The sequence below is a fragment of the Achromobacter pulmonis genome (assembly GCF_902859765.1).
GTDB classification, from domain to species: Bacteria; Pseudomonadota; Gammaproteobacteria; order Burkholderiales; family Burkholderiaceae_B; genus Achromobacter; species Achromobacter pulmonis.
In genome coordinates, this window is the sequence record NZ_CADIJV010000008.1 from 113,508 (window position 1) to 169,334 (window position 55,827).

Annotated in this window: 52 protein-coding genes and 1 pseudogene (2 of these 53 running past the window's edge); 29 read left to right on the top strand and 24 right to left on the bottom strand. The window is 66.0% G+C overall.

The features are described 5' to 3' along the window. The 3 genes in view from HV701_RS09535 to rsmB are tightly spaced (at most 39 nt apart) and all read right to left on the bottom strand, a layout consistent with a single transcriptional unit that may run on beyond the window. Window positions 1-872, bottom strand: the 5' portion of a protein-coding gene (locus tag HV701_RS09535) for a sensor histidine kinase (protein WP_175132829.1). The gene continues 1,450 nt to the left of window position 1, outside the view; only the first 872 of its 2,322 coding nucleotides appear in the window; the start codon lies at window positions 870-872; the stop codon falls past the left edge of the window. Further along, on the bottom strand, window positions 869-1,459 hold the full coding sequence (locus HV701_RS09540) for a DUF4390 domain-containing protein (protein ID WP_175132830.1): 591 nt from the start codon (window positions 1,457-1,459) through the stop codon (window positions 869-871). The genes HV701_RS09535 and HV701_RS09540 overlap by 4 nt, the downstream gene beginning before the upstream one ends. Window positions 1,460-1,498: 39 nt before the next feature. Further along, window positions 1,499-2,836, bottom strand: a complete 1,338-nt coding sequence (gene rsmB, locus HV701_RS09545) for a 16S rRNA (cytosine(967)-C(5))-methyltransferase RsmB (protein WP_175132831.1) — start codon at window positions 2,834-2,836, stop codon at window positions 1,499-1,501. Between the two features lie 129 nt (window positions 2,837-2,965). Here rsmB and HV701_RS09550 point away from each other — a divergent pair, with 129 nt between their 5' ends. From HV701_RS09550 to rimO, 7 genes are all read left to right on the top strand, one after another. Next, on the top strand, window positions 2,966-3,598 hold the full coding sequence (locus HV701_RS09550; RefSeq protein ID WP_175132832.1) for a LysE family translocator: 633 nt from the start codon (window positions 2,966-2,968) through the stop codon (window positions 3,596-3,598). Between the two features lie 906 nt (window positions 3,599-4,504). Beyond that, complete coding sequence (locus tag HV701_RS09555; protein ID WP_175132833.1) at window positions 4,505-5,737, top strand: hypothetical protein; 1,233 nt, start codon at window positions 4,505-4,507, stop codon at window positions 5,735-5,737. Between the two features lie 187 nt (window positions 5,738-5,924). Next, window positions 5,925-7,874, top strand: a complete 1,950-nt coding sequence (locus HV701_RS09560; protein ID WP_175132834.1) for an ATP-dependent nuclease — start codon at window positions 5,925-5,927, stop codon at window positions 7,872-7,874. A 173-nt stretch (window positions 7,875-8,047) separates the two neighbouring features. After that, window positions 8,048-9,130 carry a DNA methyltransferase gene (locus tag HV701_RS09565; protein WP_217467955.1) on the top strand — a complete coding sequence of 361 codons (1,083 nt, stop codon included), beginning with the start codon at window positions 8,048-8,050 and terminating at the stop codon, window positions 9,128-9,130. 185 nt (window positions 9,131-9,315) lie between these two features. Beyond that, on the top strand, window positions 9,316-10,047 hold the full coding sequence (locus HV701_RS09570) for a hypothetical protein (protein ID WP_175132836.1): 732 nt from the start codon (window positions 9,316-9,318) through the stop codon (window positions 10,045-10,047). A 144-nt stretch (window positions 10,048-10,191) separates the two neighbouring features. After that, a complete protein-coding gene (locus HV701_RS09575) occupies window positions 10,192-10,431 on the top strand; it encodes a hypothetical protein (protein ID WP_175132837.1) in 240 nt (79 codons plus the stop codon). Window positions 10,432-10,557: 126 nt separating this feature from the next. Further along, entirely contained in the window at window positions 10,558-11,886 is a 1,329-nt protein-coding gene (gene rimO, locus HV701_RS09580; protein ID WP_175132838.1) for a 30S ribosomal protein S12 methylthiotransferase RimO, read from the top strand. Window positions 11,887-11,924: 38 nt separating this feature from the next. Here the strand turns inward: rimO and HV701_RS09585 are convergent, their stop codons facing one another. Beyond that, a complete protein-coding gene (locus HV701_RS09585; RefSeq protein WP_175132839.1) occupies window positions 11,925-12,242 on the bottom strand; it encodes a DMT family transporter in 318 nt (105 codons plus the stop codon). Window positions 12,243-12,337: 95 nt separating this feature from the next. On the opposite strand from HV701_RS09585, the gene HV701_RS09590 reads away from it, so the two are divergent. Then, window positions 12,338-12,724, top strand: coding sequence for a winged helix-turn-helix transcriptional regulator (locus HV701_RS09590; protein WP_175132840.1), 387 nt, complete (start codon window positions 12,338-12,340; stop codon window positions 12,722-12,724). A 27-nt stretch (window positions 12,725-12,751) separates the two neighbouring features. On the opposite strand, the gene HV701_RS09595 is transcribed toward HV701_RS09590, so the two are convergent. After that, window positions 12,752-13,339, bottom strand: coding sequence for a ferritin-like domain-containing protein (locus HV701_RS09595; RefSeq protein WP_419761642.1), 588 nt, complete (start codon window positions 13,337-13,339; stop codon window positions 12,752-12,754). 200 nt (window positions 13,340-13,539) lie between these two features. Here HV701_RS09595 and HV701_RS09600 point away from each other — a divergent pair, with 200 nt between their 5' ends. From HV701_RS09600 to HV701_RS09615, 4 genes are read left to right on the top strand one after another with little or no spacing between them, the layout of a single operon-like run. Further along, window positions 13,540-14,142, top strand: coding sequence for an LOG family protein (locus tag HV701_RS09600; RefSeq protein WP_175132842.1), 603 nt, complete (start codon window positions 13,540-13,542; stop codon window positions 14,140-14,142). Window positions 14,143-14,166: 24 nt separating this feature from the next. Further along, entirely contained in the window at window positions 14,167-14,727 is a 561-nt protein-coding gene (locus HV701_RS26740; protein ID WP_175141291.1) for a hypothetical protein, read from the top strand. Window positions 14,728-14,747: 20 nt separating this feature from the next. Beyond that, window positions 14,748-15,374, top strand: coding sequence for an HAD hydrolase-like protein (locus tag HV701_RS09610; protein ID WP_175132843.1), 627 nt, complete (start codon window positions 14,748-14,750; stop codon window positions 15,372-15,374). Between the two features lie 24 nt (window positions 15,375-15,398). Further along, window positions 15,399-15,914, top strand: a complete 516-nt coding sequence (locus HV701_RS09615) for a class IV adenylate cyclase (protein ID WP_175132844.1) — start codon at window positions 15,399-15,401, stop codon at window positions 15,912-15,914. Window positions 15,915-15,951: 37 nt separating this feature from the next. Here the strand turns inward: HV701_RS09615 and fmt are convergent, their stop codons facing one another. Then, window positions 15,952-16,893 (bottom strand): methionyl-tRNA formyltransferase, encoded by a 942-nt coding sequence (gene fmt, locus HV701_RS09620; protein WP_175132845.1) that lies wholly within the window; start codon window positions 16,891-16,893, stop codon window positions 15,952-15,954. Window positions 16,894-16,924: 31 nt separating this feature from the next. Further along, complete coding sequence (def, locus tag HV701_RS09625) at window positions 16,925-17,437, bottom strand: peptide deformylase (RefSeq protein ID WP_175132846.1); 513 nt, start codon at window positions 17,435-17,437, stop codon at window positions 16,925-16,927. A 255-nt stretch (window positions 17,438-17,692) separates the two neighbouring features. Here def and dprA point away from each other — a divergent pair, with 255 nt between their 5' ends. From dprA to HV701_RS09640, 3 genes are all read left to right on the top strand, one after another. Further along, entirely contained in the window at window positions 17,693-18,808 is a 1,116-nt protein-coding gene (gene dprA / locus HV701_RS09630) for a DNA-processing protein DprA (RefSeq protein WP_175132847.1), read from the top strand. Between the two features lie 151 nt (window positions 18,809-18,959). Further along, window positions 18,960-19,868, top strand: a complete 909-nt coding sequence (locus tag HV701_RS09635) for a hydroxymethylglutaryl-CoA lyase (RefSeq protein WP_175132848.1) — start codon at window positions 18,960-18,962, stop codon at window positions 19,866-19,868. 97 nt (window positions 19,869-19,965) lie between these two features. Then, on the top strand, window positions 19,966-20,439 hold the full coding sequence (locus HV701_RS09640; protein ID WP_175132849.1) for a hypothetical protein: 474 nt from the start codon (window positions 19,966-19,968) through the stop codon (window positions 20,437-20,439). 87 nt (window positions 20,440-20,526) lie between these two features. Here the strand turns inward: HV701_RS09640 and HV701_RS09645 are convergent, their stop codons facing one another. Both HV701_RS09645 and HV701_RS09650 read right to left on the bottom strand, forming a co-directional pair. After that, window positions 20,527-21,543 (bottom strand): amino acid ABC transporter substrate-binding protein, encoded by a 1,017-nt coding sequence (locus tag HV701_RS09645; protein WP_175132850.1) that lies wholly within the window; start codon window positions 21,541-21,543, stop codon window positions 20,527-20,529. A gap of 101 nt (window positions 21,544-21,644) precedes the next feature. Continuing rightward, window positions 21,645-22,886 (bottom strand): aminotransferase-like domain-containing protein, encoded by a 1,242-nt coding sequence (locus tag HV701_RS09650; protein ID WP_175132879.1) that lies wholly within the window; start codon window positions 22,884-22,886, stop codon window positions 21,645-21,647. A gap of 215 nt (window positions 22,887-23,101) precedes the next feature. On the opposite strand from HV701_RS09650, the gene HV701_RS09655 reads away from it, so the two are divergent. Together HV701_RS09655 and HV701_RS09660 are read left to right on the top strand one after the other, a co-directional pair. Further along, complete coding sequence (locus HV701_RS09655; protein WP_175132851.1) at window positions 23,102-23,821, top strand: YggS family pyridoxal phosphate-dependent enzyme; 720 nt, start codon at window positions 23,102-23,104, stop codon at window positions 23,819-23,821. Between the two features lie 85 nt (window positions 23,822-23,906). Then, window positions 23,907-24,875: a Bug family tripartite tricarboxylate transporter substrate binding protein gene (locus HV701_RS09660; RefSeq protein WP_175132852.1), complete on the top strand. Its 969-nt coding sequence runs from the start codon at window positions 23,907-23,909 to the stop codon at window positions 24,873-24,875. Between the two features lie 82 nt (window positions 24,876-24,957). On the opposite strand, the gene HV701_RS09665 is transcribed toward HV701_RS09660, so the two are convergent. The 3 genes from HV701_RS09665 to HV701_RS09675 form a co-directional block, all read right to left on the bottom strand. Beyond that, window positions 24,958-26,829 carry a DUF3857 domain-containing transglutaminase family protein gene (locus HV701_RS09665; RefSeq protein WP_175132853.1) on the bottom strand — a complete coding sequence of 624 codons (1,872 nt, stop codon included), beginning with the start codon at window positions 26,827-26,829 and terminating at the stop codon, window positions 24,958-24,960. Window positions 26,830-26,988: 159 nt separating this feature from the next. Further along, entirely contained in the window at window positions 26,989-30,951 is a 3,963-nt protein-coding gene (locus tag HV701_RS09670; RefSeq protein WP_175132854.1) for a DUF3683 domain-containing protein, read from the bottom strand. A gap of 132 nt (window positions 30,952-31,083) precedes the next feature. Next, window positions 31,084-31,608: a YqaA family protein gene (locus HV701_RS09675; protein WP_175132855.1), complete on the bottom strand. Its 525-nt coding sequence runs from the start codon at window positions 31,606-31,608 to the stop codon at window positions 31,084-31,086. A gap of 116 nt (window positions 31,609-31,724) precedes the next feature. Between HV701_RS09675 and ilvA the strand changes: the two genes are divergently transcribed. Further along, the gene (gene ilvA / locus HV701_RS09680) at window positions 31,725-33,290 is read left to right on the top strand and encodes a threonine ammonia-lyase, biosynthetic (protein WP_175132856.1); all 1,566 of its coding nucleotides are present in this window, start codon (window positions 31,725-31,727) and stop codon (window positions 33,288-33,290) included. Between the two features lie 159 nt (window positions 33,291-33,449). Here the strand turns inward: ilvA and HV701_RS09685 are convergent, their stop codons facing one another. Both HV701_RS09685 and HV701_RS09690 read right to left on the bottom strand, forming a co-directional pair. Then, window positions 33,450-34,562, bottom strand: coding sequence for a porin (locus HV701_RS09685; protein ID WP_175132857.1), 1,113 nt, complete (start codon window positions 34,560-34,562; stop codon window positions 33,450-33,452). A 427-nt stretch (window positions 34,563-34,989) separates the two neighbouring features. Then, window positions 34,990-35,373 (bottom strand): DUF4148 domain-containing protein, encoded by a 384-nt coding sequence (locus HV701_RS09690; protein ID WP_175132858.1) that lies wholly within the window; start codon window positions 35,371-35,373, stop codon window positions 34,990-34,992. A gap of 296 nt (window positions 35,374-35,669) precedes the next feature. Here HV701_RS09690 and HV701_RS09695 point away from each other — a divergent pair, with 296 nt between their 5' ends. Next, window positions 35,670-36,560, top strand: coding sequence for a LysR family transcriptional regulator (locus HV701_RS09695; RefSeq protein ID WP_049076849.1), 891 nt, complete (start codon window positions 35,670-35,672; stop codon window positions 36,558-36,560). Window positions 36,561-36,579: 19 nt separating this feature from the next. Here HV701_RS09695 and HV701_RS09700 read toward each other — a convergent pair whose 3' ends face one another. The 8 genes from HV701_RS09700 to purT all read right to left on the bottom strand — a co-directional run bounded on the left by HV701_RS09700 (window position 36,580) and on the right by purT (window position 45,662). Further along, window positions 36,580-37,131, bottom strand: coding sequence for an adenine phosphoribosyltransferase (locus tag HV701_RS09700; RefSeq protein ID WP_006391794.1), 552 nt, complete (start codon window positions 37,129-37,131; stop codon window positions 36,580-36,582). Window positions 37,132-37,185: 54 nt separating this feature from the next. Further along, complete coding sequence (gene cydC / locus HV701_RS09705) at window positions 37,186-38,883, bottom strand: thiol reductant ABC exporter subunit CydC (protein ID WP_175132859.1); 1,698 nt, start codon at window positions 38,881-38,883, stop codon at window positions 37,186-37,188. Beyond that, on the bottom strand, window positions 38,880-40,625 hold the full coding sequence (gene cydD, locus HV701_RS09710) for a thiol reductant ABC exporter subunit CydD (protein ID WP_175132860.1): 1,746 nt from the start codon (window positions 40,623-40,625) through the stop codon (window positions 38,880-38,882). Before cydD ends, cydC begins: the two co-directional genes overlap by 4 nt. Then, window positions 40,622-40,747 carry a cytochrome bd-I oxidase subunit CydX gene (cydX, locus tag HV701_RS09715; protein ID WP_006224717.1) on the bottom strand — a complete coding sequence of 42 codons (126 nt, stop codon included), beginning with the start codon at window positions 40,745-40,747 and terminating at the stop codon, window positions 40,622-40,624. Before cydX ends, cydD begins: the two co-directional genes overlap by 4 nt. Window positions 40,748-40,763: 16 nt before the next feature. Next, window positions 40,764-41,915 carry a cytochrome d ubiquinol oxidase subunit II gene (cydB, locus tag HV701_RS09720; RefSeq protein WP_175132861.1) on the bottom strand — a complete coding sequence of 384 codons (1,152 nt, stop codon included), beginning with the start codon at window positions 41,913-41,915 and terminating at the stop codon, window positions 40,764-40,766. A gap of 13 nt (window positions 41,916-41,928) precedes the next feature. After that, window positions 41,929-43,503: a cytochrome ubiquinol oxidase subunit I gene (locus tag HV701_RS09725; RefSeq protein WP_175132862.1), complete on the bottom strand. Its 1,575-nt coding sequence runs from the start codon at window positions 43,501-43,503 to the stop codon at window positions 41,929-41,931. Window positions 43,504-43,632: 129 nt separating this feature from the next. Beyond that, window positions 43,633-44,178, bottom strand: coding sequence for a GbsR/MarR family transcriptional regulator (locus HV701_RS09730; protein WP_175132863.1), 546 nt, complete (start codon window positions 44,176-44,178; stop codon window positions 43,633-43,635). 266 nt (window positions 44,179-44,444) lie between these two features. Beyond that, the gene (gene purT, locus HV701_RS09735; protein WP_175132864.1) at window positions 44,445-45,662 is read right to left on the bottom strand and encodes a formate-dependent phosphoribosylglycinamide formyltransferase; all 1,218 of its coding nucleotides are present in this window, start codon (window positions 45,660-45,662) and stop codon (window positions 44,445-44,447) included. Window positions 45,663-45,767: 105 nt separating this feature from the next. Between purT and HV701_RS09740 the strand changes: the two genes are divergently transcribed. The 9 genes and pseudogenes from HV701_RS09740 to HV701_RS09780 all read left to right on the top strand — a co-directional run bounded on the left by HV701_RS09740 (window position 45,768) and on the right by HV701_RS09780 (window position 53,271). Then, a complete protein-coding gene (locus tag HV701_RS09740) occupies window positions 45,768-46,757 on the top strand; it encodes a KpsF/GutQ family sugar-phosphate isomerase (RefSeq protein WP_175132865.1) in 990 nt (329 codons plus the stop codon). A gap of 2 nt (window positions 46,758-46,759) precedes the next feature. Next, window positions 46,760-47,362: a KdsC family phosphatase gene (locus HV701_RS09745; protein WP_419761598.1), complete on the top strand. Its 603-nt coding sequence runs from the start codon at window positions 46,760-46,762 to the stop codon at window positions 47,360-47,362. A 24-nt stretch (window positions 47,363-47,386) separates the two neighbouring features. Beyond that, complete coding sequence (gene lptC, locus HV701_RS09750) at window positions 47,387-48,019, top strand: LPS export ABC transporter periplasmic protein LptC (protein WP_175132867.1); 633 nt, start codon at window positions 47,387-47,389, stop codon at window positions 48,017-48,019. After that, window positions 48,016-48,657: a lipopolysaccharide transport periplasmic protein LptA gene (gene lptA / locus HV701_RS09755; RefSeq protein WP_175132868.1), complete on the top strand. Its 642-nt coding sequence runs from the start codon at window positions 48,016-48,018 to the stop codon at window positions 48,655-48,657. The genes lptC and lptA overlap by 4 nt, the downstream gene beginning before the upstream one ends. A gap of 32 nt (window positions 48,658-48,689) precedes the next feature. Next, window positions 48,690-49,481 (top strand): annotated as a pseudogene (gene lptB / locus HV701_RS09760) (LPS export ABC transporter ATP-binding protein); the annotation flags it as partial. A gap of 227 nt (window positions 49,482-49,708) precedes the next feature. After that, window positions 49,709-50,044 (top strand): ribosome hibernation-promoting factor, HPF/YfiA family, encoded by a 336-nt coding sequence (gene hpf / locus HV701_RS09765; RefSeq protein WP_006389882.1) that lies wholly within the window; start codon window positions 49,709-49,711, stop codon window positions 50,042-50,044. A 368-nt stretch (window positions 50,045-50,412) separates the two neighbouring features. Next, window positions 50,413-50,868 carry a PTS sugar transporter subunit IIA gene (locus HV701_RS09770; protein ID WP_175132869.1) on the top strand — a complete coding sequence of 152 codons (456 nt, stop codon included), beginning with the start codon at window positions 50,413-50,415 and terminating at the stop codon, window positions 50,866-50,868. 20 nt (window positions 50,869-50,888) lie between these two features. Next, window positions 50,889-51,815: an HPr(Ser) kinase/phosphatase gene (gene hprK, locus HV701_RS09775; protein ID WP_006216298.1), complete on the top strand. Its 927-nt coding sequence runs from the start codon at window positions 50,889-50,891 to the stop codon at window positions 51,813-51,815. 22 nt (window positions 51,816-51,837) lie between these two features. Further along, complete coding sequence (locus tag HV701_RS09780; RefSeq protein ID WP_175132870.1) at window positions 51,838-53,271, top strand: aminotransferase-like domain-containing protein; 1,434 nt, start codon at window positions 51,838-51,840, stop codon at window positions 53,269-53,271. Here the strand turns inward: HV701_RS09780 and HV701_RS09785 are convergent, their stop codons facing one another. Both HV701_RS09785 and HV701_RS09790 read right to left on the bottom strand, forming a co-directional pair. Next, a complete protein-coding gene (locus tag HV701_RS09785; RefSeq protein WP_175132871.1) occupies window positions 53,272-54,552 on the bottom strand; it encodes a cytochrome c in 1,281 nt (426 codons plus the stop codon). A 12-nt stretch (window positions 54,553-54,564) separates the two neighbouring features. Then, window positions 54,565-55,179, bottom strand: coding sequence for a c-type cytochrome (locus HV701_RS09790; protein ID WP_244957874.1), 615 nt, complete (start codon window positions 55,177-55,179; stop codon window positions 54,565-54,567). A 339-nt stretch (window positions 55,180-55,518) separates the two neighbouring features. Between HV701_RS09790 and rapZ the strand changes: the two genes are divergently transcribed. Next, on the top strand, window positions 55,519-55,827 hold the 5' portion of the coding sequence (rapZ, locus tag HV701_RS09795; RefSeq protein ID WP_175132880.1) for an RNase adapter RapZ. Its footprint extends 564 nt past the window's final position; 309 of the gene's 873 nt are visible here — the first part of the coding sequence; the start codon lies at window positions 55,519-55,521; its stop codon lies beyond the right edge, outside the window.

Consider the following 55,827-nt stretch of genomic DNA (forward strand, 5'->3'; position numbering starts at 1 on the left):
AGCTTGCGCAGGCCCAGCCGCGACAGCGCCAGCTCCTGGTAGTCGCGAAAGCCCTGCTGCACCAGATTGGCGTTGTGCGCGATCTGCTCCGGCACCGGCTGCAGCAGTTGCAGCCAGCGCGGCTCGGAAGCCGCGCCCAGCAGGTTGTCATAGCGGTCCGGGCCGGTCAGCGGAATCACCACGCGCAGATGCAGCCCGCCGTCCATCCCGGGCTTGACCGGATCGTCGGCCTCGGCCGCCGAGTAGCCGCGCGACAGCCGCAGCTGGTTCATTACGGTGGACGGCGGCATGGCCGGCAGCAACTGGCCGTACTGGCTGGTGGAAAACGCCACCATGCGGCCGCTGCCGGTGAAGACCATGGCTTCCTGCACGCCGTTGGCCTCGCGCAGGCGGGTCAGCGCCAGCGTTACGCCGGTATCGGAGTTGCGGTTCAGCTCCGCGGCCATCGAGCGCGCCCGCGCGTCCAGGTCGGCCAGTTGCGAATCGAGCGCGGCCCGGCCCAGGTTCAGGCCGGCCTCCAGCGCGCTGTCGACCCGCACGTTGAACCAGGATTCGATCGAGCGCGACATGAACTGCACCGAGACGATGTAGATCAAGGCGCCAGGCACCACGCCGATCAGGGCGAACGCCAGCGAAAACCTGGCGGTGAGCCGGGCGCCGAATTGCCGGCGGCGGATCTGCCGCGCCAGCCGCACCGTCAGCGCCACCACCCAGACGAACAGCGCCAGGGCGAAGATGCCGTTGAGAATCAGCAATATGTCGTAGTAGCGCGCAAAGCGCGAGGCATTGCCGGTGGACCACGCCAGCAAGCCCAGCAACGCCAGGCCGCTCACGGCGCCAACCATCAAGGCCAGCCGAAGCAACAGCCTCATGAGGGGTCTTTCTCCTTGTCACCCAGCGTGAACGAGAAATCGGTCCAGGGAGTGCCCTGGATCCACGAGCTGCTGTTCAGGGCGTTGACCTGGAATGGGCGCGGCAGCAACGACGTATCCAGCCGCAGCCGGAACTGGCCGCCATACACCACGCCCTCGTCGAAATCATCGGCATCCGCCACCTGCCAGTTGCGGACATGGCGGATGACGCTCATGGCGTCGTCCAGTGACGCCACCGGGAACGTCAACTCGCCGACGCCGGCGCGCCACTGGCGGGTCAGCGCGTTGTAGATCACCCGCCAGGTGCGGGAAGTGTCCACCAGCGACTTGTCGAACCACCACCAGCGTTCGCGCGTGATGGTCAGGTCGGCGGTGAAATACAGCGGCACGCCGCGTTGGGCGGCATCGCGCAATTGCTGATTCAGTTCGAATTCGATGTCGGCGTCGATTTCAAGCTTTTCGCCACGCACGACGGGTTCGACACGCACCACCTTCGGTTCGGCCCCGTGTGCCTGACCGGCCGGCGCCAAAGACAGCGCGGCGGATGCGAACAATAACCCCAGAAATAAGCGTGAAATGATGGACATACGACACCGAAACCCTGTCTTGCCCCTATTCTTGGCGATTCAGGACTGCTTGGCAAACAAGGCGTAGAAAAAGCCGTCGTGCTGTGCCGCGGGTGTTGCATCGACCGCAACTGGCAGCAGTTGGCCCGGCGCTTCCAGCCGCGTGGCGTCGGGATGGCGCTGCAGGAACTCAAGCGCCTGGCGCGTGCCTTCGATCGGGAATACCGAGCAGGTGACATACAGCAGGCGGCCGCCCGGCGCCACGGTGCGCCAGAGCGCATCCAGGATGCGGGCCTGCACCGTCGCGGTGCGGCGCAGGTCGTTCTCGCGGCGCAGCCAGCGGATGTCGGGGTGGCGCCGCACGATGCCCGAGGCGGTGCACGGCACGTCCGCCAGCACCGCGTCGAACGGTTGGCCGTCCCACCAGGCGTCCAGGTCGGCGGCGTCGGCGGCGCGCAGGCGCACCCGCTCGCCGGCCAGGCCGAGCCGGTCCAGGTTCTGGCCGACGCGGGCCAGGCGGTCGGCGTCGGCATCCAGCGCCAGCAGGTCGATGTCGGCCAATTCCAGCAGGTGGGCGGTCTTGCCGCCGGGCGCGGCGCAGGCGTCCAGCACCCGCATGCCGTCCTGGGGCGCCAGCAGCTCGGCGGCCAACTGGGCGCCGGCGTCCTGCACCGACCACCAGCCCTCGGCAAAGCCCGGCAACTGGGTCACCGGACGCGGCGTGGCCAGCACCAGGCCGGCCGCGCCCACCGCTTCGGCCGCCAGGCCGGCGTCCTGGAACGCCGCCAGCACCTGCTCGCGGCTGGCGCGGCGGCGATTGACGCGCAGCGTCAGCGGCGCCGGCAAATTGGCCGCCCGCAGGACGTCCTGCCATTGCTGCGGATAGGCCACGCGCAAGAGCTTGACCCACCAGCCGGGGTGGTTCCATTCGGCCTCGGGGCTGTCGGCCACCGCGGCGTCAAGGGCCGTCCGCTCGCGCAGGAAGCGGCGCAGGCAGGCATTGAGCAGCCCCTTGAACGCCGCCAGGCTGCGGTGCTTGGCCGTCGCCGTGACGGCCTGGTCCACCACTGTGTGCGGGGCGTATACCGGCATGCCCGGCAACGCCGCGGCGGCCTCGCCCTCGGCCTTGAGCAGAGTCAGCGACACCAGCAGCAGCGATTCGAACAGCACATTCGGATAACGCTGCACCAGCTCGCGCCCGACGGCATCGGCCCAACCCAGGTAGCGCATGGCGTGAAACGATACGGCCTGCGTGGCGGGACGCAGCCCGCCGTCGACGTCGGCCAGCGCCTCGGTCAGCGAGCGGCCGTCCAGGACGTCCTGCACCACCTGCGCGCTGGAAAGCAGGATGGCGGACAGCGGCGGGGCCAGATGAGGGGGGTCGGAACGCGTGGACATGGCAGCAAATAAGAGGATAAGACCGCTATGGTAGCCCGGCGCGGCCCGCCGGCCCTGGCGCCACCCGCGTCCGACGCTGGACGAACCGGACCGGGCGCGTCACACTGGCCGCTTGCCACGGAGCCCGCCATGTCCACCACTACGCTGCTGTTGTTCATCCTGGCCTCGGCCGTCGCCATCGTGACGCCCGGCCCCACCGTGCTGCTCGCCATGAGCAATGGCTCGCGCCATGGCGTGCGCGCCGCCTGCTGGGGCATGGGCGGCGCGGTGCTGGCCGACTTCATCCTGGTGGGCGCGGTGGCCTCCGGCCTGGGCGTGGTGCTGGCCGCTTCCGAGGTGGCCTTCCATGTCATCAAGTGGGCGGGCGCCGCCTATCTGGCCTACCTGGGCTGGAAGATGCTGCGCTCGAACGCCGCGCTGGTGCTACCGGCCGCCGACCCCGGCGCCGCCCGGCCGAAGGGCCTCAAACTGTGCCTGCGCAGCTTCGTGGTGGCGCTGACCAACCCGAAATTGCTGCTGTTCATGTCCGCCTTCCTGCCCCAGTTCATCAACACCCAGGCGCCCCTGCTGCCGCAATACGCCACCGCGGCCGCCGTGCTGGCGCTGATGAACATCGCCACCATGCTGGCCTACGCCACCCTGGGGGCGCAACTGGTGCGAGCCTTTCGCGGCTCGGGCCTGCGCTGGCTGAACCGGGCCTGCGGTTCGGTCATGATCGGACTGGCCGGCACCCTGGCGCTGTACCGCCGCAGCGGCCCCTGAGCGCACGGCCTGCGCGCCGGACGGCACGCCGGACGGCACGGGAAGTATTGGGGACACACAACGTCCGGCGGTTTGCCCCGGCGACCCGCTAAAATAACGGCCCCCCGCCCTGCCGCGCTAAAATTGCGCAGTATTTGATCATTGGCGCCGGCTCGCGCCCACCGAGGTATTCCATTTCTTCCCCCAAAGTCGGCTTTGTCAGCCTGGGCTGACCGTAGGCTAGCGAAAATATACTCATGGATATGGAGCGCAGTGGTCCGGGTTCGTCACGATCCTATGGGCAACGCGCCAGGAGCATCCTTCCGACGCTAGAAGCGGCACCCTTTGTTTAGTGTGGAAAACGGTACGCGCGTTTCGCAAATAGCCGGGAAGGATTCCCATCCCTATCATTCCTGTCGAGAGTTCGGACAAGAATGGCTTGTCTGCTCGAAACCAGGGAGAAATCGTGTCCTTTTTAGATCTAGTTGGCGATTTTGTAGAAACGACGTTCGAAGGTATCGGTACCGCGGTCGCTGGGGCGGCGGATGCTGTGATGCAAAATCCCGTTAAATCCATCGCTATCGGCGCTGTGACCGTGGCCAGCGGCGGGGCCGCCTTGGTCTTCGCCGGCCCTATCGCTGCGGCGGTGGGCACGACGGGCCTGTTGGGCGCGGCAAGCACGGGCACAAGCATCGCTACGCTGTCTGGCGCAGCGCTTACCAAAGCGTCGCTGGCGGCGTTGGGTGGCGGAGCCTTGGCTGCGGGAGGTGGCGGCGTGGCGGCAGGCTCCGCGGCGGTGGCTGTGGCTGGCGCCGCCCTTGGTGCGGGCGTTTCGGGTGGGGTCGCCGCGGTCACGCCTCAGGCTTGAACACGGCTGGCGAAATCGAACCGGGCTGCCTTTCGGGCGCCCGCTTTTCTGGAATAAATATGGCCCGCGTTTCCTCAGCCCAGGTCGCTGGGCTAGACCTCATCGACAAGCTGTTCTTCAATCAGGCGCTGGTGTTCTGCTTGTTCACGGAAGAACTCTGCTGGCTAATGGATCTTCGCGAAGACCTTGATCGCGAATTGACGAACCGACGCATACACGGCGTCCAGCGACAGGTGGTCAGGCACGGCGTCCTATGCATGATGGAAGCAGCACTGTCCGAGGACCTGCAGCTTGTTGAACAGGCGTTCCCACACCTTTCGGAAATTCCTCGTCCATTCACGGACGAAGTGCACGAAAGAGTGCGACAGTTCAATTTGGATTTTTTCGAAGGCGCAGTACTTGCCGCGCTGCACGTTCTTTACGATTGCGACAAGGAAGTGGTTATCGAAATCGCCAACACGCTCTTGAAAGGATACGAGAGCGCGCCAGTTATGGTGCGCTATCGCTTGGTGGAGCGCATGTTCTCCTTCGAATTTCTCATGTCGCCCATAGACTGCTTTACCTGGCTGGCGAAGATGGGCGTGCTGCGTAGCGCCAAACATCCGGGGATTGCGCTAGAGGCCCGCTATCGCACCGAGTTTCTGCAGCGCCTTGCGCTCCTCTGCGTGTTGGACATGCAACGCGATAACATCTATCGCTTGATGCGACTAAGCCCATACGAAAGCTCGGGGCTAGTCGACAAAATAAAAGGTCTCACGCCTACCACAATCAAACTGCTACTTGAGCAAGAGTTCAAGGCCATGTCGGTCAATTGCCTGCCCGATCTCAAAGGAAGCTTTCCCTTCATAAGCCTGGATGATCTCGAAGACCCGAGGAAGGTCCAACGATTCTTCAGCAGCATGAACAAATATTCGACGAGGTTTCGGGTGTTTCGCGGTCCGTTGGCAAGTTGGGTGGGGCTGCTTTGCGGCGGGTGTGTGGAGGTTATGTACCGAGCACAGGAAACAAAGCCCTTGATCTATGCTGATGCGTTCAATGAAGGCAGCCTCACTCAAACGATTTCAGATGGGATGCGCGCTCGCGGATTTGAGATTTCGGCGCGGACCGTCTATGAACGTCATCGGGACTTCAAGGAGACAATTCTCTGGATCGTGTCGACCTATTACGCATTGGCCGTACGCGTCAACGTTGCGACCCCCCCTTACCTCGCGGACATCACGTATGAGGGGTTAGCGTGCGGCTTCGATCACGTTAAGCCGAGAGCGCGGCGCAGTGCAGAAGACCGTGCATGAGCTATCGAGCGCAGATGGAGAAGAATGCAAGTGGTCCCACGTAAATCTGACCCAAACTCGGAATCCGCTTTGGCAACCTGCATGATTTTTAACAAACCGTGTGCAGACGCCTCGCGCGAGACTGCCCGATAGTCGATAATGTGCGCTTCGGAAAATCAGTTTAATTGCGGTATCCATTGGAGACAGCATGGCCGGCTTCAACCGATCTAAGCTAGTCCGCATCATGGTGCGGAATATTGGTTGTATTGGCAACGAAGGGGTTGAGATCGAGCTCGACAACGTGGTCTGCTTGGTTGGAAAAAATAATGCGGGCAAATCCACCATCCTTCGTGCATATGAGTTAGCCAAGGGCTCCGCCAGCTTCGATATTGCCAAAGATCGCTGTCAGTACGCCCCGAAGGATCAACCGTCTGAAGTGCTCCTTGAGGTGCACATCCCTGACGGGATCGGCAACGTGGATGCCAAGTGGAAAATGTCGAAGGACGGTCACCTGATCGTCAAGAGCCGGTGGCAGTGGGCTGCCCCAAGTTTCCTGAAGGTGCGGACTACCTGGGATCCAACGGGAGGGACTGATGGCGCGGGAGCGTGGGCAGACGACGGCAAAGCCGCGGGTGCCGATCCAGTTTTCAACTCTAGGTTACCCCGCCCGCTGCGCATTGGATCACTTGATGACGCGGCAAAAACTGAGGACATGCTGCTCACTTTGGCGCTGGGGCCATTGCTAGCGGGATTAGAGAAAGAGCGCATTGATCCTCAGTCCGATCTCTGCAAAGCGATTGCAGGCATATCCGAACACTTGAACATTCTTAGCGGTGTTCACGAAGATCACTTCAATGTAATTGCCAGCCGTGTTGCAGCTGGCTTCAAGGGCGTTTTCCCCCGGCTGGACGTAAAGCTCACAGTAAGTGCCGCTCCGCTGGTCCCAAAGCTCGGCGAACTGATTAAAGGCGGCTCGAGCCTGACTGTCCGGGATGGAGCCGCCGAAACGGCGCTTGTTCAGCAGGGAACAGGCGCGCGGCGAGCGCTTTTTTGGTCCATGCTACAAGTTCACAACGAGCTATCACGCGATAGGGAAGTTCGACAGGAATATCGTAAACGACTGGAAAAGGACCTATCTGACGCCCAGAAGAAGGTCCCGAAAGCCAAGGAAGCAGAAAAGCAGGCTCTAGCAGACACTATTGCGTCGCTCAACGCTCAGCTTGAGGCGCATGACGAAGGGGCAGCCATTCCGGACAGTCCGGAAGACCCCGCTTTTCCTGGCTATCTGCTATTGATTGACGAACCGGAAAACGCGCTGCACCCAATGGCGGCGCGTGCGGCGCAGCGTCACTTGTACCAACTGGCAGAAAGTCCAGATTGGCAAGTAATCATGACTACCCATTCGCCTCATTTCGTCAATCCCTTTGAGGATCACACAACCATCGTGCGACTTGAGCGGGCAGCAGACGGCGACGCACCTCCCGTGGCCCCAAAGACTTATCGTTCTGATTGCATCCAGTTTGATGGCGACGACAAAGATCGCCTCCAAGCACTGCAGCACATTGATCCGAGCTTTTCCGAAGTGTTTTTTGGCTCGTACCCGATTCTGGTCGAAGGGGACACAGAGCATGCTGCGTTCATGTCGTCCATTCTTGAACGCCAGCATGACCTGATAGACCGCGTTACGATCATCCGGGCGCGTGGCAAGGCGATTTTGGTACCTCTCATCAAAGTGCTGACGCACTTCAAAATTGATTTTGGGGTAGTCCACGACTCTGATTCCCCGTTTAAAAAGAACGGCCATAAGAATGGGATGTGGACTGAAAACGAGAAAATTCGCAATGCGATCGTCAACGCGCGGGGAGCAGGCCTGGCCGCTCGACATAGGATCAGCATTCCTGATTTCGAGCGCTTCTTAGGTGGGGAAGAGGAAGTCAAGGATAAGCCTCTGAACACGTACCTCGTCGTCTCAAAAGACGACGCCATCGCTCAACAGGTGCAGAAGTTGATAGAAGAGCTTCAGTCTTCGACGCAGCATGAGCCATTCATTGAAAGCGAGCTCGGGACTGATGGCTATTTGTCTTGGCTCGGTAGCATCGTTCAGCACTGGGCTGCGCAGAACGGACTATCGGACGATGTGAGGTTCAGGGGGGCTTGAAAGCATGAACGGGACCAACAGCTCACCCTCCTGTCGAAACTAGTGAAGTTGATCTTGTCTGCCGAACTATCGAACGCCGATAGCGCAGTGTCGCGCCCGTCGCGTGTTGCGCCTTTCAGCCGCCCCGGGTCAGACTCAGAGTGGCCCGCTCCAGTGGGCCTTTCCCCGGGGATATGCGAAAATTCGCTATAGATTCAGAGGGCTTTATGGCAAGAAATACCAAGATCCGTATCGCACGGCCGGATGACCGGACACTTCGGCTTGGCTCCGTATCGCTGTTTCATGGCGATGCGCTTGAGGCATACGACGAGTGGCTGGCGCCGACGGTCATCATCGCAGACGGCCCGTATGGACTGGGAAAATTTCCCGGTGAGCCTGTGACGCCCGACGGGCTGGCCGAATGGTACGCGCCTCATGCCGCTGCTTGGGCTAAGTGCGCGCAGCCATTCACGACGTTGTGGTTTTGGAATAGCGAAATAGGATGGGCAAAGGCGCATCCCGCCCTAGAGCTCAACGGTTGGCAATACGAAGAAACCGTAATCTGGGACAAGGGGATCGCCCACATTGCCGGAAACGTGAATTCCCGCACGATCCGAGGCTTACCGGTGGTCACTGAGGTCGCGGTCCGATATACGCGAAAAGCGACCTTGCCGACCCTGACGGGGCATCAACTTCCTTTCAAGGAATGGCTCCGCTATGAGTGGCAGCGCTCAGGGCTTCCACTATCGCAAAGCAACGAGGCCTGCGGTGTGAAGAACGCCGCGACGCGTAAGTACCTCACACAGTGCCATCTCTGGTACTTCCCGCCAGGGGAGGCCGTGGTGGCCATGGCCAATTGGTGCACTCGTTACGGTTCCAAGACCACAAGGCCCTATTTTTCAATCGACGGGATACATCCGCCGACGGCCGAAGCGTGGGATAAGATGCGTGCAAAATGGACGCATGTGCACGCGCTTACAAACGTTTGGCATGACCCACCAGTGCACGGCGCAGAACGTGTGAAGAAGCCGCATGGAACTGGCTATCTTCATGCGAACCAAAAACCGATCGCTCTAATGGAGCGTCAAATAATCGCCTCTAGTGATCCTAACGATGTGGTGTGGGAGCCGTTTGGAGGATTGATGTCGGCATCGGTAGCGGCTTTACGGTTGGGTCGGCGGGCACACGCCGCCGAGTTCAACGAGGAGTTTTTCGAAGCTGCACGTCTTCGCATCGAGGGCGAGCTCCTGCAACCAAAGTTGCAGGTGGCCGCGTGACAATTTCTCCCCAGCGTACCCGAGGTCCCGATCCGTCGTGGAAACATAGGGACCTATATGACAGGGTGGTTGACGCCCTTCATGCCCTTCCGGCCCGTTTTAGGACATCGCTCCGCATAGCGGGAATCAGTGCGACCGATCTATTCACGCTGAACACGCCATTAGGCGCGGCGATTGAGTCGTCCGTGGTCGAGAATCTCAACGACCTCAGGGAACTTTGGGACCCGGGGAACGAATACGACGTTTATTCGTTTGTTCGCCAAGCGCAGGTCTTTCCCGACGTTCGACTTCAGTCGAGCGCACCGGGTGTGCCAGAAGATGAACGCGTCTTGATGGGCATTGAACTCAAGGGCTGGTTCATTCTGTCCAAGGAAGGAGAGCCCTCGTTTCGATACAAGGCATCGCCGATGGTTTGCATGCCGCAGGACCTTTTGGTCGTTTATCCATGGGGGCTTGATGAGGTGATTTCGGGCGCTCCGAAGTTGCTTCGACCTTTTATCGAGGAGGCGCGGTACGCAGCGGAACATCGGAATCATTATTGGCAAGTGGTCCGAGGTCAAACCGGACCAGATGCCGAGGTTGCGCTGGCTACCGAACTGGCTCCTTACCCTGCGAAAGGTCAAAAGTTCAACGACGAGGCGGTAAAAGACAAGGGAAAGAACTTTGGTCGGGTTGCCCGCGGAGGCCTAATGACTGCCTTTATCGCAGAGCTGATGCAACAACAAATTTCCGGAATTCCGGCCATTCATTGGCAGAACTTTTTGAGAATTTTTTCCGAGGGCGCCGAGGCCAACGCTATAGAACGCAAGTTGGCCACGATGCGAACGGATGCTGAGGCAGCCGGCCTGACAGCAAATGGGTTGGAAGCGTTCGATCGGATTCAGGACGGATTACGAGACCTTCTTTCTAAGCTCTAGCTTCGGGTTGCACCGAATACCAAATTTTCGGACGGGATATTGATCGGCTCCCTGACTATAGGAGCGCACATTAGCGTATGTAGCTCGAGCCCCCGGGCTCAGCCCGATTACTAACGGCACTCCTTTTCGCTGGTCATTTTCAACATGAACAAGCACTTAAAGAAGGGCATTAGCCAACGCGTTCGAGAGTGGTACCTAGGCAACTACGTGCCTCCACCTCCGAATGATCCAGACAGTCATGTGGTCTTCGTTAGCCCAGGGCATTACGAGCAGCCGCCGCTTGCAAAGGCAGTTAAGCTGCTCGGTGCCTTTTGGCTGAAGCACTGGCAGTGGATCACCGGCACTATCTTGGCTGTGATCGGCATCGTTGTATCCATGAAGTGAGGCAGGCAAGCGCGAGGGCCGCTCGTGGAGAACCGATCGAATTTTGCAGTCTATGTGTGGCGTAGGGCGGAGGTTGCCCCATCGAAGCCCGGCGCCAAACCCCTCGGATAAAATTCAGTTATTTCAATGACATACAAAGTTAAACCACCGAAAGTGGGATTTATCAGTCTTGGCTGTCCCAAAGCCCTGGTCGACTCCGAACGCATCCTGACCCAACTGCGCACCGAAGGGTATCAAGTCACGCCCGAGTACAACGACGCCGACGTCGTGGTGGTGAACACCTGTGGTTTCATCGACAGCGCCAAGGCCGAGTCGCTGGAAGCCATCGGCGAGGCGCTGGCCGAGAATGGCAAGGTCATCGTCACCGGCTGCATGGGCGTCGAGGAATCGGTGATCCGCAACGTGCACCCCAGCGTGCTGGCCGTGACCGGCCCGCAGCAGTACGAGGAAGTGGTGCGCGCCGTGCACAATGCCGCCCCGCCCAAGAAGGACCACAACCCCTACCTGGACCTGGTGCCGCCGCAGGGCATCAAGCTGACCCCGCGCCACTACGCCTACCTGAAGATCTCGGAAGGCTGCAATCATCGCTGCAGCTTCTGCATCATCCCATCGATGCGCGGCGACCTGGTCAGCCGCCCGGTGGGCGACGTGCTGAGCGAGGCCGAACGCCTGGTCAAGGCCGGCGTCAAGGAACTGCTGGTGATCTCGCAGGACACCAGCGCCTACGGCGTGGACGTCAAGTACCGCAGCGGCTTCTGGAACGGCCGCCCGGTGCGCACCCGCATGACCGAGCTCTGTACGGCCTTGTCCGAAATGGGCGTCTGGACGCGCCTGCACTACGTCTACCCGTACCCGCACGTGGACGAAGTGATTCCGCTGATGGCCGAGGGCAAGATCCTGCCCTACCTGGACATCCCGTTCCAGCATGCCAGCCCGCGCATCCTCAAGGCCATGAAGCGCCCGGCGTTCGAGGACAAGACGCTGGCGCGCATCAAGAAATGGCGCGAGATCTGCCCCGACCTGACCATCCGCTCGACCTTCATCGTCGGCTTCCCCGGCGAGACCGAGGAAGACTTCCAGTACCTGCTGGACTGGATGCAGGAAGCCCAGCTCGACCGCGTCGGCTGCTTCCAGTATTCGCCGGTGGAAGGCGCGCCCGCCAACCTGCTCGACAACCCGGTGCCGGACGAGGTCAAGCAGGAACGCTGGGAACGCTTCATGGAAATGCAGCAGTCGATTTCGACCGCCCGCCTGGCGCGGAAAGTCGGCCGCGACATCGACGTGCTGATCGACGAAGTGGATGAAGACGGCGCCGTCGGCCGCAGCAGCGGCGATGCGCCGGAAATCGACGGCTGCGTCTACGTCAGCTCGGAGCGCCCGCTCAAGGCCGGCGACCTGGTGCGCGCCCGCGTCACCGACGCCGACGAATACGACCTCTGGGCCGAAACGGTCTGAGCGTCATGCAGGCCGGCGGCGCCCGCCGCCGGCTGCCCTCACGCTTCCAGCAATTTCAAACCGGCCACGCCGCCCACGATCAGCGCGATGCACGCCAGCCGCGCGACCGACGGCGAATCGCCGAACAGCACGATCCCCAGCACCGCGATGCCCACCGAACCGATGCCGGTCCACACCGCGTAGGCGGTGCCGGCGGGCAGGTGCCGCATCGCCAGCGTCAGCAGGAAGATGCTGCCCAGGGCCGCGGCGATGCCGATGATGCTGGGCCAGAACCGCGTCCAGCCGTCGGCGTACTTCAACGCCAGCGCCATCACGATTTCCACCGCGCTCGCGGCCAGCAGGATCCACCAGGCCATCGTGGCCTCCCTTCGATATTGGAATGCGGCCAGCTTAGGGCCTATAGTTACCAAGGCACAAGTACGCACCTTTTGGTAACTATGAAAGGCTCACCATGGCTGTCTCTTCCGCTTCCCCGGCCGACGTCTTCGACGCCGCCTGCCCGTCGCGCCGCGCGCTCGAAGTGATCTCCGGCAAATGGGTGCCGCTGGTGCTGCCGGCGTTGGCCCAGGGGCCGCTGCGCAACAACGAACTGCTGCGCAGGCTCGACGGCATCTCGCAGAAAATGATGACGCAGACGCTGCGCGACCTGGAGCGCCACGGGCTGGTGCGGCGCGAGGACCTGCGCACGGTGCCGCCGCACGTGCGCTATCACCTGACGGAATTGGGGAGATCGCTGAATGTGGCGCTGGAGGCCCTGGATCGCTGGGCGGAACGGCACCACGGGCAACTGGATGCGGCGGCGCGCCGCCATGATGCGGCCGCCGCGCGCCGGACCTGAGCGCGGCCGGCCGGGGTTGTCAGGGCCTCAATGCTTGGCCAGGAAATCCGACATATCGTCGGCGTGCTCTTCCTCGACCGCCAGGATCTCCTCGAGCAGGCGGCGCGTGGTGGAATCCTGTTCGCCGATGTAGTCGATCATCTGCCGGTAGCTGTCGATGGCGATGCGCTCGGCGATCAGGTTTTCCTTGATCATCTCTTCGAGCGTGGCGCCTTCGATGTACTCGGAGTGGCTGCGGTCCAGCAGGCCCTTGGGCGACAGGTTGGGTTCGCCGCCGAGTTGCACGATGCGCTCGGCCAGCTTGTCGGCGTGGTCCTGCTCCTGGGTGGCGTGCTCGGCGAATTCCGCCGCCACCGGCTCGGCGTTCAGGCCGCGGGCCATGAAGAAGTGGCGCTTGTAGCGCAGCACACAGACGATCTCGGTGGCCAACGCCTCGTTCAGCAGCTTGAGCACGGTCTGACGGTCGGCGCGATAGGTATCGGTGACGGCACCGGATTCGATGTCCTGGCGCGCCTTGGCGCGGATCGCCTTCACATCCATGTCGAAGGGGCGGCTCGCCTGTTCGCGGTTACGGGTCGTGTTTTCCATATCGTTAGCTCCTTGTGGGTTGGCAATACGACGCTGGACTTCCAGTCGTTCCGAACAACCCAGTCTACCGGCCATGCGAAAAGATGCTGTGTCCAAACATTGCCCACAGCCCCGGATCGGGCTTTCAGGCGAAACGCCAAACCCCGCGCGGCGCTTCTCGTAAACTATCGGCTTCCCGAAAGGCCCGTGACGCAATCTGTAACGGGCTCGGCAATGAATAACGTCATATGACCCTGAAGAACATCTGCGTCTATTGCGGCTCCAATCCCGGTGCGCGCCCCGAATACCTCGAACAGGCCCGCGTGCTGGCGCGCGAACTGGTCAAGCGCGGCCTCGGCCTGGTCTACGGCGGCTCGGTCGTCGGCATCATGGGCGTGATCGCCAACGAGGTGCTGGCCGGCGGCGGCCGCGTGATCGGCGTGATCCCGGAACTGCTGCAGAAGAAGGAACAGGCCCATCGCGGCCTGACCGAACTGCACCTGGTGCAGAACATGCACGAGCGCAAGGCCATGATGATGGAAAAAGCCGACGGCTTCATCGCGCTGCCTGGCGGCGCCGGCACGCTGGAAGAGTTCTTCGAGGTCTGGACCTGGGCCCAGCTCGGCATGCACAGCAAGCCCTGCGGCCTGCTCAACATCGCCGGCTACTACGACGCGCTGATGCAGTTCGTCGATCACGCGGTCGAGGAAGCCTTCATGCGCCCCCAGCACCGCGACATGCTGGTGGTGGAAAGCGATCCGGCCACGCTGCTGGACCGCTACGCCATCTACGAGCCGCCCAACGTCTCCAAGTGGTTCGAGCCGGTCAAGCCCGAGCACCGCGCCCCTTAACCCACTTCCAAGGAAAGCCCCGCAATGTCCTCCGGTTCGTCGTCTCCCGCCAGCACCGAGTCCGTATTGCGCGATTACTTCCACGCTAAGGACGAAAACCGCCCGCACTACATGGCGCGTGCTTTCGCGCCGGAAGCGGTGCTGAAGATGGCGCTGCGTACGCAGGCCATCGCGTTCCCGCCCGAGTCCCACGGCCTGGCCGCGATCACCGACACGCTGGTGCGCAAGTTCGGCCAGACCTACGACAACGTCTACACCTTCTACCTGGCGCGGCCCGCGTCCGATGCGCATCTGTCCGATTATTCCTGTGACTGGATTGTCGGCATGACCGAGAAGGCCACGGGCAACGTGCGGGTGGGCTGTGGCCGCTATGACTGGACCTTCCAGCCCGACCCCTACCGCGCCACGCACCTGACCATCACCATCGAGACCATGGTGACGCTGCCGGCCAGCGACACCGACGCCGTCTTCGGCTGGCTGCTGGGGCTGGATTATCCCTGGACCAACGCGCGGCGCGTCGTCGCCGGGGCCCCGCCGCTTGAAGACCTGGCGCCCGTGGTGCAGTATCTGCTTCACCCCATGTAGCCCGGCATCGGATTGTTTACTTGAAATACGACCTCGCAGCCTTCGATTTCGACGGAACCTTGGCGGACACCATGCCCTGGTTCAATTCCATCCTGAACACCGTTGCCGACAAATACGGTTTTCGCAAGATCGACGCCGCCGAGCGCGAGCAATTGCGCCACCGCGACGCCACCGAAATCCTGAAATTCCTGGGCATCCCGCTGTGGAAGCTGCCCGCCATCCTGGCGCACGCGCGCACGCTGATGCAGGAGATCGATCCCGGCGTCCATATGTTCGACGGCATTCCGCAGGCGCTGGCGCGCATGAAGGCGGACGGCCTGCGCCTGGCCGTGGTCAGCTCCAATTCGCTCGAAAACGTGCAGCGCGTGCTCGGACCGGAAACCGCCGCGCTGTTCGACGACTATGAATGCGGCACCGACCTGTTCGGCAAGGCCGCCAAGATTGAACGCCTGCTGCAACGCCATGGCACGCCCGCGGCGCGCTTCCTGCTGATCGGCGACGAAATACGCGACATCGACGCGGCCCGCAAGGCCGGCGTGCAGGTGGGCTCGGTGGCCTGGGGCTACAACCACGTGGACGCGCTGCGCGAGCGCGCCCCCGACGAATTGATCATGCAGGTCGCCGACCTGCCCGCCGTGCTGGCCTGAGCGGCCGCCCTCCGAGGAAACAGAATGGCGCGCAATGTCGAGATCAAGGCCCGGGTCGCCAGCCTGGCCGCCCTCGAACCGCTGGCGGCGGCGCTATCGGGCGCCGCGCCCGTGGGCATCGCCCAGGACGACACCTTCTTCGCCTGCGCCAACGGCCGCCTCAAGCTGCGCGACTTCGGCGACGGCACGGGCGAACTGATCTTCTACCGCCGCGCCGACGATACCGGACCCAAGGAAAGCTTCTACGTCATCTCGCCGACAGCGGCGCCCGACACCCTGCGCGAAACGCTGGCGCTGGCCCACGGCGTGATCGGCCGCGTGCGCAAGCAGCGCCTGCTGTTCATGGCCGGGCGCACCCGCATCCACCTGGACCGGGTCGAAGGGCTGGGGGAATTCCTGGAACTGGAGGTCGTGCTGCGCGATGGCGAAAGCGTCGAGGCCGGCATGGCCGAGGCTCACGAACTGCTCGCCAGCCTGCAGGTCGCGCCGGACCAGTTGTTGGCGGGCGCCTACCTGGACCTGCTGGCCGGGCGCCCCTGACAAAGGGCGGCCCGCCACGACGCGGCCGTGTACGGCGTCAGGCCGGCTGCCAGCCGCGCACGAATACGTCCACCGGCTGGCGCTTGCCGCCGGCCTTCTGCAGCTCCAGCAAGCGCAGCACGCCCTCGCCGGTCGCGATGTCGATGCCTTCGGCATCCGCGCGCAGCACGCTGCCCGGCGCCGCGGTGGCAGGCTGCGGCAAGGCCTGCGCGCGCCACACCTTCACGGGATCGGCCAAACCGGGCAGGCGAATGCTGGCGCCCGGCACCGGATTGAAGGCGCGCACGCGGCGCGACAGCAATTCGGCCGGCTGGCGGCAATCGAGCGCGGCCTCGGCCTTGTCCAGCTTGGCGGCATAGGTCACGCCTTCCTCGGGCTGCGGAGTGGGCGTCAGGCCGCCCTGGGCCAGCGCGGCCAGGGCCGCCACGATCGCCTCGCCGCCGGCCTGCGCCAGCGCGTCGTGCAATTGCGCGGCATTGGCGTCGGCGCCGATCGGCACGATGCGTTCGAGCAGCATGTCGCCGGTATCCAGGCCCGCATCCATCTGCATGATGGTGACCCCGCTGCGGTCATCACCCGCCTCGATGGCACGCTGGATCGGCGCCGCGCCGCGCCAGCGCGGCAGCAGGCTGGCGTGGATGTTCAGGCAGCCCAGGCGCGGCAGGTCGAGCACCCACTGCGGCAGGATCAGGCCATAGGCGGCGACCACCATCACATCGGGCGCCACGCGTTCGAGCAAGGCGCGCGCCTCGGCAGCTTCATCGGGATAACGGCCATCCAGCCGCAGGCTGCGCGGCTGGGCCACCTCGATGCCGGCGTCCAGCGCCGCCTGCTTGACGGGGCTGGGCGTCAGCTTGAGCCCGCGCCCGGCCGGACGGTCGGGCTGGGTCATGACCAGGGGAATATCGTGCCCCGCCGCCCGCAGGGCGTCGAAGGCGATACGGGCGAATTCCGGCGTGCCGGCAAAAACGAGGCGCATGGGGATCGGACCGGGAAGAAGGAGACGGGCGTCAGGCGCGCAGCGCTTCGCGCTCGGCCTTTTTCAGCTTGGTCTTGATACGGTTCTGCTTCAGGTTGGACAGGTATTCGACGAATACCTTGCCCTCCAGGTGGTCGAGCTCGTGCTGCACGCACACCGCCAGCAGGCCGTCGGCGTCGAACTCGAACGGCTTGCCGTCGATGTTCAGGGCTTTGCAGCGGATGCGCGAGGCGCGCTCGACTTCGTCGTAGATGCCGGGAACCGACAGGCAGCCTTCCTCGTAGATCTTGTAATCGTCGCTGCGCCAGGTGATCTCGGGATTGATCAGCACCAGCAGTTGGTTGCTTTCTTCGGAGACGTCGATGACGACCACGCGCTCGTGCACGTCGACCTGGGTCGCGGCCAGGCCCACGCCCGGCGCGTCGTACATGGTTTCGGCCATGTCGCGCACCAGTTGACGGATGCGGTCATCGACCTCGGCGACCGGCTTGGCCTTTTTGTGCAAGCGCGGATCCGGGTAGCGAAGAATAGGGAGTAAAGCCATTGAAAAGGGATCGTCGGTAATTGGTGTCCGAGTAAGAGTTTAATTCATTAGAGTCTTGATTTCTAATAGTTTTCGGCTAAACCAGGGATTATCGAAGACCGGCCCGACCCCGTTTTGGCCAGCGGCGGCCGGGACGATTCGGTCCGCCCCGCGTGGTCCCACCCGGCCGCCGTGCGACACTCTCGGACGTCCGGCGCGCCTGTGCGCGCTTCGCCCCCTGCCTTTGCCGCGCCGGCCCGCCCGGCGCCCTTGCCCATGCCGCTCACCCACACCGCCGCTGAATTGTCCGCCTGGCTGCGCCTGTCCCTGGAACCGGGTATCGGTTCTGCCACCGCCTGCACGCTGCTGGGCGCCCTGGGCCTACCCGAACAGATCTACGCCCAGCGCGCCACGGCCCTGGCGCGCCAACTGCCGGAGGCGCTGGCACGCCAGCTGGCCGCGCCCATGCCGGCCGATATGGCGGCCCAGGTCGACAGCGCGCTGCAATGGGTCGAGGCGCCCGGCCACCACGTCCTGACGCTGTCCGACCCGGGCTATCCGCAAAACCTGCTGACGATCGCCGATCCCCCCATCCTGCTCTACGTGACCGGCGACCCGGCCTATCTGCAGGGGCCGGCGTTGGCGGTGGTGGGCGCGCGCAACGCCACGCCCGGCGGCCAGGAAAACGCCCGCGCCTTCGCCCGCCACCTGGCCGACCATGGCTGGCGCGTGATCAGCGGCCTGGCCCTGGGTATCGACGCGGCGGCCCATGAAGGCGCGCTGGAGGCCGGCCCTGAGGGCGCCGGCACCGTCGCCGTCATGGGCACCGGCATCGACCGCATCTATCCCGCGCGCCACCGCGATCTGGCGCATCGCATCGCCGCGCACGGCGCGCTGGTGTCGGAACTGCCGCTGGGCACGGGCGCCCTGCCGCAGCACTTCCCCAAGCGCAATCGCATCGTGGCCGGGCTGGCCCGGGGCGTGCTGGTAGTGGAGGCGGCCAGGCAGAGCGGCTCGCTGATCACCGCGCGGCTGGCGGGCGAAAGCGGGCGCGAGGTGTTCGCCATTCCCGGCTCGATCCATTCGCCGCTGTCGCGCGGTTGCCATGCGCTGATCCGCCAGGGCGCCAAGCTGGTGGAAACCGCCGCCGACATCACCGACGAGCTGGGCGGCGGACCGCAGCCAGGCGCCCGCCGCGCCCAGGCGCCGGCCGCAGACACGGCCCCCGTTCATCCGGTGCTCGACGCGCTCGGCTTCGACCCCCTGCACCTGGACGCGCTGCAGGCGCGCTGCGGCCTGGACACCGCCACGCTGCAGGCGCAATTGCTCGAACTCGAACTGGCCGCGTGCGTCGCGCGCCTGGACGACGGCCGCTTCCAGCGCCTGAAGTAACGGCGCCGCGCCCGGACGAGGCGGCGTCGTGGCCGGCGCGCGGACGCCCTCGCGGCAAGCCACGGACAGCGCCCTTGGCGATGGCGCTAATATTGTCTCTGGCACCGGGCCGCCGCCGCGGCCGCCCGCCGATACCGATACAGGAAGAGACATGGCATTGCCCACACGCGTCAAGATCGTCGAGGTTTCGCCCCGCGACGGCCTGCAGAACGAAAAGGAATTCGTGCCCACCGACATCAAGGTGGAACTGATCGACCGCCTCGCGGCCGCCGGCTTTCCCAACGTCGAGGCGGCCTCGTTCGTGTCGCCCAAGTGGGTGCCGCAGATGGCCGACGGCGCCGACGTCATGGCGCGCATCCAGCGCCGCCCCGGCACGATCTACTCGGTGCTCACGCCCAACATGAAGGGCTTCGAGGGCGCCCTGGCGGCCCGCGCGGACGAAATCGTCATCTTCGGCGCGGCCAGCGAAGCCTTCTCGCAAAAGAACATCAACTGCTCCATCGCCGAATCCATTGCGCGCTTCGAGCCCGTGGTGCAGGCCGCGCGCGAGGCCGGCATCCGCGTGCGCGGCAGCATCAGTTGCGCGCTGGGCTGTCCGTACCAGGGAGAAGTGCCGATCGAAGCCGTGGTCGACGTGGCCCAGCGCTACCTGGCCATGCAGGTCGACGAGATCGACGTGGCCGACACCATCGGCGTGGGCACGCCGCAGCGCGTGCGCGACGTGATGGCCGCGGTCACCCGCGTGGTCGATCCGGCGCGCGTCTCGGGCCACTTCCACGATACCTATGGCCAGGCGCTGGCCAACATCCTGGCCTCGCTCGAAACCGGCATCTCGATCTTCCACGCCTCGGTGTCCGGCCTGGGGGGCTGCCCCTACGCCAAGGGCGCGACCGGCAACGTCGCCACCGAAGACGTGCTGTACATGCTGCGCGGCCTGGACATCGACACCGGCGTGGACTTCGACGCGGTGGTCGACATCGGCCAATGGATGTCGGCCAACCTGAACCGCAAGGGCTCCAGCCGGGCCGGGAACGCCATTGCCGCCAAGCGGGCCGCCTGACGCGGAAAACCCGTAGAATGGCTGCGCGCGTTTCGCGTGAGCGCCGGGGCCACCCGGCGCACGTCTTCTCGCCACGCTACCGGAATCCCGCCGCCGCATGACGTCCCCCGTCCCGCCCCCCTCGCCCGAGGATCACGCCGCCCTGTTGCGCGCCATCGGCCCGCTGCCCCTGTCGGGGCAGGCCTGGCCCGATTGGGTGCGCATCCTGACCTGGGTCATCCTGGCCGTGCTAGGCGTGCAGGTCGTCACCAGCGGCATCCGCGCCCCGGGCCAGCCGCTGGACAGTTCCATGGCCGTGGTGGCGGGCCTGTGCTTCATCGGCCTGCTGTTCGTGTCGTGGCATATGCAGACCTCCATCACCACCATCGACGAACACGGCCTGCGCCAGACCTGGTTCTCGCGCCGCGAGGTCGCCTGGGAAGACGTGCGCGAGGCCCGCTTCGTGCCGATGATTTTCTCCAAGCGGCTGGTGGTCTTCACGCGCCGCGGCCGGCCGGTGATCTTCCAGGGCGGCACGCGCGAACTGCGCGCGGCGTTCACCCGCATCGCCCAGGTATATCAACGCCGCTGACGATCCGGGCCAGGCAAAAAAAACCGATGCCGCGGCATCGGTTTTTTTTGCGCGGCCGCGGCCCCCGGGGGCCTGCTCGCGCCGCGCTCAGCGGATCGGCAGCGCGTACATCAAACCGCCCTGCGTCCATTGCGCATTCAGGCCGCGCTTGATCTTCAGCGGGCTGCCCTGGCCGACATTGCGCTCGAAACTCTCGCCGTAATTGCCGACCTGCTTGATGATGTTGTAGGCCCACTTCTCGTCCAGCCCCAGGTTGGCGCCGGCGCCAGGCGTCACGCCCAGGATGCGCTTGATGTTGGGGTTGTTGCTCTTGGTCTGCTCATCCACGTTGCGGGAGGTCACGCCGTACTCCTCGGCCTCGATCATGGCCGACAGCGACCAGCGCACGACGTTCAGCCAGGCGTCGTCGCCCTGGCGCACGAACGGACCCAGCGGTTCCTTCGAGATGATCTCGGGCAGCACCACGTAGTCATCGGGATTCTGCAGCTTGGAGATGCGGATCGAGGCCAGGCCCGAGGCGTCGGTCGAGAACACGTCGCAGCGGCCCGCGGCGAAGGCGTTGACCACTTCGTTGAAGGTCTCGATCACCACCGGTTTGTAGGTGACGTTGTTGGCGCGCGCCCAGTCGGCCAGCGTGTTCTCGTTGGAGGTACCGGTCTGCAGGCAAATGGTCGCGCCGTTGATCTCCTTGGCGCTCTTGACGCCCAGCGACTTGGGCACCAGGAAGCCCTGGCCATCGTAGAAATTGATGCCGGCATGGATCAGGCCCAGCGCCGTGTCGCGCTGCTGCGTCACGGTGGTGTTGCGGGTCAGCACGTCGACTTCGCCGGACTGCAGCGCGGTGAAGCGCTGCTGTGAATTGAGCGGCACCACCTTGATCTTGTCGGCATCGCCGAACACGGCCGCGGCGATGGCGCGGCACAGGTCAACGTCCAGCCCCTGCCACTTGCCCTGCGCGTCGGGCGCGGAAAAACCGGCAAAGCCGGTGGTGGTGCCGCAGGCGACCGCGCCGCGCTGGCGCACCACGTCCAGCGTTGCCGCCTGCGCCCCTTGTGCCACGACAAACAGCATCGCCGCGCCCGCCAACCCTTTTGCAATGTTCATGACTCGTTTTCCTGTTGTTCCGGGACGCGCGAGCGCGTCAAGGCGAGAAGCTTATCGGCCCGCGGCGCTTCCGCCAAATAACCAGCATGCATTTGGGTATATCACGCCGCCAGCGAGATCGACACCGGTTCGTTGGCCTCGCAGGCATCCAGCGCGCGGCTCAGGCGCTCCATGCCCTGGGCGATCTGGCTTTCGTTCATGGTGGCGAACGACATGCGCATGGCATGCAGGTCGGCCCGCGCCGGGTCGGCGTAGAACGCCTTGCCGGGCACGTAGACCACCTCGTGCTCGATCGCGTAGGGCAACAGGCGGGTGGCGTCCACCTCGCCGGTCAGGCGCGCCCAGAAGAACATGCCGCCCTCGGGCTTGCTGAAGGTGATGCGGCCGTCCAGCTCGCGCGCCAGGGCCGTGGCCATGGCGTCGCAGCGCTGGCCATAGGCCGCCCGGATACGCGGCACGTGCTCTTCATAGCGGCCGTTGGCCAGGTATTGCGCGACCACTTCCTGGATCCAGGCGGACGAGGCCATATCGTCGGCGGCCTTGGCGCCAACACAGCGGCGGCGGATCTCGGCCGGCGCCACCAGCCAGCCGATGCGCAGGGCCGGCGCCATGGTCTTGGACATGCTGGCCAGATACACGGCCCAGTGGCGGGCCTCGCCCTCGGCCAGCGCCATGATCGGCGGCACCGCTTCGCCGGCGAAGCGCAGCTCGCTGTAGGGGTCGTCCTCGACAATCAGGAAACGGTGCTTGACCGCCAGGTCCAGCAGGCGCAAACGGCGCTGGCGCGAAAGGGTGGCGCCGCAGGGATTGGAAAACGACGCCACCACACACACGATCTTGGGCTTGACGCGGGAGGCCAGCTCGTCGAGCGCGTCGATGTCGATGCCGTCAGGGCCCGATGCCACGGTGTGCACGGTGGCGCCGGTGTAGCGCAGCGCCTGCACGGAATTGGGGAAAGCGGGCGATTCGATGATGGCGTGGTCGCCCGGTTGCAGCATCACCCGGCTCAACAGTGCCAGCGCCTGCTGCGAACCGCCGGTGACGGCCAGCTCGGTATCCGCGTTGCACTGCAGGCCGCGCGCCGCCGACAAGCGGGCCAGTTCATGGCGCAGGCTGGCCTGGCCATCGATGTTCGAATACTGCAGGCAGGCGCCCAGGCGCGCCAGCACCTGGGTCGAAGCAATCGACAGGCCATCCACGTCGAACAGTTCCTGGGCGGGATAGCCGCCCGCCAGCGAGATCGTGCCCGGGCGCAACGCGTAGGGCATGAGCGAACGGATCGGAGAAGCGGGGGGATTCAGGAAGGGCGTGGCAAAAGCGTACTCGGGCGCGGCGCTGGACATGGCGGAGGGGAACAACGAGAAGGGGAAGGAAGCCGCACGATCCATCGGGACCACGCCGGCGGGGCTAGAACATTGAAATCTAAACAAATGTGCTGAAATTCTAAGCCTGCGCTTTGGACAGGGTCAACGAAGATGGCGCCGGGCGCGGCCCCGGTGTGGCGAAACGGTGCGCGCGCGTCCTACACTATGGGACATCCCTTTCCCAAGAGAGCCGCATGACCGAAGTAGACACCATGGCCACCCGCCTGGCCCGGATCCGGCAACGCATCGCCCAGGCCTGCGCACGCGCCGGCCGGACGCCGGACAGCGTGACCCTGCTGCCCGTCAGCAAGACATTCGAGGTCGACGCCATCCGCGAGGCCATGGCGCTGGGCCTGAACCGCTTCGGCGAGAACAAGACCCAGGAATTGCGCCAGAAGGCCGCGGCCCTGGCCGGCCAGGGCCTGCAATGGGTGCTGATCGGCCACCTGCAGACCAACAAAGCCAAGGACGCCGCCCGCGACGCCACCGAACTGCAATCGCTCGACCGCCTGGATCTGGCCGAGGCGCTGCACCGTCGCCTGGTCAACGAGGGTCGGACCCTGGACGTGCTGGTGCAGGTCAAGACCTCCACCGAGCCCAGCAAGTACGGCATGGCGCCCGGCGATGTCGCCGCCTTTCTGCGCCGCATCGCGGCGGACTTCCCCACGTTGCGCGTGCAGGGCCTGATGACCATGGCCGTGAATTCCCCCGATGCGCTGGCGGTCCGCGCCTGCTTCAGCGCCCTGCGCGAGCTGCGCGACCAACTGCGCCAGGAAGGCCTCCCCGGCGTATCGCTGGAACGGCTGTCGATGGGAATGAGCGGCGATTTCGAGCTGGCGATCGAGGAAGGCTCGACCGAAGTGCGCATCGGCACCGCCATCTTCGGCGCCCGCAGCTACCCCGATCCGCAATAAGTCGCTGATTCCGGGGCGCGAAACAGGCGCATATTGCCGCGCGCCCGGGGCATAATAGCGTCGCAAAAAAATGAGGAGACATTCCATGCACAAGCACGCCCGGCGCCTGTTGGCGCTTGCCGCCCTGTCGCTCGCCGCCACCACGGCCGCAGCCCAATCCTGGCCCGCCCAGCCCATCCGCTGGATCGTGCCCTACCCGGCCGGCGGCGGCGCCGACGTGGTCGCGCGCACCGTCGCCAGCGGCATGGAAAAGCCGCTGGGCCAGACCATCGTGGTCGAGAACCGCCCTGGCGCCGCCACCATCATCGGCGCCACCGCGATCTCGCAGGCCGACCCTACCGGCTACGTCATCGGCACCGCCGACTCCGGCACGCTGGCCTACAACCCGACGCTGTACGCCAAGCTGGCCTATGACCCGGCCAAGTTCACCTACATCGGCGGCATCGCCAAGTTCCCGCTGCTGCTGGCGGTGAACGTCAATTCGCCCTACAAGACGGTCGCTGACGTGATCCAGGCCGCCAAGAAGGAACCCGGCAAGCTGACCGCCGCCTCGGCCGGCGCCGGCTCGCCGCACCATCTGGCGCTGGAGCTGTTCAAACAGCGCACCGGCGCCAACCTGCTGCACGTGCCCTACAAGGGCGCGGCACCCGCGATCCAGGACCTGCTGGGCGGACAGGTGGACGTGATGTTCATCGACCTGGCCGCCGGCCTGCCCAACGTCAAGGCCGGCAAACTGCGCGTGCTGGGCGCGGCCACACCCGAGCGCGTCGCCGTGCTGCCCGACACGCCCACCATGGCCGAACAGGGCGTGTCCGACTTCACCGCCTACGCCTGGCAAGGCCTGGTGGCTCCCGCCGGCCTGCCCGAGCCGGTGGTCAAGAAGCTGTCCGCCGAACTCGACGCCACGCTGAAGTCGCCGGCCGTTTCGCAGAAGATGCTGGACATGGGCGTGATCCCGATGCCGATGTCGGCGCAGGACTTCAAGGCTTATGCCGACAAGGAACGCGCCACCTGGGCCGAAGTGATCAAGAAGGCCAACATCAAGCTCGAATGAGCCCGCCCTGCCCATGAAAAACGCGGCCCCCCACGGGGCCGCGTTTTTGTTTGGCGGCCGCGCCGGCCGCCCGCTGGGCCGGTCACTTGCCCGGCAGCCGGACCGCCAGGCGCAGCGACTCCACGCACCGCCGGCCCTGTTCGATGGCCTGGCCGAACGCCTCGGACACGATATCGTCGTGGCTGAACCAGCTGACCTTGCGCACGCTGCGATACCGGTATTGGTAACCCGATGCGGCGGGCTTGCCGTCCAGGTCCACGTCGATCCAGGGCGACCGCACCTGGCAATGCAGCGCCGGCGCGTCGACCCGGCCGCCCGCCAACGTCACGTCGTAGGACGCGGTTTCGGGCGTGCCCAGGTAGATATCCGCCAACTGGCCGGTCTGGCGATAGCGCGCAAAAGACTCCCACTCATCGCCCAAGTGCGATTGCGCATACAGATATTGCCCGCCCACCCGTTCCAGCGCACGCAGATCGCGCAGCGTGGCGTCGATGCGATACGCGGCGGGCACCACGAAATCGCTGGCGGCGCGTTGCAGCTGGCAGTCCTGGTTCTCGGCGGCAAAGCCGCGGCACAGGGCCTGGTCCATCGCCGTCGCGCCGTTCTGCCGATCACCCACGCTGACTTGCGCCGCCACCATGCGCCCGAGCTCGACCGAGGCGCGCACCCGGGCCTGGCCGCCTTCGCCGAAACGTTCGTTGCGCGTCACCGCGACGCCGACGCCGGGACTTTCCAGCGGGATATCCTCGCGCCGCACATTGCCCTGGCGGTCCATGACGAACGCCCAGCGCTGCTGAATGTCGGGCATAGTGAAGCCCGGCACGAACACGGGATTGGTGGGGTCCAGCCACCAGGTCGCGCCCTGCACCCGGGCCCGCACGATGGCGTGATTGGGCGCCGCCAGCCCGGGCAGCAGGACCGCCGGCGCCAGGGTGCCGCGCGCCACCAGCGCGGGTTCGGCCTCGATGCCGGCCGCACGCAGCATGGCCACCAGCAACACGGCCAGATCCTTGCAGTCGCCATAGCCACGGCGCTCGATCTCGTCGAGCGCGAACGGAATCTGGCCGCGCTCGCTGCTGCGCCAGTCGCCCAGGTAGCGGTAGTGTTCGTGCAAATGGCGCATCAGGCCGGCCACCGCCTGCGGCCCGGGCTGGCCGCGCTGCGCCGCGACCGCCGCGGCGGCGTTCGGCGGCAGCGCGGCCGACAGGATCGCGTTGTAGCGCTTGGCGAACGGCCCGAAGTAATCCTGCAGCGCGTCGGAACTGCCAATTTCCAGGCGCGGCGCCTGCCGCAGATAACCGCGGTCCGACTCGTTGACGTAGGCGTAGTAGTACGGCGGGGCCTTCAGCGCCACCGTGATGTGCTTGGCGTCGGGCGTTGCCTCGATGCGGTAGTCATCCATGGCCTGGCCGCGCCAGACCATCGGGCGGTCGGCGCTGAACTCGGCCCGGAAGCGCTCCTGGCGCACGGCGCGCGGCTGCAGGTCGAGCAGGTAGTGGAATTGTGTGGCCGACGGCACGCCGGCAAAGCGTTCGCGCAGGGTGTAGACGATGGTGCTGCCCACCCGCAGGTTGGGAAAGGCCAGCGACGTCTGCTTCTGCCGCAGAAAGCCCTGATCCGGATTGGGCGCCATGCGCGTATCGATCTGCGTGGCCGACAGCGGAACCGGCTTCTCGCCGGGCTGGATCAGCTCGGCGCGCTCGACCTTCAGGCTGTCGTTTTCGGCATAGCTGCGGTCGATGCGCGAAACCAGCTCGCGTCCGGCCAGGGTCAGGATGGTGTAGCGGTAGGTGCTCACGCACTCGGTGCTGTTGTCCTGGCCGAAGCGGCAGTGGAACTCGGTGTCGCCGGACAGGGGGGCCTCGCCGATGGGTTGACGCGCGGCGTGGGCCGGCAGGCTGGCCATGGCCGCCAGGAGCGCGGCCAGGAGGGGACTACGGGGAAAAACAGACATGGGCAATGCATCGCCTCTATTCAAAACTGAGACGCAATATTATTTGCAATAAAATTGCAACACAAGCTCTGCGTGGCCTGCGGCCCCCGGCGCGCCCCAAACAAAACGCCCGGCGTCACCGCCGGGCGTTCCGCCCTGCCTATCCGCGAAGGCAGCGTCCTACACCAGCACGCGCTCGATGCCGCCCGCGTTGGCGCGGCGCACGTAGTCTTCCATCCAGCCTTCACCCAGGATGTGGCGCGCCATTTCGACCACGATGTAATCGGCGTCCATGCCGGTGTCGCCCTCGTAGCGCGACAGGCCCTGCAGGCACGACGGGCACGAGGTCAGCACCTTGATGTCACCCGTGAAGCCGTCGCTGCGCAACGCGGCATCGCCCTTGAGCAGTTCTTCCTGCTTGCGAAAGCGCACCTGCGTCGAGATGTCCGGCCGGCTGACCGCCAGCGTGCCCGATTCGCCGCAGCAGCGATCGCTCTTGACAGCGCCATCGCCCACCAGCGACCGCACGGTCTTCATCGGGTCCTGCAGCTTCATCGGCGTGTGACAGGGGTCGTGGTACATGTAGCGCACGCCTTTGGCCCCTTCCAGCTTGATCCCCTTTTCCAGCAGGTATTCGTGGATGTCGATCAGGCGGCAGCCCGGGAAGATCTTCTCGAACTCGTAGCCGGCCAACTGGTCGTAGCAGGTGCCACAGCTGACCACCACGGTCTTGATGTCCAGGTAGTTGAGCGTGTTGGCAACGCGATGGAACAGCACCCGGTTGTCGGTGATGATCTGCTCGGCCTTGTCGGTCATGCCGTTGCCGCGCTGCGGATAGCCGCAGCACAGGTAGCCCGGCGGCAGCACGGTCTGCACGCCGGCATGCCACAGCATCGCCTGCGTGGCCAGGCCGACCTGCGAGAACAACCGCTCCGACCCACAGCCCGGGAAGTAGAACACCGCTTCCGTGTCGGCCGTGGTGGCCTTGGGATCGCGGATGATCGGCACGTAGTTCGCGTCCTCGATGTCCAGCAGCTTGCGCGCGGTCTGCTTGGGCAGCCCGCCCGGCATCTTCTTGTTGACGAAGTGCACCACCTGCTCGCGCAGCGGCGGCTTGCCGACCGTGGCCGGCGGCGCCGAGGTCTGCTTCTTCACCAGGCCCGACAGCAGGTCATGCGCGGCCCGCTGCACCTTGTAGCCCACGCCCACCATCGCCTTGCGGGTGGCGTTGATGGTGGCCGGGTCCTTGGCGTTCAGGAAGAACATGGCGCTGGCCGTGCCCGGATTGAACGACTTGCGGCCCATGCGGCGCAGCACGGCGCGCATGTTCATCGACACGTCGCCAAAGTCGATATCGACCGGACAGGGGTTGTAGCACTTGTGGCAGACGGTACAGTGATCGGCCACGTCCTCGAATTCTTCCCAGTGCTTCAGGCTGACGCCGCGGCGGGTCTGCTCTTCATACAGGAAGGCCTCGACCAGCAGCGAGGTCGCCAGGATCTTGTTGCGCGGCGAATACAGCAGATTGGCGCGCGGCACGTGGGTGGCGCACACCGGTTTGCACTTGCCGCAGCGCAGGCAGTCCTTGATCGAATCCGAAATGGCGCCGATGTCGCTCTGCTGCATGATCAGCGACTCGTGGCCCATCAGGTTGAAGCTGGGCGTCCAGGCATGGCGCAGGTCCGCGCCCGGCATCAGCTTGCCCGCGTTGAAGTGGCCATTGGGATCGACGCGGCGCTTGTAGGCCTGGAACGGCGCCAGTTCGGCTTCGGTCAGGAACTCGTACTTGGTCAGGCCGATGCCGTGCTCGCCCGAGATCACGCCGTCCAGGTCGCGCGCGATCTGCATGATGCGCTCGACGGCCTGGTGGGCCTCCTGCAGCATGCCGTAGTCGTCCGAGTTGACCGGGATGTTGGTGTGCACGTTGCCGTCGCCGGCGTGCATGTGCAGCGCCACGAACACGCGGCTCTTGAGCACGCGGCCGTGGATGGCGACCAGTTCGTCCAGGATCGGCTTGCGCGCCGCGCCCGAGAACGCGGCCTGCAGACCGGCCAGCACTTCGGTCTTCCACGACACGCGGATGGTGCGGTCCTGCACCACGTCGAACACGCGCGCCTGCGGCTGCGTCGCCAGACGCTCGGCCAGCGTGGGACGCAGATGCGCCATGCCCAGCCCGTCCAGCTGCGGCATGGCCTCGGCCAGCGGCAGGTCCAGGTTGTCCAGCAGCCACTGCCAGCGTTGGCGCGCCGCGGCCAGCAACTCGATGGCCTGGCGCGTGCGCTCGGCCAGCACCTCGGCGCGGGCTTCATCGTCGTCGGCGGCGTCTTCGGCCTTGCCGACGGGCAACGGCGTACAGAGGTAATCGTCCAGCGCGTCCAGCAGCCGCAGCTTGTTGCGGGTCGACAGCTCGATGTTGATGCGCTCGATATGGTCGGTGTACTCGCCCATGCGCGGCAGCGGGATCACCACGTCTTCGTTGATCTTGAAGGCGTTGGTATGGCGCGCGATCGCGGCGGTGCGCGAACGGTCCAGCCAGAATTTCTTGCGGGCCTCGGCGCTCACCGCCACGAAGCCTTCGCCGTGGCGCGTGTTGGCCAGCCGCACCACTTCGCTGGCGGCCACGGCGACGGCGTCTTCGTCATCGCCGACGATGTCGCCGATCAGCACCATCTTGGGCAGCGAACCGCGCTTGCTCTTGGTGGCGTAGCCGACCGCGCGCAGATAGCGTTCGTCCAGGTGCTCCAGGCCGGCCAGGATGGCGCCACGGGCGCGGCCCTCGCCGTCCAGGTAGCCCTTGACCTCGACGATCGACGGAATCGCGTCGCGCGCCTGGCCGAAGAACTCCATGCAGACCGTGCGGGTGTGCTTGGGCATGCGGTGCAGCACCCAGCGTGCCGAGGTGATCAGGCCGTCGCAGCCTTCCTTCTGGATACCCGGCAGGCCGGCCAGGAACTTATCGGTGACGTCCTTGCCCAGGCCTTCCTTGCGAAACACGCGGCCGGCGATCTCCAGGGTCTCGGTCTTGAGCAGGCGTTCGCCCGGCTTGCCGCGGCCGTCGAACCACTTGAGTTCAAAGCGGGCCACGTCCACGTCGTGGATCTTGCCCATGTTGTGGTCCAGGCGCGTCACTTCGAGCCAGTTGCCGTCCGGATCGACCATGCGCCACCAGGCCAGGTTGTCGAGCGCGGTGCCCCACAGCACGGCCTTCTTGCCGCCGGCGTTCATGGCGATGTTGCCGCCCACGCACGAGGCCTCGGCCGAGGTCGGGTCCACCGCGAACACGAAACCGGCCGCTTCGGCCGCTTCCGATACGCGCTTGGTCACCACGCCGGCGCCGGCATGGATGACGGCCACGGGCTCGGTCAGGCCCGGTAAAATACAGGACTCGACCTTGCCGAGCTTGTCGAATTTCTCGGTATTGATGACGGCCGACTTCCAGGTCAGCGGAATCGCGCCGCCGGTATAGCCGGTGCCGCCGCCGCGCGGCACGATGGTCAGGCCCAGCTCGATACAGGCGGTGACCAGCGCGGCGATCTCGTCCTCGGTATCCGGCGTCAGCACCACGAACGGGTACTCCACGCGCCAGTCGGTGGCGTCGGTCACGTGCGAGACGCGCGACAGGCCGTCGAACTTGATGTTGTCGCGCGCGGTGATGCGGCCCAGCACCTTCTGCGCCTGCTTGCGCAGCATGGTGGTCTGGTCGAACTCGCCCTCGAAGGCGGCAATGGCAGAACGCGCCCGTCCCAGCAGACTGAGCACTTTTTCATCACGGTGCGGATCATGGCCGGCCTCGGCCGGGGCGCCCGGCTCGCGGCGGCGGTCGATCTCGCCCAGGCGATGGTGCAGCGCGTCGATCAGTTGCTTGCGGCGCTTGGGATTGTCCAGCAGGTCGTCCTGCAGGTAGGGGTTGCGGCGCACCACCCAGATGTCGCCCAGCACCTCGTACAACATGCGGGCGGAGCGTCCGGTGCGGCGCTCGCCGCGCAGGTCGGTCAGCAGGCTCCAGGCGTCATCGCCCAGCAGACGGCCGACGATTTCCCGATCGGAAAACGACGTGTAGTTGTAGGGGATTTCGCGCAGTCGCGCGGGTGCTGCGGGCGGCATCGCCCCGTTCAAGATGTGGCTGGCGAGAGGGGCGTTCATGGCGGCAAGAGGGGGCCCTTAAAAAATTATTTTATGCCATTGGCCGGAACTGCCCCTGAATACCCCCAGGGAAACGTCCAAAACCCTGACAATCCGGCGTTTATGCGTCCCCAATTAAGTGGGACGTCAGCGCTAGACCTGGCCGGGAAAAAGCCATAACAGGCCGGCCGTCATGACCAAGTAGCGCAGGAATTTGCCAATAGCCATGTAGGCCACGCACGGCCAGAACGGCAACCGCAGCCAGCCAGCCACCGCACACAGCGGATCGCCCACGGCCGGCAGCCAAGACAGCAGCAACGCGGGCGGCCCCATCCGATGGATCCAGTCATGGGCGCGGTGGTGCCAGCGGCCGCGCATGCGGCGCTCGGCCGAGGCATGGGGATGGTGCTCCTTCCAGCGCTCGACGGCTTTTTCCGCGCCCAGGCCCATGGCGTAGCTGATGGCCCCTCCCACGGTATTGCCGGCGGTCGCCACCAGGATGGCGGGCCAGAACATGTCCGGCGACAGCTTGAGGTAGCCGAACACCGCCGGCTCGGAGCCTAGCGGCAGCAGCGTGGCGGAGACCAGCGACACAACGAAAATGGCGGGCAGGCCCACCGAGGGCAGCGCCAGCAGGCCCAACAGCCAGTGGACCGCGGATAAGAGGCTTTCTTCCATGATGGCTGCGAGTGTAGCCGCGCCCGCCGCCCTCCCCGCGCGCGTCCGGTCCATGGCGAAAGCGCCGGCACCCCATCGGCGGCCGCGGCTTTCCCTGCAATAATCGCGATCACGCCATGCTGGCGCGCGCCTGCCGCGCCGCCCACTTTTCCGCTCCTACCCCAGCGCAGTCCATGTCCACCGATTATCTGAAACGCATCCTGACCTCCAAGGTCTACGACGTCGCGGTCGAATCGCCGCTCGAAGCCGCGCCGCTGCTGTCGCAGCGCGTGGCGAACACGATCCTGCTCAAGCGCGAGGACACCCAGGCCGTCTTCAGCTTCAAGCTGCGCGGGGCTTACAACAAGATGGCCAACCTGGCCCCGGCCGCGCGCAACCGCGGTGTCATCGCGGCCTCGGCCGGCAACCACGCCCAGGGCGTGGCGCTGGCGGCTTCGCGGCTCGGCTGCCGCGCGGTCATCGTCATGCCCACCACCAGCCCGCAGGTCAAGATCGACGCGGTGCGCCGCCTTGGCGGTGAAGTCGTGCTGGCCGGCGAGAGCTTCTCCGATGCCTACGCCCACGCGCAAACGCTGGAAAAGAAGGAAAAGCTGACCTTCGTGCATCCCTTCGACGATCCCGACGTGATCGCCGGCCAGGGCACCGTGGGCATGGAGATCCTGCGCCAGCACCCCGGCCCGATCGACGCCATCTTCGTGGCGATCGGCGGCGGCGGCCTGATCGCCGGCGTGGCCGCCTACATCAAGCAGTTGCGCCCCGAGATCAAGATCATCGGTGTGCAGACCGAGGATTCCGACGCCATGCTGCGCAGCGTGCGCGCCGGACGCCGGGTGCAGTTGAACGACGTCGGGCTGTTCTCCGACGGCACCGCCGTCAAGCTGGTGGGCGCCGAAACCTTCAGGCTCACCCGCAAGTACGTGGATGATTTCGTGGTGGTGGACACCGATTCGATCTGCGCCGCCATCAAGGACGTGTTCCAGGACACCCGCAGCGTGCTGGAGCCCGCCGGCGCCATGGCCGTGGCCGGGGCCAAGCAATACGCCGCCGAGCACAAGCTCAAGGACAAGACGCTGGTCGCCATCGCCTGCGGCGCCAACATGAACTTCGACCGCCTGCGCTTCGTGGCCGAACGCGCCGAGGTCGGTGAAATGCGCGAAGCCGTCTTCGCCGTCACCATGCCGGAACAGCGCGGCAGCTTCCGCCGCTTCTGCGAGCTGGTCGGCGAACGCAGCGTGACCGAATTCAACTACCGCATCTCCGATTCGGACCGCGCCCACGTGTTCGTCGGCCTGCAGGTGTCGTCGCCGGCCGAGCCCGCGAAGATCGCCAACCACTTCCGCCGCCACGGCTTCGACACGCTCGACCTGACCCACGACGAAATGGCCAAGACCCACTTGCGCCACATGGTCGGCGGGCGCTCGGCGCAGGCGCGCGACGAACTGCTCTACCGCTTCGAATTCCCGGAGCGCCCGGGCGCGCTGATGCGTTTCCTGAACGCCATGAACCCGGACTGGAACATCAGCCTGTTCCACTACCGCAACCAGGGCGCCGACTACGGCCGCATCCTGATCGGCATCCAGGTGCCGCCGGCCGACAAGAAACAGTTCCGCCACTTCGTGGCCGATCTCGGCTATCCGCACTGGAACGAGACCGACAACCCGGCCTACAAGCTGTTCCTGTAAGCCCGCGGCGCAAAACGAGAGGGCCTCCATACGGAGGCCCTGCCCTTCTTTGCTCAAGACCCGCCCGGCCGCGACCGGTAGGGGGGGTTCGCTGTCACTCGGCGGCTCACGGAGATGTGCCGCGCATTCAGCAAGACGCGGCCAGGCCGGGTCTGTCGCTTAGAACCGGTGACGCACACCCACGGCGAACGCGGTGTCGCGCGCATCGCGCTGGAACGCGTAGTTGTCGCCGTAAGAAGCATAGGCGTACAGGTTGGTGCGCTTGGTGAAGTCGTACGTATAGCCCAGGCTGTAGACGTTGAACGTCGCGTCGTCGCCGGTGAGCTTGTCATTGTTCGGCGTGGCGCGCTGCCAGGAACCGAACACCGCGTGACGGCCCAGCGGCACGGTGGCGCCGATCATGTAGGAGTTGGCGCGGAAGCCGTCGGCCAGTTTGAACGTGCCCAGCTTCTGCATGCCGTCCGGCGTAGTGCCCATGTTCTGGCCGATGAACCAGCCGTCGCGGGTCTGGCTGAACGCCGCCGCCACCTTCACCACCTCGAAATCGTAGGTGCCGCCGATGATGTATTCCTGGATGCGCGAGCTGGACTTGCCGCCCGTGGTGTCGTTGGACGGATTGAAGCGGTCGTAGGCGGCGGCCAGGTTCAACGGGCCGTTCACGTATTGCACGCCCGCGGTCAGGACGCGGTTGTTGTTGCCGGTGGCGAAGCCCTTCTGCTTGTCGTCGGTGACGCTGTCATCGGCGCTGAACGAATAGCCCACGCCCACCTTGAAGCCGTCCATGCTCGGGGTCTGGTACAGCACCATGTTGTCCAGGCGCATGGTGTTGGCGCTGCTGAACGTGGTACCCAGGTTGGCGGTGTTGTAGCTGGTCGAGAACGGGTCGATCGAGCCGAAGTACTTCGACGCCAGGTTGGTCTGACGGCCGAATTCCAGGCGGCCCCACGAGTCACTGTCCAGGCCCACCGTGGCCTGGCGACCCCAGAGACGGCCGCTCTGCAACGACTGGCCGTTCATGGGACCGAAGCCGCCCTCCAGGTTGAATACGGCACGCAGGCCGTCACCCAGGTCTTCGGTGCCGCGCAGGCCGAAGCGCGAGCCGCTGCTCACGCCCTGCACGCCGCCGAGTCGGCTTTGCGAATTGCCGTTGAATTTCACCTGCTCGTAACCGATGCCGGCGTCGATCAGGCCGTAGAGCGTCACGGAGTCGGCAGCGTGCGCGGCACCGGCAAAGCCGGTCAGCAGCGCAACAGCCAATAGCGTCTTCTTCATAAATGTCCCCAAAATGGCGAGATAAAGGCATTTCCGCAGCCACGCGGCAAAGCCGCCGCGCCCTGCGCGCCGCGGCCAGAAGAGCGCGCGGCGTCTGCACTGAATCTAGTGTCGGCCCAGGAACAATTTGAAGTAATCCGGATTTCGACGAACAACTTTCCATGGGTGGGATAATGCCCGCCACATGAAGCGCGAGGCCCGCGCGAAGGCGCTTTAACGCCTTGATATCAAATGTGAATTCTTGCTCGCAATTGCGGCGCCGGGCGTCAGGTCCGGCGCCGCGGCCACGGCCGTGCCGACATCACCTGTTGTGCCGGCCGTACAGTTTTGCGGCATTGACGCCACAGGCCGCGCGGTCCGGCGCGCCGCCAGCTCCTGCAAAAAACCCCTTGGCGAGCAAGGGGTTGTGCGTGTGCCTGACGGTCGTTCAGCGGGTTTGGGGCGGATAGTCCAGCTCGCCAAAGGTGTATTCGCCATTGGCCTTGGCCCGGGCCAGTTCTTCGCGCACCTGCTCGCGGGTCTTGCCGGCGGCGCGCGGCGCGGCGGCGGGCGGCGGGTAATCCAATTCGCCGGAAGTGACCTGGCCGGCCGCCTGGGCGGCTTGCAGTTCCTGGCGCACTTGCTCGCGCGTCAGGCTGGTCTGCGGGGCGATGGCGGGCGGGTAGTCCAGTTCGCCGAAGGTGACCTGGCCTGCGGCCTTGGCCGCCTGCAGTTCCTGGCGCACCTGTTCGCGGGTCTTGCCATCGGCGTGGGCGGCGGACATGCCCGCCAGGGTCGCGGTAACCATAAGTGCTGTAGCGAGGGCTTTCATTGTGATGACTCCATCCTAAACCTGGCACACCGTCCGCGGCCAGGGCGGCAGCGGCAATGTGACAATTCGATTGCTGAGATGAAGTATCTGGCGATCAGGACTCAGTAAAAACCCTTATTTTGGTGAACATATTTGCATAGCCGGGACAATCGCAAGACGTATCGGCAATAGCGGGGCGCACTTGGCGGAGAGGCGGGATTTGCTTGTCCCGGCTAAATAGACATTTCCACTGTCGGGACAATAAATCCACTTATCATATGACCTTGCCAGAAATGGAAATTTGATTTGAGGGCCTCATGGATATCCAGCTTAACGACATCGCGCTTTTCGTCGAGGTCGCCAAGCGCAAGAACTTCAGCCACGCCGCCGAAGCCTTGAATATTCCGACATCCACACTCTCGCGCCGCGTCAGCGAACTCGAGCGCAGCGTGGGCATGCGGCTGCTGAACCGCAGCACGCGCAAGATCGACCTGACCGAGGCCGGCGCCATCTACTTCGAGCGCTGCCGCCACATCGTCGAAGAGGCTCGCATCGCCCACGACCAGTTGCTGGACATGGCGGTGCAGCCCAAGGGCCGCCTGCGCATTTCGCTGCCGACGAGCCTGGCGCAATTGTTCCTGCCCGCCGTGATCCGCGAGTTCCGCGAACAGCACCCCGATATCGAGTGCGATTTCGATCTGAGCATGCGGCCGATCGACCCCATCAGCAATCCGTTCGACCTGATCCTGCGCTTCGGCCAGCAACCCGACTCCAGCCTGATCTCGCGCAAGATCGTGCTGATGGCACACCAGTTGTACGCCTCGCCCGACTACCTGGCGCGCCACGGCGAGCCGCGCGTGCCGGCAGACCTGAGCCACCACGAATGCCTGCGCCCGACCATGCGCGACGAATCCTCCTTCTGGATGCTGCATTCGGGCGACAAGGTCGAACGGGTGCAGGTGTCGGGACGGCTGTCCGCCAACAACGTCGGCATGCTCGGCCGTCTGGCCGGGCAAGGCCTGGGGATTACGCCGCTGCTGGTGTTCGACGCAATGGAACGGGCCATCCAGCAGGCCGGACTGGTGCGCGTGCTGCCCGATTGGAGCCTGACGCCCCTGCCCCTGTTCGCGCTGCTGCCATCGCGCATGCTGCCGGCCAAGACCAAGGCGTTCCTGGACTTCATCCAGCCCCGGTTATCCGACGCCTGAGCGCGGGAACGCCGCGGGCTTACACCGACGCGCTGTCGTACTGACAGACGGTGTACAGCGGCGTGCCAGTGGCCGCGATCTTGGCCGAACCGCCCAGCTCGGGCAGATCGATGATGGCGGCCGCCTCGACCACATTTGCGCCCAGGCGCTGCAGCAGCTTGATGGCCGCCAGCATCGTGCCGCCGGTGGCGATCAGGTCGTCGACCAGCAGCACGCGCTGTCCGGTGCGCACCGAATCGGTATGCATCTCGACGGCCGCATTGCCATATTCCAGCGAATATTCCTCGGCCACCGTGCGGTACGGCAACTTGCCCTTCTTGCGCACCGGCACGAAGCCCAGGTTCAACTCATAGGCCAGCACACTGCCGATGATGAAGCCGCGCGCGTCAACGCCCGCGACCAGATCCAGGCGCTGGCGCATGTAGCGGTAAACGAAGAGATCGATCAATACCCGGAACGCGCGTGGATCCTGCAGCACTGGCGTGATGTCACGAAAAATGACACCGGGTTGGGGCCAGTCTGGAACGCTGCGGATGGTGCGCCGGATGTACTCGGCGTTGTCGGTCTGCATGGAAGACGGCCCTGGAGAATTGAAGCAAGGCGAACTATAACCGCGCCACCGCGCTTAAGCCAGGATTGCCACGGGCGATGACATGTCATGCAGTTGTCCACCGCGCAGCATGCAACAGCGGTCCACCGCGCCGGCCGGCAAGGCCGCGTGCGTGGCCAGCACCACCGTGCGTCCGCGCACCGCCTGCCCCAGGTCAGCCAGGAATGCCGCCTCGGCCGCCGCATCCAGCCCGGCGGTAGGCTCGTCCAGCACGATGACCGCAGCCGGTGACAACAGCGCGCGCGCCAGGCAGAGACGGCGGGCCTGGCCCGCCGACAACAGCGACCCCGTTTCGCCGGCCCAGGTGTCCAGGCCATCCGGCAGGCCGCGCACGAATTCGCCCAGGCGGGCCGCGTCGAGCGCGCGCCACAGCGCCGCATCATCGGCTTGCGGATCGCCGATAAGCAGATTGGTGCGCAGCGTGCCCAGGAAAACTGGCGCATCCTGCGACAACAGCGCGATACGCCGATGCCAGTCCGCCTGCGCGCAAGCGCGGGCATCGACCCCGGCATAGCGTACCTGTCCGGCCAGCGGATCCTCCAGGCGCAGCAGCAGGTGCAGCAAGGTGGACTTGCCGACGCCGCTCGGCCCCAGGATCGCCACCCGCTCACCCGGCGCCACGCGCAGATGCACCTGGCGCAGCAAGGGCTCCGGCGGCGCCGAAGCGCGCGCCGGGTAGGCAAAATCCACGCCCACCAGTTCCAGCGCGCCATGCTGCGGCAAGGGGCTGGGCACGGCCGGATCGCGCATATCGGGGTCGCACTGCGTCACGTCGCGGATGCGCGCGGCGGCCGACAGGGCCGAGCCCATGCGCGAGGCCCCGCGCATGATGGGACCGGCCACTTCGAAGATGCCGATCACCGCCAGCAGCAGCCCCACCAGCAGCGGTCCCGCCAACGCGCCCGCTTCGTACTGGCCCAGGCCAAACCAGAGCATCCCCAGTACCGACGCGCCAGCCGCCGCCTGCAGGAACCACTGGCCCCTGGCCGCCACGCGCGCCTGGCTGCCGCGCGCCTGCGCGCTGGCCTCGCACAAGCGCTCGAAATGCGCATGGGTCTGGGCCTGGGCGTGCAGCGCCACCATGTCGGCATGGCCATCGACCGCATCCAGCGCGGCCGCCCGCAGCCCGGCCGCGCTCTCCTGTGCGGCCGCGCCGGGCTTGCGCGCGGCGCGCAGCAGCCAAAACGGCACCAGCACGCAGGCGCACAACAGGGCCAGCACGAAAACCAGCGCCGCCGCCGGCACCCAATATCCCAGCACCGCCGTCAAGGCCGCGCCGGCCAACAAGGCGGTGGCCAAAGGCGCCAGCACGAACAGGAAGACCGTGTCCAACGCGTCGACGTCGCCCGTCATGCGCGCCACCAGGTCGCCGCTGCGATAGCGCGCCAGCTGGCGCGGCGTCAGCCGTATCAGGGCCGAGAACACCACCGCGCGCAGGTCCGCCAATAGCCGCAAGGTGGCGGCATGGCCCACCACGCGGTCGGCGTAGCGCGACACGATCCGCAGGAATGACAGGCCGCGCACCAGCGCGGACGGCGCGAACAGGTTGAAGGCGGCGCCGGCGCCAGCCAGCGCCGCGCCCGTCAGGAACCAGCCCGACACGCCCAGCAGGCCCACGCCCGCCGCCACGGTCGCCAGGGCGCCGCAAAGGGCGAGCAGCAATCCCCCTTTGCGGCGCGCGTACAAGGGCAGCAGCAACAACAGATTCTTCATGCGTCTTTCACTTTTGCATCGGCCACGCGCAACACCCGCTGGAAGCGCGCCGCGACTGCGGGCGAGTGGGTGGCCAGCAGCAGCGTGCGGCCGGCGGCGAACGCCAGGATCTCGTCCAGCACACGCGCCTGCGTTGCCTCGTCCAGATGGGCGGTGGGCTCGTCCAACAGGATCAGTCCCGGATCGCGCAGGAACAGCCGCGCCAGGGCGACACGCTGCGCCTGACCGCCGGACAAACCGTGACCGCGACTACCCAGCGGCGTATCCAACCCTTGCGGCAGACCGGCAGCGAACTCCAGCACACAGGCGCGGCGGGCGGCCTCGCGCACGGCCTCGTCGGAAGCGTCCGGACGGCCCAGCCGGATGTTGTCGGCGATCGATCCGGCCAGCAATTGTGGCCGCTGGCCGATCAACGCCACCCGCGCGCGCAGGGCGGCTTCGTCCCACTGGCCCAGCGCTACCCCATCGATGGTGATGTCTCCCTGGGCGGTACGCAGACGCGCGATCGCCTCGATCAGGGTCGTCTTGCCTACGCCGCTGGGGCCCATCAGCGCCACATGCTCGCCCGGCGCCAAGGCCAGACTGGCCTCGGCCAATACGGGTTGCGGGCGACCGGGAGCGCGCATGGTCAAGCCCGCCACCGCCAGGTTCACGCCGCCGGTGGCGCAAGCCTGCGCCGCCCCGGTCACGGGCGCGTCAATCGCTTCCTGCGGCAGGCCGTCGAACAGCTTGGCGATCTGCGAGACCGCGGCCAGCGCCGCGGCCCGGTCGTGATAGTGCGCCGCGAACTGGCGCAGCGGCGCATAGACTTCCGGCGCCATCAGCAGGCAGAACAGGCCGGCCTGCAATGTGAACGGCGACCAGCGCAAGTCGAGAAAACCCAGATAGCTCAGGCCGATATACACCGCCACTCCAGCCACCCCCAGCGCGGCGAAGAACTCCAGCACCGCCGACGACAGGAAGGCGATGCGCAGCACGGACAGGGTCCGCTGGCGCAACGCGTCACTGGCGGCGGCGACCGAGGCCGCCTCGGCTTCGGCGCGTCCATATAGTTTCAGGGTGGACAGGCCGCGCAAGCGGTCGGCGAAAAATCCCGACAGGCGCGCGAAGGCCTGCAGATGACGGCGGCTGGCGCCCTGGGCGCCCCAGCCCACCAGGGCCATGAACAACGGAATCAGCGGCGCGGTGATCAACAGCACCAGTCCCGCGACCACGTCCACCGGCAACAGCAATACAGAGAAGGCCACGGGCAGCAGCGCCGCCGCGGCCATGGTCGGCAGATATTTGGAAAAAAAGCCGTCGAGCGCCTCGACCTGATCCACCAGCGCGCTGGCGATTTCGCCGGAAGCCTGCCTGCGGCTCCAGTCCGGCCCCTTATGCAGCAGGCGCGCGAACAAGGCCTGGCGCACATGGCGCTTGATACGCTCGGCGGCATCCGCCCCGGCGCGCTCGCCGGCCCAGGTGATGCAGGCGCGCGCCAGCATCAGCGCGGCGATGGCCAGGATCTGGCCGAGCAGCTCCTGGCGCGGCACCTGCCGCACGATGGCGGCATCCAGCACGCTGGCCAGCAGCCACGCCTGGACCACCAGCAGCGCGCCCGCCAGCAGCGGCGCCGCGCCCGCCAGCATCAGCGGCAGCCGGGCCGCCCCGGCCAGCGCCCGCAGCCAGCGCGACTGTTCGCGCGGTGGCTTGCCCAGGCTGGCCGAGGGATCATGCTCCAGGCTGCTGGCGGGGCCGCTCACTCGTCGCTGCGGCTGGCGCGCGGGTCATGCGAGTGACCTTCGCGCAGCTCGAACCACATTGCATTGAGGATGGCGAACGCACACGCCAGTCCCAGGCCGAGTATCCATGAGAAATACCACATGGTGAAGGCTCCTTTGTCAGTACGAGTTGGGCGTGTCGCCCACGGATGCGTGGGTCACCTTGCCGCGCATGACGCGGTACACCCAGGCGGTGTACACCGTCACGATGGGCAGGAAGACGACCACGGCGATCACCATGATCCACAACGTCAAGTGGCTGGACGAGGCATCCCAGACCGTCAGGCCGGCCTGCGGGTTGCTCGACGACGGCATCAGGAACGGGAACAGCGAGAAGCCGACCGTCAGGATGACGCCGGCGATCGAGACCGCCGAGGCCAGGAACGACAGCACGTTGGCACGCAGCGTCAACAGCAGCAGCACCAGCACGGCGCCGGCCACGCCCAGCGCGGGCGCGATCCACATCAGCGGCCACTTGGCATAGTTGGCCATCCAGGCGCCGGCCTGCACGGCGACACTCTTGAGCATCGGATCCGACGGCCCCTGCGCGTCCACGGCGCTGGTGATGACATGGCCGTCCAAGGCCGTCACCCAGAAGCCGCCCGCGACGAACAGCACCAGCGTCAGCAATGCGCACAGGCGGCCCCAATTGCGGGCCCGCGACGACACCGGATCCTCGGTGCGCCAGGCCAGCAGCACGGCGCCGTGCATCGCCAGCATCACCACGCTGAGCACGCCGCACAGCAACGCGAATGGCGTGAACAGCTGGTAGAAATGGCCCTGGTACACCATGCGCAGCGCGTTTTCGTCAAAGGTGAACGGCACGCCCAGGATGATGTTGCCCACGGCCACGCCGAACACCAGCGAAGCCACCACGCCCGAGAAGCACAGAACGCCGTCCCAGCTGTTGCGCCAGCGCGAGCCTTCCATCTTGCTGCGGTACTTGAAGCCGACCGGGCGCAGGATCAATGCGATCAACGCCAGCATCATCGCCAGATAGAAGCCCGAGAAGGACGCGGCATACAACAGCGGCCAGGCGGCGAAGATGGCGCCGCCCGCGGTGATCAGCCACACCTGGTTGCCTTCCCAGACCGGGCCGACGACGTTGATCACGACGCGGCGTTCAGCGTCGGTCTTGGCGACCACCGGCAACAGCGCGGCCACGCCCAGATCGAACCCGTCCATGATGGCGAAGCCGATCAGCAACGCGCCAAGCAGCACCCACCAGACCACCCGCAAGGTGGCGTAGTCGAAAGGAATAAGGGTATCCATTGCTTCTCTCCCCTCAGGCGCGCACGGCGGCGTGGACTGGATCGGCGGCGGCGCTGGCGGGCGCCGGCGTGTCGGACTTAGGGCCCTTCCTCACGGCATGCAGCATCACCTTCACGCCGATGATCAGCAGTGTCGTGTACAGCACCAGGAAGATCGCCAGGCTGATGGCCAGGTCGGCGACCGTCAGGCCCGAGGCCGCGTAGTACGTCGGCAGCACGCCCTCGATCACCCAGGGCTGGCGGCCATACTCGGCGACGAACCAGCCGCTCTCGATGGCGATCCATGGCATCGGCAGACTCCACAGCGCCACCTTCAGCAGGCCGCGACGGCCGTCCAGGCGGCCACGCGAGGCCAGCCAGAACGCCACGCCGAAGAACAGGATCAGGTACATGCCCACGGCCACCATGACGCGGAACGCCCAGAACAGCGGTGCCACGTTCGGCACGGTATCCACCGCCGCCTTCTTGATGTCGTCCTCGGTGACCTTGCTCATGTCGGGCTGGTAGCGCTTGACCAGCAGCGCGTAGCCGAGATCGGGCCACGTGCGATCGAACACCATGCGCGCGTCGACGTCCTTGGGATTGGCGCGGATCTTCTGCAAGGCGTCGTACGCCACCATGCCATCGCGGATACGGTTCTCGGCGCGCAGGATCAGGTCGTTGATCCCCAGCAGCGGCGTGGTCAGCGACCGCGTGCCGATGATACCCATGACGTAGGGAATCTCGATGGCGAAGTCGTTCTTGCGTTCCGCCTGGTTGGGCAGCGCGATCAGGTTGAAGGACGCGGGCGCCGGCTCGGTATGCCACATGGATTCCATGGCCGCGATCTTCATCTTCTGGTGTTCAGTCGTGAGATAGCCGCTCTCGTCGCCCAGCACCACCACGGACAGGGCCGAGGCCAGGCCAAAGCTGGCGGCCACCGCCATCGAGCGCTTGGCCAGGTCGGTGTGGCGGCCCTTGAGCAAGTACCAGGCGCTGATCGACATGACGAACATGGCGCCGGCCACATAGCCCGCGCTGACCGTGTGCACGAACTTGGCCTGCGCCACCGGGTTGAAGATGACCGCGGCGAAGTCGGTCATTTCCATGCGCATGGTGTCCGGGTTGAACACCGCGCCCACCGGGTTCTGCATCCAGCCGTTGGCGATCAGGATCCACAGCGCCGAGAAGTTGGTGCCGAACGCCACCAGCCAGGTCACCACCAGGTGGCTGACCTTGGACATGCGGTTCCAGCCGAAGAAGAACAGGCCGACGAAGGTGGCTTCCAGGAAGAAGGCCATCAGCCCTTCGAGCGCCAGCGGCGCGCCGAAGATGTCGCCCACGTAGTGGCTGTAGTACGACCAGTTCATGCCGAACTGGAACTCCATGACCACGCCCGTGGCCACGCCCAGTGCGAAGTTGATGCCGAACAGGGTGCCCCAGAACATGGTCATCCGCTTCCAGATGGGGCGGCCAGTCATGACGTACACGCTTTCCATGATGGCCAGGATGAACGACAGGCCAAGCGTGAGAGGGACGAAGAGGAAGTGGTAAAGCGCGGTCGCGGCAAACTGGAATCGCGACAGGTTGACGACGTCGAGATCAATCATGGGAGCGCTCCCAGGCAAGTGAGTGGCCACAGCAACCGGCATGGTGCCCAGACCGTCTCTGGCGCCATGATAAGGGCGTTGTATACAGCTTCATAGAGGTTTCCTGAAAAATTCGGGACAGATCGGCGATCAGCCTTTGCCCCGCAACTTGCCGGCGAAGCCCAGCACCTTCTGCACTTTCGAACCCAGTTTCATCAGGTTCTGCAGGGTTTCCGGCGGCAGACGTTGAACCTCATCGAACCATCCGGTGGACAGTTCGATGAGCTCCAGCATTTCGGTCATGCGCTGTTGCGCGTAGGCGCCATCGGGCCCGGCCGGGGGCTCGAGCAGGGTGTCGCGCAGCAGGGTCAGGGTAGGATCGATTTCGCGCTTGCGCTTCTCTTCCATCAGGATGCGGAAGATCTCCCAGACATCCTTGGGGGTCTCGAAGTAGTCGCGGCGGTCGCCGACCTGGTGCACCAGCTTCACCAGCCGCCAGGACTGCAATTCCTTCAGGCCCAGGCTGACGTTGGAGCGGGAAAAGCCCAGTGTTTCGGCGATGTCCTCGGCCGGCAGGGGCTCGGGCGCCAGGAACAGCAGGGCGTAGATCTGGCCGACGGTGCGATTGACGCCCCAACGGCTGCCCATTTCGCCAAAGTGCAGGACGAAACGTTCGGTTTGAGGGGTAAGCACCATGATCAATCCAGGCCCGCTAAAGCATCGACGGCAAAAAATAGTTACGCTGATTTCAGAAATTCCTGAAATTATCGAACAAACTGTGCGAAAACACAAACCACACCCGCAATAGGGGTATAGCCGCAAGCGATGACAATTCCGGCGTTCCAGCCGCGCAATCAGTCCTGGTCCGTTGCGTGCAAACGACGAAAAAACACCCGCCGGCAGGCGGGTGGTTTGGAGGCCGGTGGGCTACCGGGGCGTCGCGGCCCGGGCCGGCGTGCGCGTCAGCCGGCCTTGACGGTCACGGCGGCGGACACGCGCTTGGCCTTGGCGCGCGCGGCGGCCACGTCTTCGGCGACCGCCAGTCCCACGCCCATGCGGCGCTTGACGAAGGATTCGGGCTTGCCGAACAGGCGGATGTCGGTGCCGGGTTCGGCCAGCGCCTGCGCCACGTTATGGAACGACACGGCCTTGGCATCGACCCCGCCGTAGATGACGCTGCTGGCGCCGGGCTGGCGCAGCGCGGTATCCACCGGCAGGCCCAGCAGGGCACGGGCATGCAGCTCGAACTCGTTCTGGGCTTGGGTGATCATGGTGACCATGCCGGTATCGTGCGGGCGCGGGCTGACTTCCGAGAACCAGACCTGGTCGCCGGCCACGAACAACTCGACGCCGAAGATGCCCAGCCCGCCCAGCTCGGCGGTGACCGCCAGCGCGATCTCGCGGGCCCGCTCCAGCGCGGCGGGCGACATCGGGTGCGGTTGCCAGCTTTCGACGTAATCGCCGTCGACCTGCTTGTGGCCGATCGGCTCGCAATAGTGTGTCTCGACCTGGCCGTCGGCGCCGCGCGCGCGCACGGTCAGCAGGGTGATTTCGTAATCGAAGCGGATGAAACCCTCGACGATGGCGCGGCCGCCCCCCACCCGGCCGCCTTCCTGGGCGTAGCGCCAGGCCGAGGCCACGTCGTCCGCGGTCTTGATCACGGACTGGCCCTTGCCCGATGAGGACATGACCGGCTTGATGACGCAGGGATACCCGATGCCGGCGTCGATAGCCTGGCGCAGTTCGTCCTCGGTATCGACAAAGGCGTAGGGCGAGGTGGGCAGGCCCAGGGTCTCGGCCGCCAGGCGCCGGATGCCTTCGCGGTTCATGGTCAGTTGCGCCGCCCGGGCAGTCGGCGTGACCCGCGCCACGCCGGCCGCCTCCAGTTCCACCAGCAAACCGGTGGCAATGGCCTCGATTTCGGGGACAATAACGTGCGGCCGCTCCTCGCGGATGAGCTTTTCCAGCGCCGCCGGGTCGGTCATCGACACGACATGCGCGCGATGCGCCACCTGGTGGCCCGGCGCGTCGGCATATCGATCCACCGCTATGACCTCTACGCCCAGCCGCTGCAGGGCAATGATGACCTCTTTGCCCAATTCGCCCGAGCCTAGCAGCATGACTCGGGTGGCCAGGGGGGACAGGGGCGTGCCAAGGACGGGGCTGGGAATGCTGGACATGGAGCGGGCCTGGAAAGGAAAGATTGATAGCCGGATGAAAGAGCCGCCAGGATGCCATACCCCCCAGCCCGGGGCAAACCCGCAACCTGATATTAAAATCCCCTGATGACCGACCATCCCACCACATCGTCCGAGACCGCGCTGGCATCCGCCCGCAGGACGCTGCAAATCGAAAGCCAGGGCATCCTGGACCTGTCCGCGCGGCTGGACGACGGCTTCGCGCGGGTCGTCGCCATGCTGCTGGCCTGCCGCGGCCGGGTGGTGGTCAGCGGCATCGGCAAGACCGGCCATATCGCCCGCAAGATCGCCGCGACCCTGGCCTCGACCGGCACGCCCGCCTTCTTCATGCATGCCGCCGAAGCGGTGCATGGCGACCTGGGCATGATTACCCGCGACGACGTCCTGATCGCCATTTCGTACTCGGGCTCCGGCCAGGAACTCCTCACCATCCTGCCGGTGGCGCGCCGCATGGGCGCCGGCCTGGTGGCCATTACCGGCAACCCGCAGTCCGAACTGGCCCAGCAGGCCGACGTCCACCTGGATGCCAGCGTGTCCCAGGAAGCCTGCCCGCTGAACCTCGCGCCCACCGCCAGCACCACCACCGCGCTGGCCCTGGGCGACGCGCTGGCCGTGGCCTGCCTGGAAGCGCGTGGCTTCGGCCCGCAGGACTTCGCCCGCTCGCATCCCGGCGGCGCGCTCGGCCGCCGCCTGCTGACCCATGTGCGCAACGTCATGCGCGAGGGCGACGCCCTGCCTGTGGTGGCGCTGGGCACGCCGGTCTCGCAGGCGCTCGAAGTCATGTCCGCCAAGGGCATGGGCATGACCGTGGTCTGCGATCCGCGCCGCCGCCCGGTGGGCATCTTCACCGACGGCGACCTGCGCCGCCTGATCGCACGCTACGGCGACATCCGCAGCCTGACGGTCGAGGCCGGCATGACGCGCTCGCCGCGCAGCATCAACCCGGACGCGCTGGCCGTCGAGGCCGCCCGCCAGATGGACGAACTGCGGCTCAATCACATGCTGGTGCTGGACGCCGATGGCGCCCTGCTCGGCGCCCTGCACATGCACGACCTGATGGCTGCCAAAGTGGTATGACTATGACCCTTCCTTCCTCGATCACCCACCCCGCCGAAGCACTGGTCCTGGCCCGCATCGCGCCGGCCATCCGCGAACGCGCCGCCGCCGTGCGCCTGATGGTCTTCGACGTGGACGGCGTGCTGACCGACGGCGGCTTGTACTATGGCGAAACCGGTGAAGTGCAGAAGCGCTTCCATTCGCTGGACGGCCACGGCCTGCGCCTGCTGATGGAAGGCGGCCTGAAGGTCGCCCTGATGACCGGCCGCTCCGGCCCCATCGTGGCGCGCCGCGCCGCCGAACTGGGGATTTCCGAGGTCATGCAGGGCGTGCGCGACAAAGGCGCGGCCCTGGCCGAACTTGCGCAGCGCAGCGCGGTCCAACTGAACCAGACCGGCTACATGGGCGATGACATCATCGACCTGCCGGCCATGCAACGCGCAGGCTTCGCCGCCAGCGTGCCGAATGCCCCGGGCTACGTCAGCCAGGCGGCCCACTGGATCGCCACGCACCCCGGCGGCAACGGCGCGGTGCGCGAATGCTGCGACCTGCTGCTGGCGTCCCAGGGCCGGCTGGGCAGTTTCCTGGCCGCGCCGGGGCTGCTCGGCCCGGGCGCCATCCAGTAAGCGCCGCCACCCTACCCAGACCCGATGAAAGACCGTTTTCCTTCCCTCATCGCGCTGTTCCTGCTGCTGGTGCTCGTCGCCAGCACGTACTGGGCCGCCGATTACGCGCAGCGCGCCATCCAGACGGATCCGCCGCGCCGCGTCACGCACGAAATGGACGCCTGGTCGCGCAATTTCGTGATGCTGCGCACCGATGCCACCGGCCGTCCCATCAACCGGCTGGAAGGCGAATACGCCGAGCACTTTCCCGACGACGACTCCTATCACATCACCCAGCCGCGGGCCATCGGCCAGCGCGAGGCCAGCCCGATCACCGTGGGCGTGTCCAAGACGGCCGTCATGGAACAAGGCGGCAAGCGCATCATCATGAACGGCGACGCCCATGTGCACCGCCAGCCCGACGCCAACAACGACGTCCTGGACGTGCGCAGCCAGCAACTGATCCTGCTGCCCGACGACGACGTGGTCTACACCGACCTGCCCGCCGAGGTCATCAAGGGCCGCTCGCGCATGAACGGAAAGGGCATGCGTTACAACAACAAGACACGCCAATTGCAGGTATCGGCCGCCACCGACGTGCAAATCGCCGGCACGGAAAACAAGTCGCGCCGCCCCGCCGAAACGCCTGCCAACTCCTCTGACCAGAAAAAACCATGACCGACCTCCGGATTCGCATTGCCCCCACCACGCGCCTGCTGGGCGCGGTGCTGCTGATGGCATCGGCGATGGCGCCGGCGCTCGCGGCCGATCCCCAGCCGGCCGCCGGCGCGAGCAAGGCCGCGCCCGCCGAGGAGCCCACCACCACGATCCTGTCGGATACGCTGCACTACGACGACGTCAAGAAGCAAAGCGTGTTCACCGGCAACGTCAACATGACGCGCGGCCTGATGACGCTGACCTCCGACACGCTGGAAATGCACGAGGACGCGGCCGGCAACCAGTACGGCACCGCCACCGCCAACAAGGGCAAGGTGGTGACCATCCGCCAGGAACGCCCGGAGAACTTCGAACTGATCGAAGGCAAAGGCCTGCGCGCCGAATATGACGGCACCAAGAGCACCTTCGACCTGATCGGCCAGGCGGTGGTGGTGCGGTATGTCTGTGGCAAGCCTTTCGACACCATCCGTGGCGACCGCGTGCGCTACAACGAGAAGAGCGGCACCTACGAAGCCCAGGGCGGCCCGAACTCGTCGGCCGCCGGCGGCCGGGTGCGCTCGGTGGCCGAACCGCGCGCCAAGGCCGACGCCGCCATCGCCGAGTGCCGCAAGCAACAAGCATCGAAGAAGGGGCGCTGAAGCGCCTCCCACGCCACCCATACGCAGCCACGATGAACCAACCTTCAGTGCAGAGTCCCGTGACCTCCGCCCCTTCGGGCGTCAAGCAGGGCAGCCTGCGCGCAACCGGCTTGCGCAAGACCTATAACGGCCGCACGGTGGTGCAGGACGTGTCCCTGTCCGTCTCCAGCGGCGAAGTGGTCGGCCTGCTCGGCCCCAATGGCGCCGGCAAGACCACCAGCTTCTACATGATCGTCGGCCTGGTGCCGGCCGACGCCGGACGCATCGAGATCGACGGTTCGGTCATTACCGCCATGCCGATCCACAAGCGCGCCCGCATGGGGCTGTCGTACCTGCCCCAGGACGCCTCGGTGTTCCGGCGCCTGACAGTCGAGCAGAACATCCGCGCGGTGCTTGAGCTGCAACTGGGACCGGACGGCCGCGCGCTGTCCACGCCCAAAATCAATGAACAAATGGAGCTGCTGCTCGAAGAGCTGCAGATCGGCCATATCCGCAGCAACGCCGCCATTTCGCTGTCGGGCGGCGAACGCCGCCGCGTCGAAATCGCGCGCGCCCTGGCCACCAGCCCGCGCTTCATCCTTCTGGACGAACCGTTCGCCGGGGTCGACCCCATCGCCGTGATCGAGATCCAGCGCATCGTGCGCTTCCTGAAGGGCCGCGGCATCGGCGTGCTGATCACCGACCACAACGTGCGCGAGACGCTGGGCATCTGCGACCGCGCCTACATCATCAGCGAAGGCAAGGTGCTGACCGACGGTCATCCCGACGAAATCGTCGGCGATCCGGCCGTGCGGCGCGTCTACCTGGGCGAACACTTCCGCATGTACCCCCCCCCGGATTGGGGAAACTCCCAGGGCCCCCACGCGGGGCCCGGGCGCGCCCCTGGGCGGCCGCCATGAAAATGCCATGAACTTGCGCTAGGTCAGCTTGTTTTATCGGCCCGAGTCTATACACTAGTATCAAACGAACCTCTCAAACAAGGAGAACGCCTAACGACCCCAACCGCGCCTTCCGCGCAACGTTTTTTCCTCTTTTAGAAGGAGAGCACACTATGAACCTGAGCATCTGCGGTCGTCACCTCGACGTCACCCCGGCCATCCGGGAATATGTCATGAACAAACTGGCGCGAGTGCTGCGGCATTTCGATCACGTCATCGATACCCAGGTCATGCTCTCAGTAGAGCCCCTGCGGCACAGAGCCGAAATCACCATGCGTCTTAGCGGCAAGGACATTCATTGTGAGGCAACCGATGAAAATCTCTACGCAGCGATAGACCTTCTTGCTGACAAAGTCGACCGTCAGGTCATCAAGCACAAGGACAAGGTAAGAAGCCACTCGGCAGAGTCCGTGAAGCGGCAAGCGGCGAGCCTTTCGCCAACCCAGTAACACCGCGCTTCATGTCCCGCTCGCCGTGCGAGCCCAGAAACAGCGATTCCTGAATCCTGCCTAAGTCCCGGTGTCCCGCTAGACGCACAGTCCAGCCGGGGCATCGGCAAACACCCCGCTTTGTCCCCCATAGCCCCGGCCCCTGCCGCGCGGCGACACGCAAACCCCGAATTCCCCTGTTCCCGGCGACGCCATATCGCGCCGGTATACCTGCCTACGCACGAAGAATGCCCACAATCGGGCACTATCGGTCTATGCTGTCGCTCTCGTGCCGGGAGCGGCGGACTGATCCAGGAGGGTGCGGACCGCCAGGCAGCGCCTCCGACCGGAGCTTTTTGCAGTGCATCATATAACCCTATAATGATCCGATGAATCATTTGTCGCGCATCCTTCCCGCCGGCAACGTCGTCCTCGATATGCTCGCCACGAGCAAGAAGCGCGCGTTCGAACAGGCCGGCCTCCTCTTTGAAAACAACCACGGCCTGGCGCGCGCGCTCGTGTTCGACAGCCTGTTTGCACGGGAACGCCTGGGCTCGACCGCATTGGGACAAGGCGTGGCGGTGCCGCATGGCCGCGTCAAGGGCCTGGAGCAGGCGCTGGCCGCCTTCATCCGGTTGGCGCAGCCGATCGCCTTCGACGCGCCGGACGGCCAGCCCTTCTCGATGCTGCTTTGTCTGCTGGTGCCCGAGACCGCCACCCAACAACACCTGGACATCCTGGCCGAACTGGCGCAACTCATGTCCAACAAGGCCCTGCGCGAGGCCCTGGCCACCGAGCCCGACCCGGCCGTCGTGCACAAGATGCTGACCACCGGCCAACTCTGACCCCTCGCGGAAACGCTGCCATGCTTACGGTGCAGGAACTCGTCGACGACAACGCCGACAAAATCCCCTTCAACTGGATTTCCGGCCAGGGCGCCGCGGACCGCGCGATTCCCGATGACGGCATGGCGGCCGCCGACCTGGTGGGCCACCTGAACCTGATCCACCCGTCGCGCATCCAGGTGTTTGGCCAGGAAGAACTGGCGTACTACACCCGCTTCGACCTGCGCCGCCGCATGCACCACATGGACGAGCTGCTGATCGGCGGCGTGCCGGCCATCCTGCTGGCCGATGGCCTGACGCCGCCGCAAGACCTGGTGGACCAATGCGACCAGCATCAGGTGCCGCTGCTGTCCACCCCGGTGGCGGCGGCGCAGCTGATCGACCTGCTGCGCATCTACCTGGGCAAGAAGCTCGCGCCCACCACCACGGTGCACGGCGTGTTCCTGGACGTGCTCGGCCTGGGCGTGCTGATCACCGGCGAGTCCGGCCTGGGCAAGAGCGAACTGGCGCTGGAACTGATCTCGCGCGGCCACGGCCTGGTGGCCGATGACGCGGTCGAGTTCTCGCGCACCGCGCCCAACATGATCGAAGGCCACTGCCCGCAACTGCTGCAGAACCTGCTGGAAGTGCGCGGCCTGGGCCTGCTCGACATCCGCACCATCTTCGGCGAGACCTCGGTGCGCCGCAAGATGCGCCTGAAGCTGATCGTGCACCTGGTGCGCGCGACCGCGCAGGACAAATTCGAACGCCTGCCGCTGCAGGACATCACCCAGGACATGCTGGGCCTGCCGGTGCGCAAGGTCATGCTGCAGGTAGCCGCCGGCCGCAACCTGGCGGTGCTGGTCGAAGCCGCCGTGCGCAATACCATCCTGAAGCTGCGCGGCATCGACACCCTGGGCGAGTTCATGGAGCGCCAGGCGATGGCGATCCTGCAAAGCAGCAAGTGAACGCGCGTCGCCCCGCGGCACCGTGAGCCTGTACGAGAAACTCGCCGACGAGATCGCCAGGTCGATCCGCGACGGCGTGCTGCGCGTGGGCGACAAGCTGCCCTCGGTGCGCGAGGCCTGCGCCACCCGCGGCGTCAGCCCGTCGACGGTGTTCCAGGCCTACTACCTGCTGGAAGCACGCGGCCTGATCCGCGCCCGCCCCCGTTCCGGCTACTACGTCAATACGCGCGGCGACAGCCTGCCGCCGGAGCCGGACACCTCCCACCCGGATGGCGAATCGACCGAGCTGGCGATCAGCGAACGCATCTTCGACATCCTCGGGTCGGTGCGCAACCGCGACGTTACGCCACTGGGATCGGCCTTTCCCTCGCCCCTGCTGTTTCCGCTGCCGCGCCTGGCCCAGGCCATGGCGGCGCACCTCAAGCGCCAGGACCCGCTGGACACGATGGAAGACCTGTCGCCCGGCAATCCGGCGCTGCGCCGGCAGATCGCGCTGCGCTACCTGATCGCCGGCATCAACGTGCCGGCCCAGGATATCGTGGTCACCAACGGCGCGCTGGAAGCGCTGAACCTGTGCCTGCAAGCGGTGGCCCGACCCGGCGATACAGTCATCGTCGAGGCCCCCACCTTCTACGGCGCATTGCAGGCGCTGGAACGCCAGGGCCTAAAGGCCCTGGAAGTACCGACGCATCCGCGCACCGGTGTCGACCTGGACGCGATGGAAAGCGCGATCAAGCGCCACCGGCCCAAGGCCTGCTGGCTGATGACGCAATTCCAGAACCCGCTGGGCAGCCTGATGCCCGACGACAAGAAGCGCCAGCTGGTCGAGCTGCTGGCGCGCCACGAAATCCCGCTGATCGAGGATGACGTCTACGGCGAGCTGTATTTCGGCGCGGCCCGGCCGGTGCCCGCCAAGGCGTATGACCAGCACGGCCTGGTGCTGCACTGCTCGTCATTCTCCAAATGTCTGGCGCCCGGCTACCGCATCGGCTGGGCCAGCGCCGGCCGCTACACGCAGCGCGTGCAGCGTCTGAAACTGTCCTCGACACTGTCGGCGTCCGGCCCGGCCCAGGGCGCCCTCGCCGAGTACCTGGAACAGGGCGGCTACGACCGTCACCTGCGGCGGCTGCGCGAAACGCTGCAGGCGCAGCAGGACCTGATGGCCAACGCGATTGCGCAAGGGTTTCCCGCGGGCACGCGCGTCACCCGTCCGCAGGGCGGTTTTTTCCTGTGGCTGGACATGCCGGCGGCAGTGGATGCGCTGGCCTTGCACCGGCAGGCCCTGGCCCGCGGCATCAGCGTCGCGCCGGGCCCGATATTTTCGGCCAGCGGCCAGTTTGGCAATGCCCTGCGGCTGAACTACGGCCATCCCTGGAGCGCGTCCCAGGCCGACGCCATCCGCGCCCTGGGCGAGATGGCGCACGCGGCCTGCGGCACCGGCAGGCCCCTGTCCTGATCAGTTGCGGGTGGAGGCCGCGCGGGCGCGCTTGACCTCCAGCGGCGTCACGCCGCCTGCCTGATTGCCCCAGCTGTTGCGGATGTAGGACACCAGCATGGCAATGTCGTTGTCGTTGAGCGACTGGCCGAAAGGCGGCATGCCGTGGGGCCGCGGATTGGCCGCGGTGGCCGGCGCGAAGCCGCCATCGAGCACCATGCGGATCGCGTTCAGCGGCGACGGCGCCGTCACGGTCGGATTGCCGGCCAGGGCCGGCCACGCGCCCGGGCTGCCCTCGCCCGCCGGCTGGTGGCATTGCGCGCACTGCTGGCGGTAAATCCGGCCGCCCAGTTCCATGGCAGCGGGCGCCACCGCGGCGCGAGTCCCGGCCGCCGCCGGGCTTGCCGGCAGCGACTTCAGATACACGCCCATCGCCAGCGCGTCGGCATCGCTCAGGTGCTGCGTGCTGCCCAGCACCACCTCGGCCATCGGCCCGCTGGCGCTGGAATGCGCCGCGATGCCGGTGCGCAACAGCGCGGCGATGTCCTCGGCCGACCAGCGTCCCAGGCCCGTTTGCGGATCATTGGTGAGCGGCGGCGCATACCAGTCCAGCGTCGGGATGATGCCGCCGGCCAGGCCATCGGCCGCGCGCGTGGCCCCCAGACTGTTGCGCGGCGCATGGCAGGCGGCGCAGTGGCCCAGGCCTTCGACCAGGTAGCGGCCGCGGTTCCACTGGGTCGATTGGTCCGGATCGGGTGGCTGCACGCCCGGCCGGAAATACAGGGCGCGCCACGCCGCCAGCAGGATGCGTTGATCGTAGGGAAATTCCAGTTCCGGCGCGCGGCTGGGCTGGTTGACCGGCGTCACCGTGCGCAGATAGGCGTACAACGCGTCGGCGTCCGCGCGCGTGACGCGGGTGTATTCGGTGTACGGGAAGGCCGGATACAGCAGCGTGCCATCGCGCGACTTGCCGTTGTGCAGCGCCTGCCAGAAATCATCCGCGCTCCAGGCGCCGATCCCGGTCCGCTCGTCGGGCGTGATGTTGGGACCGTAGATCGTGCCGAACGGCGTCGGGATCGGCGTGCCGCCCGCATACGCCTGGCCGCCGCGCGCCGTATGACAGGCCGCGCAATTGCCGGCCTGTGCCAGGTAACGCCCGCGCTCGATGCGTTGCTGCGGGTCGGCCGGCGCCGCGGCCGGGCCGGTGCTGGCGTCGTCGCGCGTGCCGAGCCAGTACAACGCGACCAGCGTGATCACGGCCAGCGCCAACAGGACGCCCAGAATACGCTTCATCAGTTTCATCCGGCGGCCCTCTCAGCGCTGCGCCTGGCTGCCGCACTCGGCGGGCAGGCGCAGGGCGCCGGCCGGCTCGGGCGCATAGGTGGCAGTTACCGGCTGCGACGACAGCCAGGCCGCCAGGGCGCCGATGTCCGCGGGAGTGAGCTTGTTGGCGATATCGGCCATGCAGTCGGGCGCGGCGGCGCGCCGCAGGCCATTCTTCCAGCTGCCGATCTGCGAGCCGATGTAGTCGCGTGGCAGGCCCAGGAGGCCGGGAATGGCGGGTAGCAGCCCGCCCAGCGCAGTGCCATGACAGGCCGTACAGGCCGGCAGGCCGCGGGCGGCATCGCCGGACAGCGCCAGTTGGCGGCCGGCTTCGAGCGTGGCGGCGGAAACCTCGGCGCGCAGCGGCGGCGGATACGGCACGTGCTGGTCGGCGAAATAGGCGGCCATTTCGTGCAGGTAGGTATCCGGCAGGCCCGCCAACAGGTGCGCCATGGGCCGGTACTGGCGCCGGCCGTCGCGGAAATTGAGCAACTGGTGGTAGAGGTATTCCTGCGGCTTGCCCGCCAGGCGCGGGTAATAACCGTCGGCGCCGGCGCGGCCCTGCTCGCCATGACAGGCGGTACAGGCGGCCACCCGGGCGGCCATGGTCCCTGGCTGCAAGACCCGCGGCGCGTCCTGGGCCAGCGCGGGCGCTGCCGAAAAGGCAACAACGGTGGCGGCCACGAGGCGGGTTTTCACCCAAAACCGCGGCAGTGAAACACGACGAAAGCAAATGAGGGCTAACATCTAGGGCCAGTTAACACTAAGTCGAATTCCAACCCCGGCGCCGCATGGCGGCGGGGCGCGTAGGTGAATCGGTCGTGTGCGGGTGCCCAAGCTTAAGCCGAACCCCGCCAGGCAGTACAGGCGCAGATTCGCAGTTTACGGCCATATCAGATGCCAACCCCCGGCATCCTCCTGGAAAAGCGTGCCACAATCATGTCCATGTTGAAAGTCGTCCTCGTTACCGGCATCTCAGGCTCAGGCAAGTCGGTTGCCCTGCGCATGCTCGAGGACGCCAGCTATACCTGCGTCGACAACCTGCCCGTGCGGTTCCTGGCCGAGTTCATCGCCAATGCCCGCGACGACGGCCTGGAGCGCGTGGCGGTGGCCATCGACGTACGCTCGCCCGGCGAGCTGGCCGAACTGCCCGACGTGGTCACGGCGCTGCGCGCCATGGGGACCAGCCTGCGCGTGGTGTTCCTGGACGCCAGTACCGATACCCTGGTGCAGCGCTATTCCGAATCGCGTCGC

What these genes read in the sequence shown, in the direction of transcription:
- HV701_RS09730 (WP_175132863.1), bottom strand. Translation starts at nt 44,178, where the DNA reads ATGGTGCTTACCCCTCAAACCGAACGTTTCGTCCTGCACTTTGGCGAA.
- dprA (WP_175132847.1), top strand. Translation starts at nt 17,693, where the DNA reads ATGCCGCTCACCCACACCGCCGCTGAATTGTCCGCCTGGCTGCGCCTG.
- HV701_RS09785 (WP_175132871.1), bottom strand. Translation starts at nt 54,552, where the DNA reads ATGAAACTGATGAAGCGTATTCTGGGCGTCCTGTTGGCGCTGGCCGTG.
- HV701_RS09540 (WP_175132830.1), bottom strand. Translation starts at nt 1,459, where the DNA reads ATGTCCATCATTTCACGCTTATTTCTGGGGTTATTGTTCGCATCCGCC.
- def (WP_175132846.1), bottom strand. Translation starts at nt 17,437, where the DNA reads ATGGCTTTACTCCCTATTCTTCGCTACCCGGATCCGCGCTTGCACAAA.
- rimO (WP_175132838.1), top strand. Translation starts at nt 10,558, where the DNA reads ATGACATACAAAGTTAAACCACCGAAAGTGGGATTTATCAGTCTTGGC.
- HV701_RS09725 (WP_175132862.1), bottom strand. Translation starts at nt 43,503, where the DNA reads ATGATTGATCTCGACGTCGTCAACCTGTCGCGATTCCAGTTTGCCGCG.
- HV701_RS09700 (WP_006391794.1), bottom strand. Translation starts at nt 37,131, where the DNA reads ATGCAGACCGACAACGCCGAGTACATCCGGCGCACCATCCGCAGCGTT.
- lptC (WP_175132867.1), top strand. Translation starts at nt 47,387, where the DNA reads ATGAAAGACCGTTTTCCTTCCCTCATCGCGCTGTTCCTGCTGCTGGTG.
- HV701_RS09590 (WP_175132840.1), top strand. Translation starts at nt 12,338, where the DNA reads ATGGCTGTCTCTTCCGCTTCCCCGGCCGACGTCTTCGACGCCGCCTGC.
- fmt (WP_175132845.1), bottom strand. Translation starts at nt 16,893, where the DNA reads ATGCGCCTCGTTTTTGCCGGCACGCCGGAATTCGCCCGTATCGCCTTC.
- HV701_RS09635 (WP_175132848.1), top strand. Translation starts at nt 18,960, where the DNA reads ATGGCATTGCCCACACGCGTCAAGATCGTCGAGGTTTCGCCCCGCGAC.
- HV701_RS09560 (WP_175132834.1), top strand. Translation starts at nt 5,925, where the DNA reads ATGGCCGGCTTCAACCGATCTAAGCTAGTCCGCATCATGGTGCGGAAT.
- HV701_RS09555 (WP_175132833.1), top strand. Translation starts at nt 4,505, where the DNA reads ATGGCCCGCGTTTCCTCAGCCCAGGTCGCTGGGCTAGACCTCATCGAC.
- HV701_RS09685 (WP_175132857.1), bottom strand. Translation starts at nt 34,562, where the DNA reads ATGAAGAAGACGCTATTGGCTGTTGCGCTGCTGACCGGCTTTGCCGGT.
- HV701_RS09645 (WP_175132850.1), bottom strand. Translation starts at nt 21,543, where the DNA reads ATGAACATTGCAAAAGGGTTGGCGGGCGCGGCGATGCTGTTTGTCGTG.
- HV701_RS09600 (WP_175132842.1), top strand. Translation starts at nt 13,540, where the DNA reads ATGACCCTGAAGAACATCTGCGTCTATTGCGGCTCCAATCCCGGTGCG.
- HV701_RS09690 (WP_175132858.1), bottom strand. Translation starts at nt 35,373, where the DNA reads ATGAAAGCCCTCGCTACAGCACTTATGGTTACCGCGACCCTGGCGGGC.
- cydX (WP_006224717.1), bottom strand. Translation starts at nt 40,747, where the DNA reads ATGTGGTATTTCTCATGGATACTCGGCCTGGGACTGGCGTGTGCGTTC.
- HV701_RS09565 (WP_217467955.1), top strand. Translation starts at nt 8,048, where the DNA reads ATGCGAAAATTCGCTATAGATTCAGAGGGCTTTATGGCAAGAAATACC.
- HV701_RS09665 (WP_175132853.1), bottom strand. Translation starts at nt 26,829, where the DNA reads ATGTCTGTTTTTCCCCGTAGTCCCCTCCTGGCCGCGCTCCTGGCGGCC.
- HV701_RS09660 (WP_175132852.1), top strand. Translation starts at nt 23,907, where the DNA reads ATGCACAAGCACGCCCGGCGCCTGTTGGCGCTTGCCGCCCTGTCGCTC.
- HV701_RS09670 (WP_175132854.1), bottom strand. Translation starts at nt 30,951, where the DNA reads ATGAACGCCCCTCTCGCCAGCCACATCTTGAACGGGGCGATGCCGCCC.
- HV701_RS09770 (WP_175132869.1), top strand. Translation starts at nt 50,413, where the DNA reads ATGAATCATTTGTCGCGCATCCTTCCCGCCGGCAACGTCGTCCTCGAT.
- HV701_RS09650 (WP_175132879.1), bottom strand. Translation starts at nt 22,886, where the DNA reads ATGTCCAGCGCCGCGCCCGAGTACGCTTTTGCCACGCCCTTCCTGAAT.
- HV701_RS09695 (WP_049076849.1), top strand. Translation starts at nt 35,670, where the DNA reads ATGGATATCCAGCTTAACGACATCGCGCTTTTCGTCGAGGTCGCCAAG.
- lptA (WP_175132868.1), top strand. Translation starts at nt 48,016, where the DNA reads ATGACCGACCTCCGGATTCGCATTGCCCCCACCACGCGCCTGCTGGGC.
- rsmB (WP_175132831.1), bottom strand. Translation starts at nt 2,836, where the DNA reads ATGTCCACGCGTTCCGACCCCCCTCATCTGGCCCCGCCGCTGTCCGCC.
- purT (WP_175132864.1), bottom strand. Translation starts at nt 45,662, where the DNA reads ATGTCCAGCATTCCCAGCCCCGTCCTTGGCACGCCCCTGTCCCCCCTG.
- HV701_RS09615 (WP_175132844.1), top strand. Translation starts at nt 15,399, where the DNA reads ATGGCGCGCAATGTCGAGATCAAGGCCCGGGTCGCCAGCCTGGCCGCC.
- HV701_RS09675 (WP_175132855.1), bottom strand. Translation starts at nt 31,608, where the DNA reads ATGGAAGAAAGCCTCTTATCCGCGGTCCACTGGCTGTTGGGCCTGCTG.
- HV701_RS09790 (WP_244957874.1), bottom strand. Translation starts at nt 55,179, where the DNA reads ATGGCCGCCCGGGTGGCCGCCTGTACCGCCTGTCATGGCGAGCAGGGC.
- hpf (WP_006389882.1), top strand. Translation starts at nt 49,709, where the DNA reads ATGAACCTGAGCATCTGCGGTCGTCACCTCGACGTCACCCCGGCCATC.
- hprK (WP_006216298.1), top strand. Translation starts at nt 50,889, where the DNA reads ATGCTTACGGTGCAGGAACTCGTCGACGACAACGCCGACAAAATCCCC.
- cydC (WP_175132859.1), bottom strand. Translation starts at nt 38,883, where the DNA reads ATGAAGAATCTGTTGTTGCTGCTGCCCTTGTACGCGCGCCGCAAAGGG.
- HV701_RS09550 (WP_175132832.1), top strand. Translation starts at nt 2,966, where the DNA reads ATGTCCACCACTACGCTGCTGTTGTTCATCCTGGCCTCGGCCGTCGCC.
- HV701_RS09640 (WP_175132849.1), top strand. Translation starts at nt 19,966, where the DNA reads ATGACGTCCCCCGTCCCGCCCCCCTCGCCCGAGGATCACGCCGCCCTG.
- HV701_RS09585 (WP_175132839.1), bottom strand. Translation starts at nt 12,242, where the DNA reads ATGGCCTGGTGGATCCTGCTGGCCGCGAGCGCGGTGGAAATCGTGATG.
- cydB (WP_175132861.1), bottom strand. Translation starts at nt 41,915, where the DNA reads ATGGATACCCTTATTCCTTTCGACTACGCCACCTTGCGGGTGGTCTGG.
- ilvA (WP_175132856.1), top strand. Translation starts at nt 31,725, where the DNA reads ATGCTGGCGCGCGCCTGCCGCGCCGCCCACTTTTCCGCTCCTACCCCA.
- HV701_RS09655 (WP_175132851.1), top strand. Translation starts at nt 23,102, where the DNA reads ATGACCGAAGTAGACACCATGGCCACCCGCCTGGCCCGGATCCGGCAA.
- HV701_RS09575 (WP_175132837.1), top strand. Translation starts at nt 10,192, where the DNA reads ATGAACAAGCACTTAAAGAAGGGCATTAGCCAACGCGTTCGAGAGTGG.
- HV701_RS09740 (WP_175132865.1), top strand. Translation starts at nt 45,768, where the DNA reads ATGACCGACCATCCCACCACATCGTCCGAGACCGCGCTGGCATCCGCC.
- HV701_RS26740 (WP_175141291.1), top strand. Translation starts at nt 14,167, where the DNA reads ATGTCCTCCGGTTCGTCGTCTCCCGCCAGCACCGAGTCCGTATTGCGC.
- HV701_RS09745 (WP_419761598.1), top strand. Translation starts at nt 46,760, where the DNA reads ATGACCCTTCCTTCCTCGATCACCCACCCCGCCGAAGCACTGGTCCTG.